54 protein-coding genes, 1 pseudogene and 1 riboswitch (1 of these 56 only partly in view) are annotated in these 55,344 nt (G+C 60.6%); of the genes and pseudogenes, 35 read left to right on the top strand and 20 right to left on the bottom strand.

Annotation, left to right across the window (positions count from 1 at the left end):
- The first annotated feature begins 121 nt into the window (after positions 1-121).
- The 6 genes from pilG to BUE92_RS20475 all read left to right on the top strand — a co-directional run bounded on the left by pilG (position 122) and on the right by BUE92_RS20475 (position 9,969).
- A complete protein-coding gene (gene pilG / locus BUE92_RS20500; RefSeq protein WP_014720321.1) occupies positions 122-529 on the top strand; it encodes a twitching motility response regulator PilG in 408 nt (135 codons plus the stop codon).
- A gap of 46 nt (positions 530-575) precedes the next feature.
- Complete coding sequence (gene pilH / locus BUE92_RS20495) at positions 576-941, top strand: twitching motility response regulator PilH (RefSeq protein WP_014720320.1); 366 nt, start codon at positions 576-578, stop codon at positions 939-941.
- An 11-nt stretch (positions 942-952) separates the two neighbouring features.
- The gene (locus BUE92_RS20490; protein ID WP_073525974.1) at positions 953-1,477 is read left to right on the top strand and encodes a chemotaxis protein CheW; all 525 of its coding nucleotides are present in this window, start codon (positions 953-955) and stop codon (positions 1,475-1,477) included.
- Entirely contained in the window at positions 1,474-3,525 is a 2,052-nt protein-coding gene (locus BUE92_RS20485; protein WP_014720318.1) for a methyl-accepting chemotaxis protein, read from the top strand. Before BUE92_RS20490 ends, BUE92_RS20485 begins: the two co-directional genes overlap by 4 nt.
- A 176-nt stretch (positions 3,526-3,701) precedes the next feature.
- A complete protein-coding gene (locus tag BUE92_RS20480; RefSeq protein ID WP_073525972.1) occupies positions 3,702-9,521 on the top strand; it encodes an Hpt domain-containing protein in 5,820 nt (1,939 codons plus the stop codon).
- The gene (locus BUE92_RS20475) at positions 9,514-9,969 is read left to right on the top strand and encodes a chemotaxis protein CheW (protein WP_073525970.1); all 456 of its coding nucleotides are present in this window, start codon (positions 9,514-9,516) and stop codon (positions 9,967-9,969) included. The genes BUE92_RS20480 and BUE92_RS20475 overlap by 8 nt, the downstream gene beginning before the upstream one ends.
- Positions 9,970-10,099: 130 nt before the next feature.
- Here BUE92_RS20475 and BUE92_RS20470 read toward each other — a convergent pair whose 3' ends face one another.
- The gene (locus BUE92_RS20470; protein WP_073525967.1) at positions 10,100-10,387 is read right to left on the bottom strand and encodes a HigA family addiction module antitoxin; all 288 of its coding nucleotides are present in this window, start codon (positions 10,385-10,387) and stop codon (positions 10,100-10,102) included.
- A 14-nt stretch (positions 10,388-10,401) separates the two neighbouring features.
- Positions 10,402-10,680, bottom strand: a complete 279-nt coding sequence (locus tag BUE92_RS20465) for a type II toxin-antitoxin system RelE/ParE family toxin (protein ID WP_043046259.1) — start codon at positions 10,678-10,680, stop codon at positions 10,402-10,404.
- A 510-nt stretch (positions 10,681-11,190) separates the two neighbouring features.
- Here BUE92_RS20465 and BUE92_RS20460 point away from each other — a divergent pair.
- From BUE92_RS20460 to BUE92_RS20450, 3 genes are all read left to right on the top strand, one after another.
- A complete protein-coding gene (locus BUE92_RS20460; RefSeq protein WP_073525965.1) occupies positions 11,191-11,430 on the top strand; it encodes a DUF6124 family protein in 240 nt (79 codons plus the stop codon).
- A gap of 61 nt (positions 11,431-11,491) precedes the next feature.
- Positions 11,492-12,121 carry a nucleotidyltransferase domain-containing protein gene (locus BUE92_RS20455; protein ID WP_073526463.1) on the top strand — a complete coding sequence of 210 codons (630 nt, stop codon included), beginning with the start codon at positions 11,492-11,494 and terminating at the stop codon, positions 12,119-12,121.
- Entirely contained in the window at positions 12,084-12,521 is a 438-nt protein-coding gene (locus tag BUE92_RS20450; RefSeq protein WP_073525964.1) for a hypothetical protein, read from the top strand. Before BUE92_RS20455 ends, BUE92_RS20450 begins: the two co-directional genes overlap by 38 nt.
- Before the next feature lie 53 nt (positions 12,522-12,574).
- On the opposite strand, the pseudogene BUE92_RS29035 reads toward BUE92_RS20450, so the two are convergent.
- Positions 12,575-12,661 (bottom strand): annotated as a pseudogene (locus BUE92_RS29035) (HigA family addiction module antitoxin); the annotation flags it as partial.
- A 128-nt stretch (positions 12,662-12,789) separates the two neighbouring features.
- On the opposite strand from BUE92_RS29035, the gene BUE92_RS20445 reads away from it, so the two are divergent.
- On the top strand, positions 12,790-13,173 hold the full coding sequence (locus BUE92_RS20445; protein WP_073525962.1) for a polymorphic toxin type 44 domain-containing protein: 384 nt from the start codon (positions 12,790-12,792) through the stop codon (positions 13,171-13,173).
- Positions 13,151-13,570, top strand: a complete 420-nt coding sequence (locus BUE92_RS20440; protein WP_073525960.1) for a hypothetical protein — start codon at positions 13,151-13,153, stop codon at positions 13,568-13,570. The genes BUE92_RS20445 and BUE92_RS20440 overlap by 23 nt, the downstream gene beginning before the upstream one ends.
- Positions 13,571-14,546: 976 nt before the next feature.
- Here the strand turns inward: BUE92_RS20440 and BUE92_RS20430 are convergent.
- Positions 14,547-15,767, bottom strand: a complete 1,221-nt coding sequence (locus tag BUE92_RS20430; protein ID WP_073525956.1) for a colicin-like pore-forming protein — start codon at positions 15,765-15,767, stop codon at positions 14,547-14,549.
- Positions 15,768-16,138: 371 nt separating this feature from the next.
- On the opposite strand from BUE92_RS20430, the gene mdcA reads away from it, so the two are divergent.
- The 9 genes from mdcA to madM all read left to right on the top strand — a co-directional run bounded on the left by mdcA (position 16,139) and on the right by madM (position 23,260).
- Complete coding sequence (mdcA, locus tag BUE92_RS20425; RefSeq protein WP_072435378.1) at positions 16,139-17,809, top strand: malonate decarboxylase subunit alpha; 1,671 nt, start codon at positions 16,139-16,141, stop codon at positions 17,807-17,809.
- Positions 17,810-18,643 (top strand): triphosphoribosyl-dephospho-CoA synthase, encoded by an 834-nt coding sequence (locus BUE92_RS20420; protein WP_073525954.1) that lies wholly within the window; start codon positions 17,810-17,812, stop codon positions 18,641-18,643.
- A complete protein-coding gene (locus BUE92_RS20415; protein WP_003195035.1) occupies positions 18,643-18,942 on the top strand; it encodes a malonate decarboxylase subunit delta in 300 nt (99 codons plus the stop codon). The genes BUE92_RS20420 and BUE92_RS20415 overlap by 1 nt, the downstream gene beginning before the upstream one ends.
- Entirely contained in the window at positions 18,935-19,777 is an 843-nt protein-coding gene (locus BUE92_RS20410; RefSeq protein WP_073525953.1) for a biotin-independent malonate decarboxylase subunit beta, read from the top strand. The genes BUE92_RS20415 and BUE92_RS20410 overlap by 8 nt, the downstream gene beginning before the upstream one ends.
- A complete protein-coding gene (mdcE, locus tag BUE92_RS20405) occupies positions 19,774-20,544 on the top strand; it encodes a biotin-independent malonate decarboxylase subunit gamma (protein WP_073525952.1) in 771 nt (256 codons plus the stop codon). The genes BUE92_RS20410 and mdcE overlap by 4 nt, the downstream gene beginning before the upstream one ends.
- Positions 20,538-21,134 carry a malonate decarboxylase holo-ACP synthase gene (locus BUE92_RS20400; RefSeq protein WP_073525950.1) on the top strand — a complete coding sequence of 199 codons (597 nt, stop codon included), beginning with the start codon at positions 20,538-20,540 and terminating at the stop codon, positions 21,132-21,134. Before mdcE ends, BUE92_RS20400 begins: the two co-directional genes overlap by 7 nt.
- The gene (gene mdcH / locus BUE92_RS20395; protein WP_073525949.1) at positions 21,131-22,030 is read left to right on the top strand and encodes a malonate decarboxylase subunit epsilon; all 900 of its coding nucleotides are present in this window, start codon (positions 21,131-21,133) and stop codon (positions 22,028-22,030) included. The genes BUE92_RS20400 and mdcH overlap by 4 nt, the downstream gene beginning before the upstream one ends.
- Positions 22,031-22,097: 67 nt before the next feature.
- Positions 22,098-22,490 (top strand): malonate transporter subunit MadL, encoded by a 393-nt coding sequence (gene madL / locus BUE92_RS20390; protein WP_057702139.1) that lies wholly within the window; start codon positions 22,098-22,100, stop codon positions 22,488-22,490.
- A 5-nt stretch (positions 22,491-22,495) separates the two neighbouring features.
- Positions 22,496-23,260, top strand: coding sequence for a malonate transporter subunit MadM (madM, locus tag BUE92_RS20385; RefSeq protein WP_003195023.1), 765 nt, complete (start codon positions 22,496-22,498; stop codon positions 23,258-23,260).
- A gap of 83 nt (positions 23,261-23,343) precedes the next feature.
- On the opposite strand, the gene BUE92_RS20380 is transcribed toward madM, so the two are convergent.
- The gene (locus BUE92_RS20380; RefSeq protein ID WP_073525947.1) at positions 23,344-24,258 is read right to left on the bottom strand and encodes a LysR family transcriptional regulator; all 915 of its coding nucleotides are present in this window, start codon (positions 24,256-24,258) and stop codon (positions 23,344-23,346) included.
- A gap of 145 nt (positions 24,259-24,403) precedes the next feature.
- On the opposite strand from BUE92_RS20380, the gene trhA reads away from it, so the two are divergent.
- Positions 24,404-25,021, top strand: coding sequence for a PAQR family membrane homeostasis protein TrhA (gene trhA / locus BUE92_RS20375; RefSeq protein WP_046069907.1), 618 nt, complete (start codon positions 24,404-24,406; stop codon positions 25,019-25,021).
- 198 nt (positions 25,022-25,219) lie between these two features.
- Here the strand turns inward: trhA and BUE92_RS20370 are convergent, their stop codons facing one another.
- Entirely contained in the window at positions 25,220-26,122 is a 903-nt protein-coding gene (locus BUE92_RS20370) for a LysR family transcriptional regulator (RefSeq protein WP_073526462.1), read from the bottom strand.
- 107 nt (positions 26,123-26,229) lie between these two features.
- Here BUE92_RS20370 and BUE92_RS20365 point away from each other — a divergent pair, with 107 nt between their 5' ends.
- From BUE92_RS20365 to BUE92_RS20355, 3 genes are read left to right on the top strand one after another with little or no spacing between them, the layout of a single operon-like run.
- Complete coding sequence (locus BUE92_RS20365) at positions 26,230-27,471, top strand: D-amino acid dehydrogenase (protein WP_073525946.1); 1,242 nt, start codon at positions 26,230-26,232, stop codon at positions 27,469-27,471.
- Between the two features lie 10 nt (positions 27,472-27,481).
- Positions 27,482-27,832, top strand: coding sequence for a RidA family protein (locus tag BUE92_RS20360; protein WP_073525944.1), 351 nt, complete (start codon positions 27,482-27,484; stop codon positions 27,830-27,832).
- 25 nt (positions 27,833-27,857) lie between these two features.
- Positions 27,858-28,760, top strand: coding sequence for a transporter substrate-binding domain-containing protein (locus BUE92_RS20355; protein WP_073525942.1), 903 nt, complete (start codon positions 27,858-27,860; stop codon positions 28,758-28,760).
- Between the two features lie 135 nt (positions 28,761-28,895).
- On the opposite strand, the gene BUE92_RS20350 is transcribed toward BUE92_RS20355, so the two are convergent.
- Together BUE92_RS20350 and BUE92_RS20345 are read right to left on the bottom strand one after the other, a co-directional pair.
- Complete coding sequence (locus BUE92_RS20350; protein WP_073525940.1) at positions 28,896-29,615, bottom strand: 16S rRNA (uracil(1498)-N(3))-methyltransferase; 720 nt, start codon at positions 29,613-29,615, stop codon at positions 28,896-28,898.
- 137 nt (positions 29,616-29,752) lie between these two features.
- Positions 29,753-31,159, bottom strand: coding sequence for an adenosylmethionine--8-amino-7-oxononanoate transaminase (locus BUE92_RS20345; RefSeq protein ID WP_073525938.1), 1,407 nt, complete (start codon positions 31,157-31,159; stop codon positions 29,753-29,755).
- 272 nt (positions 31,160-31,431) lie between these two features.
- Here BUE92_RS20345 and BUE92_RS20340 point away from each other — a divergent pair, with 272 nt between their 5' ends.
- Positions 31,432-31,983 (top strand): cytochrome b, encoded by a 552-nt coding sequence (locus BUE92_RS20340; RefSeq protein WP_073525937.1) that lies wholly within the window; start codon positions 31,432-31,434, stop codon positions 31,981-31,983.
- 32 nt (positions 31,984-32,015) lie between these two features.
- Positions 32,016-32,615 (top strand): YceI family protein, encoded by a 600-nt coding sequence (locus tag BUE92_RS20335; protein WP_014720298.1) that lies wholly within the window; start codon positions 32,016-32,018, stop codon positions 32,613-32,615.
- Positions 32,616-32,761: 146 nt separating this feature from the next.
- Here the strand turns inward: BUE92_RS20335 and BUE92_RS20330 are convergent, their stop codons facing one another.
- The 5 genes from BUE92_RS20330 to ahcY all read right to left on the bottom strand — a co-directional run bounded on the left by BUE92_RS20330 (position 32,762) and on the right by ahcY (position 39,325).
- Positions 32,762-34,645, bottom strand: a complete 1,884-nt coding sequence (locus BUE92_RS20330) for a DEAD/DEAH box helicase (RefSeq protein ID WP_073525936.1) — start codon at positions 34,643-34,645, stop codon at positions 32,762-32,764.
- Positions 34,646-34,867: 222 nt separating this feature from the next.
- Positions 34,868-35,671 (bottom strand): substrate-binding periplasmic protein, encoded by an 804-nt coding sequence (locus BUE92_RS20325; protein WP_073525935.1) that lies wholly within the window; start codon positions 35,669-35,671, stop codon positions 34,868-34,870.
- 63 nt (positions 35,672-35,734) lie between these two features.
- On the bottom strand, positions 35,735-36,817 hold the full coding sequence (locus tag BUE92_RS20320; protein ID WP_073525934.1) for a hypothetical protein: 1,083 nt from the start codon (positions 36,815-36,817) through the stop codon (positions 35,735-35,737).
- A 79-nt stretch (positions 36,818-36,896) separates the two neighbouring features.
- A complete protein-coding gene (metF, locus tag BUE92_RS20315; protein ID WP_073525933.1) occupies positions 36,897-37,742 on the bottom strand; it encodes a methylenetetrahydrofolate reductase [NAD(P)H] in 846 nt (281 codons plus the stop codon).
- Positions 37,743-37,915: 173 nt separating this feature from the next.
- Positions 37,916-39,325, bottom strand: coding sequence for an adenosylhomocysteinase (gene ahcY, locus BUE92_RS20310; protein ID WP_073525932.1), 1,410 nt, complete (start codon positions 39,323-39,325; stop codon positions 37,916-37,918).
- 21 nt (positions 39,326-39,346) lie between these two features.
- Positions 39,347-39,453, bottom strand: a riboswitch (S-adenosyl-L-homocysteine riboswitch).
- A 198-nt stretch (positions 39,454-39,651) separates the two neighbouring features.
- Between ahcY and BUE92_RS20305 the strand changes: the two genes are divergently transcribed.
- Together BUE92_RS20305 and BUE92_RS20300 are read left to right on the top strand one after the other, a co-directional pair.
- Positions 39,652-40,056 (top strand): acyl-CoA thioesterase, encoded by a 405-nt coding sequence (locus BUE92_RS20305; protein ID WP_065871910.1) that lies wholly within the window; start codon positions 39,652-39,654, stop codon positions 40,054-40,056.
- Positions 40,057-40,202: 146 nt separating this feature from the next.
- Positions 40,203-41,090, top strand: a complete 888-nt coding sequence (locus tag BUE92_RS20300; RefSeq protein WP_073525931.1) for a formate/nitrite transporter family protein — start codon at positions 40,203-40,205, stop codon at positions 41,088-41,090.
- Here the strand turns inward: BUE92_RS20300 and BUE92_RS20295 are convergent.
- Positions 41,084-42,343: a cation:proton antiporter gene (locus BUE92_RS20295; RefSeq protein ID WP_034128913.1), complete on the bottom strand. Its 1,260-nt coding sequence runs from the start codon at positions 42,341-42,343 to the stop codon at positions 41,084-41,086. The genes BUE92_RS20300 and BUE92_RS20295 overlap by 7 nt on opposite strands.
- Positions 42,344-42,447: 104 nt before the next feature.
- Between BUE92_RS20295 and BUE92_RS20290 the strand changes: the two genes are divergently transcribed.
- On the top strand, positions 42,448-43,281 hold the full coding sequence (locus tag BUE92_RS20290; RefSeq protein ID WP_073525930.1) for an EamA family transporter: 834 nt from the start codon (positions 42,448-42,450) through the stop codon (positions 43,279-43,281).
- 29 nt (positions 43,282-43,310) lie between these two features.
- A complete protein-coding gene (locus tag BUE92_RS20285) occupies positions 43,311-43,697 on the top strand; it encodes an MAPEG family protein (protein WP_073525928.1) in 387 nt (128 codons plus the stop codon).
- A gap of 147 nt (positions 43,698-43,844) precedes the next feature.
- Here the strand turns inward: BUE92_RS20285 and mltA are convergent, their stop codons facing one another.
- Complete coding sequence (gene mltA, locus BUE92_RS20280; protein WP_073525927.1) at positions 43,845-45,038, bottom strand: murein transglycosylase A; 1,194 nt, start codon at positions 45,036-45,038, stop codon at positions 43,845-43,847.
- Positions 45,039-45,166: 128 nt separating this feature from the next.
- Between mltA and BUE92_RS20275 the strand changes: the two genes are divergently transcribed.
- Positions 45,167-45,616 (top strand): c-type cytochrome, encoded by a 450-nt coding sequence (locus BUE92_RS20275; protein ID WP_073525926.1) that lies wholly within the window; start codon positions 45,167-45,169, stop codon positions 45,614-45,616.
- 6 nt (positions 45,617-45,622) lie between these two features.
- On the opposite strand, the gene BUE92_RS20270 is transcribed toward BUE92_RS20275, so the two are convergent.
- The 5 genes from BUE92_RS20270 to BUE92_RS20250 all read right to left on the bottom strand — a co-directional run bounded on the left by BUE92_RS20270 (position 45,623) and on the right by BUE92_RS20250 (position 50,583).
- Positions 45,623-46,018, bottom strand: coding sequence for a DUF1090 domain-containing protein (locus BUE92_RS20270; RefSeq protein ID WP_073525925.1), 396 nt, complete (start codon positions 46,016-46,018; stop codon positions 45,623-45,625).
- Between the two features lie 36 nt (positions 46,019-46,054).
- Positions 46,055-47,719, bottom strand: coding sequence for an NAD-dependent DNA ligase LigB (gene ligB, locus BUE92_RS20265; protein ID WP_073525924.1), 1,665 nt, complete (start codon positions 47,717-47,719; stop codon positions 46,055-46,057).
- 95 nt (positions 47,720-47,814) lie between these two features.
- Positions 47,815-48,165: a DUF1090 family protein gene (locus BUE92_RS20260; protein WP_073525923.1), complete on the bottom strand. Its 351-nt coding sequence runs from the start codon at positions 48,163-48,165 to the stop codon at positions 47,815-47,817.
- A 212-nt stretch (positions 48,166-48,377) separates the two neighbouring features.
- Positions 48,378-49,568 carry a methionine adenosyltransferase gene (metK, locus tag BUE92_RS20255; RefSeq protein ID WP_003194964.1) on the bottom strand — a complete coding sequence of 397 codons (1,191 nt, stop codon included), beginning with the start codon at positions 49,566-49,568 and terminating at the stop codon, positions 48,378-48,380.
- A gap of 19 nt (positions 49,569-49,587) precedes the next feature.
- Entirely contained in the window at positions 49,588-50,583 is a 996-nt protein-coding gene (locus tag BUE92_RS20250) for an ArsR/SmtB family transcription factor (protein WP_073525922.1), read from the bottom strand.
- Positions 50,584-50,842: 259 nt separating this feature from the next.
- Between BUE92_RS20250 and tkt the strand changes: the two genes are divergently transcribed.
- The 4 genes from tkt to BUE92_RS20230 form a co-directional block, all read left to right on the top strand.
- Entirely contained in the window at positions 50,843-52,840 is a 1,998-nt protein-coding gene (gene tkt, locus BUE92_RS20245) for a transketolase (RefSeq protein WP_073525921.1), read from the top strand.
- A gap of 169 nt (positions 52,841-53,009) precedes the next feature.
- Positions 53,010-54,065 carry an erythrose-4-phosphate dehydrogenase gene (epd, locus tag BUE92_RS20240; protein ID WP_003194958.1) on the top strand — a complete coding sequence of 352 codons (1,056 nt, stop codon included), beginning with the start codon at positions 53,010-53,012 and terminating at the stop codon, positions 54,063-54,065.
- A 17-nt stretch (positions 54,066-54,082) separates the two neighbouring features.
- Entirely contained in the window at positions 54,083-55,246 is a 1,164-nt protein-coding gene (locus BUE92_RS20235; protein WP_003194956.1) for a phosphoglycerate kinase, read from the top strand.
- 31 nt (positions 55,247-55,277) lie between these two features.
- A protein-coding gene (locus BUE92_RS20230; RefSeq protein ID WP_073525920.1) for a hypothetical protein crosses the window boundary here: on the top strand, positions 55,278-55,344 show its beginning. Its footprint extends 161 nt past the window's final position; 67 of the gene's 228 nt are visible here — the first part of the coding sequence; the start codon lies at positions 55,278-55,280; the stop codon falls past the right edge of the window.

Raw genomic sequence — 55,344 nt, 5'->3', positions numbered from 1 at the left:
GTGCTAAAAAGGCTGGCACGGCGCAGCAGCCCTTGAATTCCAAGGCTTGCGGCGTTCATCCTGTGCAACATCAGGCAGTACACACCGAAAACCGATTCGCTGTGGCGATGGTAGAGCAGATATGGAACAGCATTCCAACGCCTTGAAGGTGATGGTGATCGACGATTCGAAAACGATCCGCCGCACCGCCGAGACGCTGTTGAAGAACATGGGGTGCGAGGTCATCACGGCGATCGACGGTTTCGACGCCCTGGCCCGTATTGTCGATCATCACCCGCACATTATCTTTGTCGACATCATGATGCCGCGCCTGGATGGCTACCAGACCTGTGCCCTGGTGAAGAACAACCCGGCGTTCAAGTCGATCCCGGTGATCATGCTGTCCTCCAAGGACGGCCTGTTCGACAAGGCCAAGGGGCGCATCGTGGGTGTCGATCAATTTTTGACCAAGCCTTTCAGCAAGGAAGAACTGCTGGGGGCGATCAAGGCCTATGTGCCTGGGTTCGCCGCAGTAGAACAAGCACACTGACGCCGCCTCACGAGGGCCGGCGCCGACCAATGTAGCGGGGAAAACCATGGCACGTGTTCTGATCGTCGACGATTCGCCGACCGAAATGTACAAACTCACCGGCATGCTGGAAAAGCATGGCCACCAGGTGCTCAAAGCCGAAAACGGCGCGGATGGCGTGGCCCTGGCTCGCCAGGAAAAGCCCGACGCTGTGCTGATGGACATCGTGATGCCCGGCCTCAACGGCTTCCAGGCTACGCGCCAGTTGTCCAAGGAGCCGGAAACCAACGGTATCCCGATCATCATCATCACCACCAAAGACCAGGAAACCGACAAGATCTGGGGCGCACGCCAGGGCGCCAAGGACTACCTGACCAAGCCTGTGGATGAAGAAACCCTGATTGCCACCCTGAACAAGGTGCTGGCCGGCTAAGGCTTGCGATCATGACCGAGTCGCAAACAGCCTTCGAGCTGCTGCTGGACATCGACCGCCGCTGCCGCTTGCTGGCCGCGGACCTGCCGTCCCAGGAAACGCGCCTGCAACGCTGGAGCGGGATCGCTTTCCGTGTAGGGGCAAACGCCTACGTGGCACCCATGGGCGAAGTCGCCGAGGTGTTGCATGAGCCACGTTGCACCTTGATGCCGGGGGTCAAGCCCTGGGTCAAGGGCGTGGCCAACCTGCGCGGGCGCTTGCTGCCGGTGATGGACCTGGGCGGTTTCCTTGGCCTTGAGTTGTCCAGGGCGCGCAAGCAACGGCGGGTGCTGGTGGTGGAGTTCAACGACCTGTTTGTCGGGCTGCTGGTAGACGAGGTGGTAGGCATGCAGCATTTCCCATTGGACGCCTGGGTGGCGAGCGCTGCCTCGAGCGCGCCGTTTATTCAGGGCCACTTCGACGGCGACCCGCCGTGGCAAGTCTTCAGTCCCTTCGCCCTGGCCCAGGCCCCTGGCTTCATGGATGTTGCCGCATGAGCACTGCTACCACGCCCAAACCCCAGGCCGCTTCGCGCAGTCGTTCGCAGATCATCGTGCTGTTTATCGCCTTGATCGTGTTCATCATGCTGCTGTTCGCCAACTTCGCGTACCTCAACACCCAGTCCACCTACGATAAGCAGTACATCGGCCACGCCGGTGAGCTGCGTGTGCTGTCCCAGCGCATTGCCAAGAACGCCACCGAGGCCGCTGCCGGGAAAGCGGCGGCGTTCAAGCTGCTGGGCGATGCGCGCAACGATTTTGCCCAGCGCTGGGGCTACCTGAAAAAAGGTGACCCGCAAACCGGCTTGCCGGCGGCGCCCAGTGCGGTACGCGCCGAAATGCGGGCGGTGCAGACCGACTGGGAGGCGCTGCTGAAAAATACCGACGCCATCCTGGCCAGCGAGCAGACCGTGTTGTCGTTGCACCAGGTGGCGGCGACCCTGGCCGAAACCGTACCGCAACTGCAGATCGAGTCGGAAAAGGTCGTGGATATCCTGCTGCAACGCGGCGCCCCGGCCAGCCAGGTGGCCTTGGCCCAACGCCAGTCGCTGCTGGCCGAACGTATCCTGGGGGCGGTCAACACGGTGCTGGCGGGGGATGAAACCGCCGTGCAGGCCGCCGATGCCTTCGGTCGCGATGCCAACCGTTTTGGCGTGGTGCTCAATGGCATGCTCAACGGCAACCCGGGGCTGCGTATCACCCAGGTCGAAGACCCGGACGCCCGGGCGCGGCTGGCGGACATTGCCGAGCTGTTCGAATTTGTCTCAGGCTCCGTGGACGAGATTCTCGAGACCTCGCCGCAGTTGTTCCAGGTGCGCGCCTCGGCGAGCAATATTTTCAACCTGTCGCAAACCCTGCTCGATGAAGCCTCGCATCTGGCCACCGGTTTTGAAAACCTCGCCAGCGGGCGCAGCTTCGACACCATCGGCGGTTACGTGCTGGGCTTGCTGGCGCTGGCCTCGATCATCCTGATCGGCCTGGTCATGGTGCGCGAGACCAACCGCCAACTGCATGAAACCGCGCAGAAGAACGAGCGCAACCAGAACGCGATCATGCGCCTGCTGGATGAAATCGAAGACCTGGCTGACGGCGACCTCACCGTCACCGCCTCGGTCACCGAAGACTTCACCGGCACCATCGCAGACTCCATCAACTATTCCGTGGACCAACTGCGCGACCTGGTCGCCACCATCAACCTCACTGCCGGGCAGGTCGCTGGCGCGGTGCAGGACACCCAGGCCACCGCGATGCACCTGGCCCAGGCGTCGGAGCATCAGGCCCAGCAGATTGCCGAAGCGTCTACCGCGATCAACCAGATGGCGCAGTCCATCGACCAGGTGTCGGCCAACGCGGCCGAATCCTCGGCGGTGGCTGAACGCTCGGTGGAGATCGCCAACAAAGGCAACGAGGTGGTGCACAACACCATCCACGGCATGGACAACATTCGCGAGCAGATCCAGGACACCGCCAAGCGCATCAAGCGTTTGGGCGAGTCGTCCCAGGAAATTGGCGACATCATCAGCCTGATCGACGACATCGCCGACCAGACCAACATCCTCGCCCTTAACGCCGCGATCCAGGCCAGCATGGCCGGTGACGCCGGGCGTGGCTTTGCGGTGGTGGCCGATGAAGTGCAACGGCTGGCCGAACGCTCCTCGGCGGCCACCCGGCAGATCGAAACCCTGGTGCGCACCATTCAGGCCGACACCAACGAAGCGGTGATTTCCATGGAGCAGACCACTACAGAAGTGGTGCGCGGCGCACGCCTGGCCCAGGACGCCGGGGTGGCGCTGGAAGAGATCGAAGGCGTGTCCAAAACCCTGGCGGCGCTGATCCAGAGTATTTCCAATGCGGCGCAGCAACAGACCTCATCGGCGGGGCAGATTTCCCTGACCATGAACGTGATCCAGCAGATCACCACCCAGACGTCGTCGGGCTCCACCGCCACCGCCGAAAGCATTGGTAACCTGGCGAAGATGGCTAGCCAGTTGCGCAGGTCGGTGTCAGGTTTCACCTTGCCGCCGCCCAAGCAGGTCGATGATTGAAATACGACCTGAAGAACACCACAGTCCAACTGTGGGAGCTGGCTTGCCTGCGATAGCGGTCTGTCAGATACAGATGTGCCGCTGACCCACCGCTATCGCAGGCAAGCCAGCTCCCACAGTGGATCTCCATTGTTCTTGGCAACACCAGTAACCCATGAATTCTAAGCGGAGCAGTTATGGTTGATCGGCACGACTACGTGGCCCTCGAATGGGTCAAGGGCGATATTGCCGAAACCCTGAAACAGGCCCGGTCGGCCCTGGATGCGTACGTTGAAACCCATGACGACGACGCTCTAAACGAATGCCTGGCCGGTATCCACCAGGTACATGGCGCGCTGCAAATGGTCGAATTCTACGGCGCGGCGCTGCTGGCCGAAGAGATCGAGGAACTGGCCCTTGCGCTACAGGCCGGGCAAGTTGGCCAACGCGATGAAAGTATCCGCCTGCTGCAACAAGCCCTCGGCCAACTGCCGCTGTACCTCGACCGCGTGCACAGTGCCCGCCGCGACTTGCCGCTGGTGGTGCTACCGCTGCTCAACGACCTGCGCAGCGCCCGTGGTGAAAGCCTGCTATCGGAAACCAGCCTGTTCAGCCCGCAACTGCTGTCGATCGAACCGTTGCCTGAGCAAGCCCTGGCCCAACGCGCAACGCCGGATCTGCATGAGCAGTTGCGCCAATGGAGCCACCTGCTGCAACAAGCCCTCGCCGGGTTGCTGCGTGAAGACCACGGCCCCAGCAACCTGGAAGACATGGCGCGGGTGTTCGCACGCCTTGAAGCGCTGTGCCAGGGTGCGCCGCTGATGCCGTTGTGGCAGGTCACCTCGGCGCTGGTCGAAGGCATGCTCACCGGCGTGGTCGCCAACAGCCCGGCGCTGCGCAGCCTGCTCAAGGCCAGCGACAAGCAACTCAAGCGCTTGCTGGTTCAAGGCATCCATGGCATCAACCAGCCGGCGCCGGACGAGTTGCTCAAGAGCCTGTTGTTCTACGTCGCCAAAGTCACCCGGCCGACGCCGCGCATGCAGAGCCTGAAGGAGCGCTACGGCTTGGACGAAGCCTTGCCCGACAGCGCCGTGGTCGATGCTGAACGTGCACGGCTGGCCGGGCCGGATCGCAATGCCATGGGCTCGGTACTCGGGGCGTTGTGTGAGGAACTGGTGCGGGTCAAGGAACGCCTGGATCTGTTCGTGCGCAGTGATCGCCAGCACACCCAGGACCTCGAGCCGTTGCTGGCGCCCTTGCGGCAGATCGCCGATACCCTCGCGGTGTTGGGTTTCGGCCAGCCGCGCAAAGTGATCATCGACCAACTCGCCGTGGTGTTGAGCCTGGTCCAGGGGCAGCGCGAACCCAATGACGCGGTGTTGATGGATGTGGCCGGCGCGTTGCTCTATGTCGAAGCGACGTTGGCCGGGATGATCGGCACCGTCGAACCGCAAAGCCGTGAAGACAGCCGCTTGCCCACCACCGACCTGACCCAGATCCATCAGTTGGTGATTCGTGAGTCGTGCCAGTGCCTGCGCCAAGCCAAGGAGCTGGTGATCGACTGCATTGAGGCTGATTGGGATCGTCAGCGCCTGGAGTCCTTGCCCGAGCTGCTGAGCCAGGTGCGTGGTGCCCTGGCGATGATTCCCTTGCCGCGTGCGGCGAGCCTGATGCGCGGTTGCACCGATTACGTCGATGAGCAATTGATGATCAACGAGGCCGCCCCTTCGGCGGCACAACTGGCGCATTTCGCCGAGGTGGTCAGCAGCCTGGAGTACTACCTCGAACGCATGCTTCAAGACCCTGACGCGGCGGGGGAAAAAGTGCTGGAGCTGGCCGCCCAGGGCTTGAATGCATTGGGCTACCTGCCGGTGGAAAAACCCTGGCGCCAGGCCCTGGTCGCGCCCGAGGGGGCACTGTCCTCCGAGGCCGCGCCAAACCAATCCCAGTTCGATGCGTTGGCCAGCCCTGCATCACGTCTCAACCCTCCGGCCTTGCAGCGTCCCGGTAGCCTGTTGCCGCCGCCTGCCGGTGAAGAACCGATTGACGATGAGCTGCGCGAAGTCTTCCTTGAAGAAACCGATGAAGTCCTCGACGTTTTGCATCGCTACCTGCCCGACAGCGCGGACAAAACCGCCCAGGGCGAAATGCGCCGCGCCTTCCATACCCTCAAGGGCAGCGGCCGCATGGTGCGCGCCCTGGTGCTGGCCGAGCTGGCCTGGGCCGTGGAGAACCTGCTCAATCGCGTGCTGGAACGCAGCGTAGTCCTTGGCCCTGAGGTGCAGCAGGTGTTGGATGAGGCCGTGGCCCTGCTGCCGGAGCTGATCGCCGATTTCGCCAGCGACGACCAGCGCCAGCGCGATGAAGTCGACGCCTTGGCCGCCCGTGCCCATGCCCTGGCCAGTGGCGCTGCTACGTCCGCTACCGAGCCCCATGACCCAATGCTGCTGGAGATTTTTCGCAACGAAGCCCAAGGCCATCTGGACAGCCTCGACCACTTCCTGCAACAGGCCGCCGAGCAGGTGCCGCTGCAGGTCAGCGATGAACTGCAACGCGCCTTGCACACCCTCAAGGGCAGCGCCTACATGGCCGGCGTGTTGCCCATCGCCGAACTGGCGCGCCCGCTGGATCACCTCACCCGTGAGTACAAGGCCCACCGGGTGCCGCTGGACAAGGACGAAGTGGCGTTGTTGCTCGAAGGGCAAGGACTGTTCCAGCGCGGCCTGCGAGACCTGGACACCCATCCCCTGGCGCCGATCAACGGCGCGGCCGACCTGATCAGCCGCACCCAGCGCCTGCTGGACCATCAGCTCGCCGCCTTGCTCGACGCTCCCACGACCGGCCTGCGCGTCAAGCGTGACCCGCATCTGATCACCCGCTTCCTGGCCCAGGGCATGGACATCCTGTTGGACGCCGAAAGCCTGCTGCGTCGCTGGCAGCAACACCCCGGCGACCGTCAGGAACTTAACGCGTTGCTGGACGAACTGACCACCCTGGGCGAGGGCGCGCACCTTGCCGACCTGCATCCTATCGACGCGTTGTGTGAAGCCTTGCTCGACCTGTATGGCGCGGTGGAAGAAAGCAGCCTGGCGGTCAGCGCACGGTTTTTCCAGGAGGCCGAACAGGCCCATGACGCGCTGATCAACATGCTCGACCAGTTGGCCGCCGGCCAGGAAATCAGCCCCGCGCCCGCACGGCTGCAGGCGTTGCGTGCGTTGCTGGACGAAGCCTTGGACCCGTCCGCCACAGGCCTGATCAAAAGCGACGGCAGCCGCACCCTGAGTATCGCCGAGTTGGGCGCGGCCACCGCACAGCTGGATCACGCCACCGCGATGGATGACGAGATTGTCGATATTTTCCTTGAGGAAGCCGTGGACATCCTCGACAGCGCTGGCCAGTCGCTCAAGCGCTGGTTGCTGGAACCCGACAACGCTGCGCCCTTGTCTTCGTTGCAGCGGGACCTGCACACCCTCAAGGGCGGTGCGCGCATGGCCGAAATCGACCCGGTGGGCGATTTGGCCCATGAGTTGGAATGCGTTTATGAGGGGCTGGTAGACCGCCGCTACAGCTATTCCATCGAGCTGTCCCAGGCACTGATGGCCAGCCACGAACGCTTGGCCCAACAGTTGGAGGAATTGCAACAGCAGCAACCCTTGAGTGACGGCGCCGAGCTGGTCGAAAGGCTAAGGGAATTGCGCCAGTCCAGCAGCCCGGCAGCTCCGGTTGCGGTGGCGTCAACCTCGGGTGCCGACCCGGAATTGCTGGATATATTCCTCGAAGAAGCCGCCGATATCCTCGACAGCTCAGGCAGCGCGCTTTTGCGCTGGCAGGACGAGCCGGGCAATCGCCAGGAGGTGGAAACCCTGCTGCGTGACCTGCACACCCTCAAGGGTGGTGCACGCATGGTCGAGATCGGTCCGATCGGCGATCTGGCCCATGAGCTGGAATTTCTCTACGAAGGGCTGTCCGCCGGTTTGCTCGCGCCGACCCCTGAGTTGTTCGCACTGCTGCAAGGTTGCCATGATCGCCTGGCGCAGATGATCGACGCCGTGGCCGGGGGGTTGCCGGTGGGTTCGGTGGATAAACTCATCGAGCGCATCAAGAGCCTGGTGCACCCCAGTGATGAACCGGTCACACCGGTGGCGCTACCGGCGGGCAAGGCCGAAGCGGTCGCCGATCCGGCTGCCGACATGGTGAAAATTTCCGCCGACTTGCTCGATGACCTGGTCAACCTGGCCGGCGAAACCTCGATCTTCCGTGGGCGTATCGAGCAGCAAGTCAAGGATGCGCGCATTGCCTTGAGTGAGATGGAAACCACCATCGAGCGCATGCGCGACCAACTGCGCCGGCTCGACAGCGAAACCCAGGGCCGCCTCTTGAGCCGCCAGCAGGCCGAGGCCGAACGCCTGGGCTACGAAGAATTCGACCCGCTGGAAATGGACCGCCATTCGCAGCTGCAACAGTTGGCCCGTGCGCTGTCCGAATCCGCCTCCGACCTGCTCGACCTCAAGGACACCCTTGAGCGCCGCAACCAGGATGCCCACAACCTGCTGCAGCAACAGGCACGCATCAACACCCAATTGCAGGAAGGCCTGATGCGCACGCGCATGGTGCCTTTCGAGCGCATGTTGCCACGCCTCAAGCGCATCGTGCGGCAAGTGGCGGGCGAGTTGGGCAAGGACGTGGAGTTTATCGTCGGCAATGCCGAAGGCGAGATGGACCGCAATGTGCTGGAACGCATGGCGGCCCCCTTGGAGCATATGCTGCGCAACGCCATCGACCACGGCCTGGAGTCCCGCGAAGTGCGGCTGGCTGCGGGTAAACCGCAGAAGGGCCGCATCACCTTGGACCTGACCCACGAAGGCGGCGACATCGTCTTCGACATGCGTGACGACGGTGCGGGTGTGCCCCTCGAAGCGGTGCGACGCAAGGCGATCAAGCGCGGCCTGCTCGCGCCCCATCAAGAGATCAGCGACCGTGACGTGTTGCAGTTCATCCTGCAGCCGGGTTTTTCCACTGCCGAAAAAATCACCCAGATTTCCGGGCGCGGCGTGGGCATGGACGTGGTGCATGAAGAAGTGCGCCAGCTCGGCGGCTCTATGGTGATCGACTCGACGCCAGGCATGGGCGTGCATTTTCGCATTCGCCTGCCGTTTACCGTGTCGGTCAATCGTGCGCTGATGGTGCACTGCGCGGACGACCAATACGCGGTCCCTCTCAACAGCATCGAAGGCTTGGTGCGCGTGCTGCCCCACGAATTGGCGGGGCACTACCAGCAAGACCCACCGCACTATGAATACGCTGGCCAGCGCTACGAGTTGTTCTACCTCGGTGACCTGCTGCATACCGCCAGCCGCCCTAAACTGCTAGGCCAGTACCAGCCGGTGCCGGTGCTGCTGGTGCACTGCAATGAACGCCGCGTGGCGGTGCACGTGGATGCCATGGCCGGTACCCGCGAGATTGTGGTCAAGGGCCTGGGGCCGCAATTCTCCGGGGTGCAGGGCGTGACCGGCGCGACCATTCTGGGCGACGGCCATGTGGTGTTGATCATCGACCTGCTGGCGCACATCCGCGCCCGGCAACCGGCCTTGCCGGCCCAGGCAGTGGATGCGCCGCTGATCCTCAATGACCCACTGAAAAAACGTCCGCTGCTGGTGCTGGTGGTGGACGACTCGGTCACCGTACGCAAAGTCACCAGCCGCCTGTTGGAGCGCAACGGCATGAACGTGCTCACCGCCAAGGACGGGATCGACGCCCTCGCCATCCTTGAGGAACACACCCCGGACCTGATGCTGCTCGACATCGAAATGCCGCGCATGGACGGCTTTGAAGTGGCCATTCAGATACGCAACGACCCACGCCTGATGCGCTTGCCGATCATCATGATCACCTCACGCACCGGCCAGAAACACCGCGACCGCGCCATGGCCATTGGCGTCAACGACTACCTCGGCAAGCCGTACCAAGAGTCGGTGCTGCTGGAAAGCATCGCCTATTGGAGCAAGTCCCATGCTTGAACACCGCACCAGCCAACTCACCGGCCTGCTGCTGCCCCTTGCCGACCGCCACCTGGTGCTGCCTAACGTCGCCGTCGCCGAGCTGATCGACTTCCAGCGCGGCGAACCGGCCAGCGATGCGCCGCCGTGGTATCTGCGGCAGGTCACGTGGCGCGATCGGCAAATTCCGTTGATCAGCTTTGAAGCGGCCTGTGGCGAAGCCAGCGTGACGGGCAAGCGCTCGAGGATCGTGGTGTTGAATGCGTTGGGTGGCAGGCCCACGTTGAAATTCATTGCCCTGGTGATCCAGGGCATTCCGCGTTCGTACAAGCTCGACAGCGAATTGAGCTACGTGGACGTGCCCCTGTGCCCACTGGAACTGGCGGCGCTGCAAGTGGGCGAGCAGGTGGCGAAGGTGCCGGATTTGATGGGGCTTGAAGCGTTGTTGGTAGAGTCCGGCCTGGCCTGAGCCTGAGCCTTATGACGATCAACTGTGGGAGCTGGCTTGCCTGCTATAGGGGGGGCAGTCAGTGCATTAAACACTGACCCACCGCCATCGCAGGCAAGCTCCCACACTGAGCTGCGCTCATCTCCAGGTCTCAATCAATCCGCGCAAACCGCTCAATTATCGGTTGCTCCCGATGCTCGGCCTGCCATAAGTCGTAGGCACTTTGCATCGACAACCATAACTGGGCAGTACTCACGCCGGCCCGTTCCAACCGAACGGCAAGATCCGGGCTGACCGGGGCGTGGCCATGCAGGATCCTTGAAAAAGTCTCACGGGCGAAACCAAGGCGTCGCGCCATCTCGGTAATGGTGATGCCCAAGGCTGGGATAACGTCCTCAAGTAAAATTTCACCTGGGTGAGGTGGGTTGTGCATACCCATATCAATGCCTCTACTCAGTGGTAGTCAAGATAGTCGACCAGTTCGACCTGATCGTCGAACATCCGAAAAATGATGCGCCAGTTACCACTTATGCTGACGGACCAGTAGTCGAGCAGGTCGCCCTTCAAACGATGGAAGCGCCAGCCGGGCAGGTCCAGTGCATCTGGGTGCTCGGCTTTGTCCAGAATAAGCAGAACGCGGCGCAAGCGCTTTGCATGATTTGCGTTGATGCCCTTGGTTGAACCGGTCTCATAGAAGGCCCTGAGTCCCTTATGTTTCCAGCTAACGATCATGGCACGATTGTGATGTGATGCATCACGCTCTGCAATGGCCTTGCATCGGGTTTAACGGTCGGATTCATGATGTCTGCCCGTGGCACGATTCGGATGGAAAAGGCTAGAGAGGCGAGTTCCGAGCAACAACCTGAAAAGCCTGTCGGAGCATTCTTTGCTGCCTATCGGAATGATTGGGGCGGGTGGGGGCTTCGGATTTTTCCTGCAAGATTTTGGGCCGTGCGTGAACTTGTGGTGAGAGGTCCGCACGCCTAGTCTTCGTCCCGTCATCGCAAAAAACGGTGACACGGACGTGCAAGTCCGGTTACATGTCGGCGCACCAACGCCCATAGCCATTCAACGGGCGTTTTTTATGCCTGCTGTACTCGTTATGGCGGCTGTGCGTGGGAGATTCTTCGAGTCTGCCGGGGTCCGATATGCCCGGTCTTGCACACCTGCGTACAGCTGCCACCTTCATTCGCGTGCAAGCGGAGAGAGGGCAGCCTCCATCACATATCGGAGCTGTAAATCATGGTCAAACCTACGCCCAATCCGCCCCTCTTCACCGTAAACCCCCACCAAGACACCGAAACCCTGCTGGTCAACGCCAGCGAAACCCTGTCCTCCCTCAAGGCACTCACCTGCAACCTGGCCTTCGACCTGGACACCTCCCAACGCGCCATCATGCTGGGGATCCAGCAAATGGCAGAGCTAGGCCAGCTATTGGTGGATCGAGCACTGGAACAGATAACCCCCTCCCCAGCGGCTTAAAACTTGATCGTTCCCAAAAAGGGACCTATCGTTCCCTTTTTGGGACTCATTGGCCATTGCCATGCACACCTTGCCACTCAGTACTGCGCTCTTCACGGCCACCCAGCAAAAAGTGCTGGGCCTGCTTTTCGGCAAGCCCGACCAAAGCTTTTTCACCAATGAAATAGCCCGGTGGGCCCAGGTGGGTAAGGGCAGCCTCACCCGAGAGCTGGAGCGTTTGCAGTTGGCGGGCATCTTGAACATGACGCGCCAAGGTAACCAGACCCACTACCAAGCCAACCCTCAGTGCCCGATCTACTCGGAACTGTTGGCTATCGTGCGCAAGACGCTGAGCCTGGATGACCCATTGCGCAATGCTCTGGCACCGTTTGCCGAGCAAATAACCTGGGCGTTTATCTACGGTTCCATCGCCAAGGGTGAGGCGCACTCATCCAGTGACATAGATCTGATGCTGATCGGTCTAGGCCTCAACTACAGTGAAGTCATGGAGCAACTCATGCCGCTGGAAGAGCAACTGGGCCGCCCTATCAACCCGACGCTTTACACCCCTGAAGACTGGATCGGTAAATGGAATGCCGGGAACAGTTTCGTGCAGCGGGTTGTGCAGCAGGACAAGATCAATCTAATTGGGGGCAACCCCCTGGAATCCACGGATGGACAGCAAGGCAAACCTGGAGAATCTGCAACGTAGTGGCGGCTTGAAGGCTGAGCCGCCGGATCGCAAGGAGTGTGATGGGCTGATGCGTTCAGCCAGGGACCGTTTAAAGGATGCTGGTAATCCACAACTATCATTCGCCAGTCGTTTCGACCTGGCTTACAACGCTGCCCATGCTATCGCCCTCACGGCTTTACGTTTAAAAGGTTATCGCTCTGACAAGCGCTATCTGGTCTTTCAATGCCTGGTTCACACCACCGAGGCGAGCAAGATGGAAGTGAGGTTATTGGCGTTGTGTCATGAGCGTCGCAACCTGGCCGAATATGAAGGTTATATGGACGAAGACGAAGCGCTTTTAGGTCAATTGATGGAGAGGGCAGCAACGCTGATGAGTAACGTGGAAGGTTTGCTGGCTAAGGTCGCCAAAAGGGACTGATCGTTCCCTCTTTGGGACCGCTATCTAACCAACACCACCGACCCATGTCCAGGTCAATCAATCCGCACAAACCGCTCTATCACTGGCTGCTCCCGATGCTCGGCCTGCCATAAATCATAGGCACTTTGCATCGACAACCATTACTGGGTGATATGTCGGAATAGGATGGAGTTACTGTAGGCGAGTTCCGAATTTGGAATAGGCGGGTTTTCAGGCCGCAGTGGAGTGGCTAGTTTCTGCACTCCTCACTGCCAGCAAGGACTCGCAAATGGCCGTACCGTTAATGCCGCCCGGTGTTTCAATTCTTGAAAACATGGCGATATCCCAATCCAAACGCATTCATCTCAAGCCCGGCTCGGCATTCGCCTATTCCTGGTTTTACTCCCAGGTACGTGCGGCCGGCCCTTGGAATTACACGAAGCAGGGGCGTCAGTACGAAGCTTTTGGTAACTTCAATTACGGTGCCACGGGCACGGTGCTGGGCATTCCCGAAAATGTGCTGCTGCGAGCCGCCGGTGTGGCTCAAACCGTCGCCAGAACGACTCGTCCGGATTTTGGATCATGGTGGGGCGGTGAGCCTTTTGGTGATGACCCACGGGACCAATATTGGATAAGGAGAGGTATTGAATATGCCATTTCGCAAGGCCACTAAGCGCCTCATACCTGTTCTGCGTAATTGCCTGCTTGTGATCTGCCTGCTCTATATCGGCGGCAGTTGGGTCCTGTCGCCCGGAACACCGGACCTGGATGAAGTGGTGTTGAAGCATTCCCTGGGCAACGGTATGTCGATCTATGGTGCGCGAGATGCCCAAGGTGGCGCGACGGTGGGGTTTTCCTACAGGTACTACGTGCATAAGGATTTGGGAAGTGATCAGGAAATACTCAGCGCATTAGTGTCGGCACCTGCTTTTCTCAAAACAAAAGAGCCGGATGTTCAAGTCAATAATGAGGGTGGTGTCCTGCATCTGGTTATTCAGGGAGAAGTGTATGAGTACCACAGTTATGCGCTGGAGGGCCTGGGGAAGGTCAGGGTGATGATGGTGTTGTGATGGGGTAGCCCTCAGATTTTTCCTGCAGGATGTCGGGAGCCGATATGCCCGGTCTTGCATACCTGCGCACGGCTGCCACCTTATCTGCGTGCAAGCGGAAGGGGGCAGCGTCCATCACATATCGGAGCTGTAAATCATGGTCAAACCTACGCCCAATCCACCCCTCCCCAGCCGCTTGAACCTTGATCGTTCCCCCCCAATGGACCTGGCGCCCCCATGATTCCCCCACGCTGCATTCCCAACCAGAGCTCGATATTAATAGTTTTCGCTCCAGCAGCCACTAAGACGCTGTATGGTTTAGTAGGGGGGAATGCCTGCACATTCAATGTGGTTTTTCAGTGGCGCTGTGTTGAAGTAAGGCGCGTGAAATTATGAAGAAAATTAGATAGTTGAACAATATGAGTCCGTACAATGCCAGTAGGAGTGCGGAGGTGAATATAGGCAGTAAAAATAAATGGCTGCCTACCATTCTGAGTTTGTGGTCGTGTGCCGCAAAGTCTATATGGCTAAAATAGTTCTGATAAATAAATAAAGCATTTACCAAGGTAAGGCCCATACACATAAAAATGTACTTTGGCCAGGTTATGTCTTTCAGGTTGATTTTAGCCAGTGTCGAATTTTTTATTGTGTTGAGCAGTACAAGGGTTCCGAAAATAGGCCCGAAGATGCTGATGTAATTAGCTATCGCTTTGGCTGGCAAGGGAAAATGTGATGACCATGCGCCCACTACACCCAACAGATTATTATCGAGAAAATTATTGAATGCTAACGAAATGGGTGTGTTGGGTTGAGCGGGTAACACTGCAGCCAGCACGAAGATCGGGAAAATGCTTAAGAATATTGTTAGCAGTGGGAGTTTTATCGAAGAGTGTCGTGGTAGTGATGTATTCACAGTTGGCCTTGTAGCGACGATCTGTCGAGCGATGAACAATGTGTGGTGCTTAGTGAGAAATCACTAAGCACCATGACTATTTCGTTAACCGGTATAAACCAGGTGGTTGATTTTGTCTACGGTCTTTGGGTCGATATAAGCGGATATTGCAGCCATGATGACTGCAATGAATACAAAGCCTACACCCGTAGCTACAGCAGGAAGACTGATCGCTGCCAGCCCCGTTGCTGCCAACGCGCCGAACCCTGAAGACACCGCAGTGCCTACTGCAATACTTTCGACTTCGAGCATCAAGGGTTTCCAGTCACCGGTATTAAAACCGGTCGATGCGGCGGTGGAAATTTTAGAGGCTTGGAGAGTCAACCCAATCACCCCAAATCCTCGGCTAAGCCTTTTCAAATTGTCGGAAAAAGCTTGGTTGTCAAGTGCCTTCAGAGCGGTGTCGACTGCTGCCGCATCTTTTTGGTTGAGCTTGAAGTTCGGGTTGTTCTGAATTTTTTCAAAGGCGACTAGCGCTTGGGGATAGCTATTGATGTTTTTCCCGGAAACATTGTTCTTTAGATCTTGGGCAACCTCGCCCATGGCGGCACCGTAGCGGTTTGCGATTTCCTTGTTGGTATCGCTGATGAACCCCAGTGAATCTTTGAGTGCGGCAGGGTCAAGTTTGTTCATTTCGTTAGAGTAAGTGTCGAGCTGGTCCCTTAGATAATCAAAGATCTTGTTTTGAATATCGATTTCATAGCTTGACTTAATGCCTTCAAGTTCATGGCCCATGATGTTTTCTAAGGAGTCATTGCCCGTTCTTACTGAAGCATCGACTTCGCCCATAATAGTGTCAATGGTGCGCGAGAGGTAGTTTTTTGCCGGAAGATCGTCAAGCTTTTTCTCATAATATTTGCGTAGCTGTGAACGGCGGAAGGCGACATTCTCGATGGCATTTGCTTTCTGTTCGATCGATTCAGCCGGGGGAGAGTCGATAACGGGACCCGTTTCTCTGATCGTTTTATCGATCTCGGAATTCATATTATTTGGGATGTCGCGCGCGTCAGCTTCGTAGCTAAGTTGAAAGTCGAATTTCACTTCTTTGATTTGAAGTGGCAGCACGCGCTGATAGTCCACGCCGGCATCTTCGTAGCTGTCCATGCTGGGCCATGTACCGCTATCGGCTGCTTCAGTCATGAGACGATCGACTGTTTCATGGCCGATGGCTACGTTGCCCAAGCTAATACCGACCTGACTGGGTGGGGGTTCATTAGCGTAAATGTAAGCAGCGGGAAGATCGATGTGTCCAGGGAGATATGACATAAGTTTAATCCTTTAAACTTTTGGGTTTAGCGCATGTCCTTTCTAAGACAGTGAGGTACACGCGTTGTTATTCATCATGAATGCGCTTTGGTTCGAACGCGCCCCGTTATCCTAACGAAAGCGTGCACCGATAAAGCGAAATTAACTGTACATATATACAGTTATGTTGTCTAAGCAGATTTGAGAATTTTTCTCGTCTGGACTCATTTCATTTCAGCATTGCCGTTTGGAGTTGTGTCTGCTGGTCACCAAGTCCTGTTTTTGTACGTCTCCGTTACTCCAGCCGTAACGTTCTATCGTTGAGCTTGATTGATGGCCCCTGGTTTCACTCCTAAGGTAAGCCCCACGACAGCAAACCCCGTGGAGCGACCATGACAACAACCATCACCCCCGACTCGCGCTGGACGCGGCGGCGCGACGAGAAGCAGCGGCGGCTCGGGCTGGTCAAACAGTATGCAGACGGGGCGGTGTTGCCCAGTGACAAGATCGTCGAGGCCCTCGAAGCCTTGATCCTCCCCGGCGACCGCGTGGTGCTGGAGGGCAACAACCAGAAGCAGGCCGATTTCCTCTCGCGCTCCCTGGCCAAGGCCGACCCGGCCAAGCTCCACGATTTGCACATGATCATGCCCAGCGTCGGCCGTTCCGAGCACCTGGACCTGTTCGAGAAGGGTATCGCCCGCAAGCTCGATTTCTCTTTCGCCGGCACTCAATCCCTGCGCATCAGCCAGTTGCTGGAAGACGGCCTGCTGGAAATCGGTGCGATCCACACCTACATCGAACTCTATGCCCGGCTGGTGGTAGACCTGATTCCCAACGTGGTGCTCTCAGCCGGGTTCATGGCCGACCGCGCCGGCAATATCTACACCGGCGCCAGCACCGAAGACACCCCGGCGCTGATCGAACCCGCAGCCTTCAGCGATGGCATCGTCATCGTGCAGGTCAACCAGCTGGTGGATGACGTCACCGACTTGCCCCGCGTGGACATCCCCGCAAGCTGGGTGGATTTCGTGGTGGTGGCTGACAAACCGTTCTACATCGAGCCGCTGTTCACCCGCGACCCGCGCCATATCAAGCCGGTGCATGTGTTGATGGCGATGATGGCGATCCGTGGCATCTACGAAAAACACAATGTGCAGTCGCTCAACCATGGCATCGGCTTCAACACTGCTGCCATCGAATTGATCCTGCCCACCTACGGCGAATCCCTGGGCCTCAAAGGCAAGATCTGCCGCAACTGGACCCTCAACCCGCACCCCACATTGATCCCGGCGATTGAAAGCGGTTGGGTAGAAAGCGTGCATTGCTTCGGCACCGAACTGGGCATGGAAAACTATATTGCCGCGCGCCCGGATGTGTTCTTCACCGGCCGCGATGGCTCGATGCGCTCCAACCGCATGTTCTGCCAGCTCGCCGGCCAATACGCCGTGGACCTGTTTATCGGCGCCACCCTGCAAGTGGATGGCGACGGGCATTCCAGCACCGTGACCCGTGGCCGCCTCGCCGGTTTCGGTGGTGCGCCGAACATGGGCCACGACCCACGCGGCCGCCGTCATGGCACGCCGGCCTGGTTGGATATGCGCCACGACGATGCCCCCGAAGCCTTGCTTGAGCGCGGCAAAAAGCTGGTGGTACAGATGGTCGAGACCTTCCAGGAAGGCGGTAAACCGACCTTTGTCGACACCCTCGACGCGGTGGAAGTGGCCCGCAAAAGCGGCATGCCCCTGGCGCCGATCATGATCTACGGCGACGACGTCACCCACTTGCTTACCGAAGAAGGCATCGCCTACCTGTACAAGGCGCGCTCCCTGGAAGAACGTCAGGCAATGATCGCCGCCGTCGCCGGGGTAACCGCCATCGGCCTGCGCCACAACCCCAAGGACACTGCGCGCATGCGCCGCGAAGGCTTGATTGCCTTGCCCGAAGACTTGGGTATTCGCCGCACCGACGCCACCCGCGAGTTGTTGGCCGCCAAGAGCGTGGCCGACCTGGTGGACTGGTCTGGTGGCCTCTACAACCCGCCCGCCAAATTCAGGAGCTGGTAAATGCGCGCGCTCAAACAGCATGAACTGAGCCTGGCCGATCGCCTGGCGGATAGGGCCGTGGATGCGCTGATCGACGAAGCGGATTTGTCGCCTAAACCCGCCCTGGTAGACCGGCGCGGCAACGGCGCCCACAGCGATTTGCACCTGGGGCTGATGCACGCCTCGGCGCTGTCGCTGTGGCCGATGTTCAAGGAAATGGCCGAGGCCGCGCTCGACATCGGCGAAGTCGGCCTGCCCCTGCGCGAAGCGCTCGGTCGTATTGGCCGGGAAGGCGAGCAGGCCATGCTCGCCACCACCCAGGGCGTGAACACCCATCGCGGTGCGATCTGGGCGCTGGGGTTGCTCACCGCTGCGGCGGCCCTGGAGCCCCGCACCATAACCCTGGCCGCCGCCAAGCTGGCCCTGCTCAACGACCGCTTCGCCCCGCAGCCCATGAGCCATGGTGCCCAGGTTGCGCAGCGCTACGGCGCACGCGGTGCCCGCGAAGAAGCCCAGCTCGGCTTCCCTTCGGTGACTCAACGCGGCCTGCCGCAACTGCACAAGAGCCGCCGCGCAAACGCCGGTGAGCAGAACGCCCGGCTGGATGCGTTGCTGGCGATCATGACGGACCTGGCAGACACCTGCGTGCTCTACCGCGCCGGTACCGAAGGCCTGGCCACCATGCAACAGGGCGCCCAGGCCGTGCTCGACGCCGGTGGCAGCGCAACCCTGGCCGGACGCCGCCAACTGCATGAGCTGGACCTGCAACTGCTGGCCTTGAATGCCTCCCCCGGCGGCGCCGCCGACCTGTTGGCCGCCTGCCTGTTTATCGACCGCCTCGACGGAGCGTTGTGATGCAAACCCTATCCTTTGAATTCCCCGCCGGGCAGCCCCCCAAAGGCCGTGCGCTGGTGGGTTGCGTCGGCTCGGGCGACCTGGAAGTGCTGCTGGAGCCGGGTACGCCCGGCACCTTGACCATCCAGGTGCAAACCTCGGTCAATGGCGCGCAGCAACGCTGGCAGCACCTGTTCGAGCGCATCTTCCAGGAGCAGACGCCACCGGCCCTGAACATTGATATCCACGACTTCGGTGCCACGCCCGGCGTGGTGCGCTTGCGCCTGGAGCAAGGTTTCGAGGAGGTCGGCCATGACTGACTTACTCGCTAAACACAGCTTTGTGGAACTCGGTGCCCGGCAGCGCGCCAAGGCGCTGTTGGATGCGGGCACCTTGCGCGAGTTGATCGACCCATTCCAGCGGGTCATGTCGCCGTGGCTCAGCCGCCAAGGCGTGGTGCCCCAGGCCGATGATGGTGTGGTGATCGCCAAGGGCAGCATCGGCGCCAAGCCTGTGGTGATTGCCGCGATCGAAGGTAATTTCCAGGGCGGCAGCCTGGGTGAAGTTGGCGGCGCGAAAATCGCGGGCGCCTTGGAGCTGGCGGCCGAAGACAACCGCAACGGCATCCCCACCTGCGCGGTGCTACTGCTGGAAACAGGCGGCGTGCGCTTGCAGGAAGCCAACCTGGGCCTGGCTGCCATTGCCGACATTCACGCGGCGATTGTCGACCTGCGCCAGTACCAGCCGGTGATCGGCGTGGTGGCCGGCAGTGTCGGTTGCTTTGGGGGCATGTCCATCGCGGCTGGCTTGTGCAGCTACCTGGTGGTGACTCGCGAAGCACGTCTGGGCTTGAATGGCCCGCAAGTGATCGAGCAGGAGGCTGGCCTGGAGGAGTACGACTCCCGCGACCGCCCGTTTATCTGGAGCCTTACCGGTGGCGAGCAGCGTTTCAACAGTGGCTTGGCCGACCGTTATGTGACGGACGATGTGGCGCAGATCCAGCAGACCGTCAGCGCACTGTTGCAGCAGGGCGTGCCCACACAACCGCGCAGCCGGCGCGCTGATTTTTACCTGGCGCGCCTGGCCGAACTGGACGCGAGCGCGCAAATCGAGCCGGCGACTGTTCGCGCGCTGTATCAGGGAGAACGCCCATGAGAGGCTTGCAGTGGTTCAATGCGTTGAGCGCCAACGCAACGCCGGTCGAAGGTTTGCCGGGCTCATTGAAAGTGGCGGATGGTGTGTTGGGTGAGCAGGCGGTGCGCTATATCGCCGTGGTTCCCGATCCGCACAACCGCTTCCCCCGCGCCCGCAATGGCGAAGTCGGCCTACTGGAAGGCTGGGGCTTGGCCAAGGCGGTGGACGAAGCCATCGCCCGGGGTGACAAGCGCCCCATCATCGCTATCGTCGACGTACCCAGCCAAGCCTATGGTCGTCGCGAAGAAGCCCTTGGTATTCATCAGGCCTTGGCCGCCGCCGCTGACAGCTACGCTCGCGCTCGGCTCGCCGGCCACCCGGTGATCGCCCTGCTGGTGGGCAAGGCCATGTCGGGCGCGTTTCTCGCCCACGGCTACCAGGCCAATCGCCTGATTGCCCTGCGCGACCCTGGCGTGATGGTGCATGCCATGGGCAAGGCCTCGGCGGCACGGGTGACCTTGCGCAGCGTCGAAGAATTGGAAGCCCTGGCCGCCAGCGTGCCGCCGATGGCCTATGACATCAACAGCTATGCCAGCCTGGGTTTGCTCTGGGAGACGCTGTCCGTCACGCGTATCGAACAGCCTACGGCGGATGACGTGGCGCGGGTCAGCGATTGCCTGGTGCAGGCGATCAAGGACATCACCAGCACTGACTTGAACGGACGACTTGGCGCGCCCCATCGAGCTGCTTCCAGCCATGTACGCCAGCTGCTGCGGAAGCAATGGTGAACGCCCACGATTTGCTTTGGGGCATGACCCCGGCGCATCTGCCTGCGGATGCCCCGGCCTGGGTACGGGACGCAATCCGTGCCGGGCATCCGGTAGTGGTGCGGCGCGCCATCGCCGAGCCGGGCCATGTGGCGGTCGGGGTGCGTGGGCGTTTGCGTGAGCAGCGTTTTGCCGCCCAGATGCCCGTGGCGGCGGTGCAACGGCGGGTGGCGCCGCAAGCCTTGCGAGAGGTGCTCTCACCACGGGATTTACCGGCGCTGCGGGCCCTCGATCAACTGCGGCCGGTGCTGGCGCAGCAAGATTGGGGCGTCAGCGGCAGTGCCGGGTTTGAATTGGCCAGTGGCATTGAAGCGCTGCATGCCCAAAGTGACCTGGATTTGATTCTGTGCACGCCCAAGCCCCTGGATCGTAGCGAGGCGCGAGCGCTGTTGGCGATCCTGGACACCGCGCCCTGTGCCGTCGACCTGCAACTGCAAACCCCTTTCGGTGCCGTCGCCTTGCGCGAATGGGCCGGCCCCTCGCGCCGTGTCCTGCTCAAGACCGTCAGCGGTGCGCACCTTGTGCTCGACCCTTGGCAGGCCGTGGCATGAGCAGCCTTCTGGTGTTTCCGGGGCAGGGCGCCCAACGCCGCGGCATGCTCCAGGCGTTGCCGGCCGACATTCTGCAAGAGGCCAGTGATGCCCTGGGTGAAGACGTTCGTCGGCTCGACTCGGCGCAGGCGCTTGAATCGACGCGGGCTGTGCAACTGTGCCTGTTGATCGCCGGCGTGGCCCATGCCCGGCGATTAGAGTGCACGCCGGATTATGTGGCGGGCCTGTCCATCGGCGCCTACCCAGCCGCGGTGATGGCTGGGGCCCTGGACTTCGCTGATGCGATAAAACTGGTCAGCCTGCGTGGCGAACTGATGCAGCAGGCTTATCCACAGGGCTATGGCATGACGGCGCTGATCGGCCCTGATCTTTCCAGCGTCGAGGCCTTGCTGGCGGATATCCACAGCCCGCAAACGCCGGTGTACCTGGCCAATATCAATGCCGACAACCAGACCGTCATCGCCGGCAGCAACGAGGCGATGAAGCGGGTTGCCGAGCGCATCAAAGGCAACGGCGTCGCCAAGCGCCTGGCCGTCAGCGTGCCGTCTCACTGCCCGTTGCTGGAGCAACCCGCCCAGGCACTGTTCCAAGCTTTCGTTCCACTCAAGGCGCCGCGCATCACTTACCTGAGCAGCACCCGCGCGCGACCTATCCACAACCCCGAACAACTGCGTGACGACCTGGCCTTCAATATGTGCCGCGTCGTCGATTGGCGCGGCACTGTGCAAAGCGCCTACGAGCGCGGTGTGCGCCTGCAAATCGAACTGCCTCCGGGCGCGGTGCTCACCGGTCTGTCACGCCGTGTTTTCGAACAAGGCACGGTGATCGCCTGCGAAGGCGCTCGCCTGGACACCTTGCAGGCCCTGCTGCAAGAGGAGGAGCGCCGCCACCGATAACGCAGTACCCAAGGCTTTCGAAGCACAAAAACAACAATTTCGAACGAGCACTTTGAGGACAACAACCATGATTATTTACGGTGTGGCTTTTTTGGCGTTCTGCACGTTGGCAGGGCTGTTTGTGGGTGAGCTGCTGGGCAAGCTGTTGGGTATCCCGGCCAACGTCGGCGGGGTGGGTATTGCCATGCTGCTGTTGATCGGCCTGGGCAGCTACCTGAGCAAACGCGGCCTGTTTACCGGCAAGTCAGAGCAAGGCGTGAGCTTCTGGGCGGCGGTGTATATCCCGATTGTGGTGGCGATGGCGGCCCAGCAAAACGTATATGGCGCCATCAGCGGTGGGCCTATGGCGATTCTGGCCGGGACCCTCGCCGTAGTGCTCGGCTTTGCTTTGGTGCCCGTGCTGGTGCGTATCGGTAACCGCGAACCGGTTGCGGTTGCTCCCACTAAAGAAGCGGGGTGATCGCCATGTACGAATCGATGATGAAAGTGATCACCGGCTACGGCTTGATCAGTGGTTTCGCCGTGATCGGCCTGACCATGTGGGTGTCTTATTGGATCTCCGATACCTTCACCAAGGGCCGCCTGCATGGTTCGGCCATTGCCATTCTGCTGGGGTTGGCGCTGTCGTATGTGGGCGGTGCGTTTACCGGTGGTTCCAAGGGCGTGGTGGATATTCCACTGTTGTCGGGCATCGGCCTGCTCGGTGGTGCGATGTTGCGGGACTTTGCCATTGTCGCCACGGCGTTTGGCGTGAGTGTCGATGAGCTGAAACGCGCCGGCTACGTGGGTGTATTGGCGCTGTTTGTCGGCGTGGGCTCGTCGTTCGTTGCCGGGGTAGGGGTGGCGATGGCGTTCGGGTACACCGATGCGGTGAGCCTCACCACCATCGGCGCCGGAGCCGTGACCTATATCGTCGGCCCGGTGACCGGCGCGGCGATTGGAGCCAGCTCCGAGGTGATGGCGCTGTCCATTGCCGCGGGGTTGATCAAGGCCATTCTGGTGATGGTGATGACGCCGTTCGTGGCGCCGCTGATCGGGCTGAACAACCCACGCAGCGCGGTGATCTTCGGTGGCTTGATGGGCACCTCCAGCGGTGTGGCGGGCGGCCTGGCGGCGACTGATCCGAAGCTGGTGCCTTATGGGTGTTTGACGGCGGCGTTCTATACGGCGCTGGGGTGCTTGCTAGGGCCTTCGTTGTTGTTTTTGTTGATGCGTGGGTTGGTGGGCTGACGGGTCGGGCCTCATCGCAGGCAAACCAGCTCTACAGGCGATCTCGGTCCACTGTGGGAGCTGGCTTGCCTGCGATGGCGGCTTCAAGCCTGGCGATTGGCATACATCCGACACTCCGCCAACAACGCCAGCAGGTTTGGGTCACGCTCCTTGGCCTTCAGGAACACCACGCCGATCTGCTGTTGCAAGCGATACCTGGGCTGCAGCGGTATCAGCTTCACGCGGTTCTCATACACCGCTGCGATCCGCCCTGGCAGCAGCGCATAACCCACCCCTGAACTGACCATGCTCAGCAAGGTAAAGATATCGTTCACCTGCATCGCCACCTTCGGCTCGAACCCTGCCTGATGGAACACCCGGTTGCCGTCCTGATGCGTGGCGAAGCCCTGGGTGAGGGTGATGAAGGTGGCATCGCGCACGTCGGCCAGGTCGATTTCCTGATTGCGGTCCAGGGGCGAATCGGCCGGGGTGGCGAGGAAGATGTCATCGCTGAACAGCGCGATCTGCTCGCAGTCGGGGTCGTGGGCGTGCTCGTCGAGGGAGATGAGGATCGCGTCCACTTCCATGTTCTTGAGCTTGTAGAGCAGGTCGAAGTTGGAGCCCAGGATCAGGTCGATATTGAGTTCGCTGCGCCGGATTTTCAGGCCCATGATCAGTTGCGGCACGGTCTTGACCGTCAACGAATACAGCGAGCCGAGCTTGAAGCGTTCGGCCGAGAACCCGGCGGCTTCGCGGGTCAGGCGCACGCTGTCGACCACGTCGGCCACCAGTTTCTGCGCACGCTCTTCGAGCACGTAGGCGCTTTCCAGTGGAGTGAGGTTGCGCCCCTCGTGTTTGAACAGCGGGCAGCGCAGGGCACTTTCCAGGGAGTGAATGGCGCGGTGCACGCTGACATTGCTGGTTTGCAGCTCGGCGGCGGCGCGGGCCAGGTTGCCGGTGCGCATGAACGCCAGGAAGATCTCCAGCTTCTTGAGGGTGAATTCTTCGTCGATCAGCATGGCCTTGGGCTCTTGTTCGATTGCACTCGATTGTGCCCGTAAACGCGGCTGTCGTCGCCGGAACGTCACACGCTGCTTGCACTCTGATGCGCAAGGCCGGACGCTTGTCCGCCTGTTCTTGAGGGTTACGGGAGGTCAGTGATAGATGTACCACGGGGAACGATTCAACGCCTGGAGCCATTTGCTCGGTGCAGTTGCGGCCTGTATTGGTGCCGTGTGGATGTTGGTGGTGGCGAGCCTGGACGGCAGCCCCTGGAAGATCGTCAGCGTGGCGATTTATGGCTTTACCCTGATGGTGCTGTACAGCGCGTCAACGGTGTACCACAGCGTGCAGGGCCGGCGAAAAGCGATCATGCAGAAGGTCGATCACTTTTCCATTTACCTGTTGATAGCCGGCAGCTACACGCCATTCTGCCTGGTGACCCTGCGGGGGCCGTGGGGCTGGACGCTGTTCGGAATTGTGTGGGGGCTGGCGGTGATCGGCATCCTGCAGGAGATCAAGCCGCGCTCGGAGGCGCGGATTCTGTCCATCGTGATCTATGCCGTGATGGGCTGGATCGTACTGGTAGCGGTCAAGCCGCTGATGGCGGCGCTGGGCACGGCAGGGTTTATCTGGTTGGCATCAGGTGGAGTGCTGTACACCGTAGGCATTATCTTTTTTGCCCTGGAGGATCGCTTGCGCCATTCCCACGGCATCTGGCATTTGTTTGTGATTGGCGGCAGCCTGCTGCATTTCGTGGCGATCATGCATTACGTGCTCTGATTGTGGGAGCGGGCAAGCCCTAATGCCGTTCAGTTAAGCGTATATTCGCCCTCTGTAGGAGCGAGCTTGCTCGCGAAAAACGTCAACGATAACGCGTGTTTCCTGATTGAACGCGGCGCCTGTGAGTTTTTCGCGAGCAAGCTCGCTCCTACAAAAAGCCTTAACTGAACGGCATTAGGGCAAGCCCGGCTCCCACACTTAAAGGCGTTCCAGTAACGCCTGGGCGCGGCTGCCGAATATCTCTAGCAACTTGGCCAGCATATGCGGTGGAGGTTCGTTGGCACGGGTCAGCGCGTAGAGGGTGATCGGCAGCGGTGGGGTGAGCGTTCGGATATGGGTGGTGGCCGTTGAGGCACCCAACGCCGTGAACGGATCGATCACGGTCAGGCCCGCGCCGGATTCGACCATCGCGCGGGCCAGTGAGTAGGTCTGCACCGAGATCGTCACGCGTGGCGGCGGGTCGACGCTTTCCAGATAACTCTCCAGCTTGGCGGCCAGCGGGTCAGCGCTGGACAGGCCGATCAAGGGCGCACCGGCTAGTTCGGCCAACGGCAGGGGCTGATGCCGTTCGGCATCGGGCCAATAGCCTTTGGACGCCAATGCCACCAGCACGCCGTTGGCCAGCACCTGAGTGGTAAGCCCCGGATGCCCGGAAAAGTTGAGCGTCAGCGCCAGGTCGATCTCGCGCATCAACAGCTTTTGCACCAGCTCGTGGCTATGGTCACTGGACAGTTCACAGGCAATGTCCGGGTAATCGCGCTTCCATTCCAGGATCGCCGGCGGTAGCAGCGCCAGCGCCAGCGCCGGGATTGCGCCGATGCGAATGCTTTGCCCCGGTTCGCGGCGCAAACTTTTCGCCAGGCGCCGCACGCCTTGCAGGCTTGCGCTGACTTTCTCGACTTCGCGTTCCAGCGCCAGGGCTTCCGGCGTGGGTTGCAATTTGCCCCGTACCCGCAGGAATAACGCAAAGCCCAACTGCAGTTCGGCGTGCTGCAGCACTTTGGTCACCGCCGGTTGCGAGACGTGCAGCAGTTGCGCGGCGGCACTGATGGAGCCGGTCTGACGGATGGCCTGGAAGATTTCGATATGACGCAAGCGCATGGCGAGTCCCATAACCTTTGTTTATAGGTGAGCCATCTTTATTCATTGTCGGTGACCTGTCACCTGGCTCTACGCTGAGCGCTCTTAATCAACGGTTGGGGGCTGGGATGGCCAGGCAGGTTTGCATCATCGGCGGTGGGGTTATTGGCTTGGCCAGCGCTTATGCGTTGGTGCGGGCTGGCCATGAGGTCACGCTGATCGATGCCCGTGGCACCTTGGGCAGCGAAACCAGTTTTGCCAACGGTGGGCAACTGTCCTATCGCTATGTTGCGCCACTGGCCGACGCGGGCGTGCCCTTGCAGGCAATCGGGTGGTTGCTGCGTGGCGACTCGCCCTTGAAGTTGCGACCCCGCCTCGACCCACAGCAATGGCGTTGGATGGCGGCATTTATCGGCGCTTGCCGGGGGTCGGTCAACACGCGTAACGGCGCCCATCTTCTGCGCCTGGCTACCCTGAGCCAGAGCACGTTACAGCAGTGGCGCGAGGATGATCGCCTGGGCGGCTTCGACTGGCGGCGCAACGGCAAGCTAGTGATGTTTCGCAGCGCCAGCACCTTTGAACATGCACGCGCCAAGGTCACAAATTTCCTGCAGCAACAAGTGTTGTCGTCTGTTGAGTGCGCTCACCTGGAGCCCGCACTGGCGGCCGGTGGCTTTGTCGGCGGCATCTACACGCCGCACGAGGAAGTGGGGGATTGCCACGCTTTTTGCCGGCAATTGGCGGCCCGGCTTGAGGCGTCGGGGCGTTGCAGGTTCTTGCTCGGGCGTAAGGTCACCGGGCTACGCCATGCTGGCGGTGCGGTACAGGCCATCGAACTGGGTGACGAGGTGATGCCGGTCGAGCAGTTGGTCCTGGCGGCCGGTTATCGCAGCGCTGAGTTGGCACTGCCGGGGCTGTCACTGCCGTTATATCCGCTCAAGGGCTACAGCCTGAGCGTGCCGATTGGCACGCAACACCAGGCGCCGAATGTGAGCATCACCGACTACGACCGCAAGATCGTCTATGCGCGCCTCGGCGAGCAACTGCGGGTCGCGGCCATGGTGGATATTGTGGGATTCGATGCCGGCCTTGAGCCCTCGCGCCTGGCGTTGATGAAGCGCCAGGCAGTAGAGACATTTCCTCATGCAGCTGACTACGCGCACGCGCTCGAATGGGCTGGCATGCGCCCGGCCACGCCGACGGGCGTGCCGCTGATTGGCGCCAGTCGCTATCGCAACCTGTGGTTGAACCTGGGCCACGGCGCGCTTGGCTTTACCCTGGCCTGCGGCAGCGCCCAACTGCTGACCGAATTGATCGACCAGCGCCCCCCTTCCATTGATATGCAGGGCCTGACGCCCCGCGCCGCTTGAGGATGCAGCCATGACCATTACCCGAATCAATAGCAACGAACGACTCAGCGGTGCCGTGACGTTCAAGGACCTGGTATTTCTTTCGGGCCAGGTACCGGGCGACGGTCTGGATGTGGCTACCCAGACCCAGGAAGTGCTGGCCAGGATCGATACGCTGTTGGCCGAGGCGGGTAGCGATAAGCATCACTTACTCAATGCGACGATTTATCTGAAGGACATCGGTGCTGGTTTTGCAGCGATGAATGAAGTCTGGTCCGCATGGCTCTCGCCAGGCATGGCGCCCACGCGCACTACCTTGCAAGCAGCGCTGGCGCGGCCGAGTGTGCTGGTGGAAATCAGCGTGATTGCAGTACGTAAATAACCTCAAAGACCAACGGAGAATAACAATGAAAACAATCCTGTTGACCGGCTGCGCGCTGGGGCTTTTGTTGAGCGCACAGGCCCATGCAACCGAAACGCCGCTGGAGGGCACCTTGAGCAAGATCGCCAGCGCCAAGTCCATCACCCTGGGCTATCGCGATGCGTCGGTGCCGTTTTCCTACGTGGGGGATAGCAGTGGTAAACCGATGGGCTACTCGGTGGATTTGGCGAACAGGATCGTCGAGCGCATCCAGCAGAAAATCTCAGTGAACGACCTCAAGGTGAAGTACAACCTGGTGACGTCCCAAACCCGCATCCCGCTGGTGCAGAACGGCACTGTCGACCTGGAGTGCGGCTCCACCGGCGTGACGGCTGAGCGGCAAAAGCAGGTGGCGTTCTCCTACGGGTTTATCTACGTAAAGGGCCAGTTGCTCACGGCCAAGGATAGCGGGATCAAAGGCTTTGCCGACCTTGCGGGCAAGAATGTGGTGACCACTGCCGGCACCACCAATGAGCGCTTTCTCAAAAGTTATAACGCTGAACACAAAGCCAATATGTTCGTGATCAGCGCCAAGGACCATGGTGAAGCGTTCAAGATGCTCGAGACCGGCCGCGCGGTAGCGTTTTATATGGACGACGCGTTGCTCTACGGCGAGCGTGCCAAGGCCAAGGACCCGCATCACTGGGTGGTAGTCGGCGAGGAGCAGTCGCGGGAGATCTACAGCTGCATGGTGCGCAAGGACGACCCGCAGTTTCTCGCGGTGGTCAACGAAACCCTGGGCGAGCTGTACCGCTCGGGAGAGATCAACGGGATATACCAGCGCTGGTTCGAGCAGCCGATTCCGCCCAAGGGCTTGAACCTGGAGTTCCCGATGACCCGCGAGTTGAAAGCGATCATCGCCAAGCCGGTGAGTGACCCAGTGGAATAAGCCTGGGGTAACCCGATAAAACTGTAGGAGCTGGCTTGCCTGCGATAGCGGTCTGTCAGTTGTAAATTAACTGCCTGAACCACCGCTATCGCAGGCAAGCCAGCTCCCACAGTTGATTGGGTTTACAGGGTGAGGTCAGAAGTCGCCCCAGAGTTGTTGGGCGACGGATAGTGCGACGACGGGCGCGGTCTCGGTACGCAACACCCGTGGGCCGAGGCGAGCGGCGTGGTAGCCGGCGCCCTGGGCTGTCTCGACTTCATTATCGGTGAGCCCACCCTCGGGGCCGATCAAGAACGCCAGGCTCGATGGCTTGGCATGGCTGATCATCGGCTCTGCCACCGGGTGCAGCACCAGCTTCAAATCCGCCTCGGTTTGCTTGAGCCAGTCTGCCAGCAAGAGCGGTGGGTGAATCACCGGCACCGTCGAACGCCCACATTGCTCGCACGCGCTGATTGCCACCTGGCGCCAGTGCAGCAAGCGCTTGTCGGCGCGTTCATCCTTGAGGCGTACCTCGCAGCGGTCGCTGAAGATCGGTGTGATGGCGTTGACGCCCAGTTCAGTGGCCTTCTGGATCGCCCAATCCATGCGCTCGCCCCGGGACAGGCCCTGGCCGAGGTGAATATGCAGGGGCGATTCGGCCTGGCCGGCGAAGCGATCCGTGAGTTGCACGGTGACGCGTTTTTTACCGACTTCCAGCAAGGTGCCACGAAACTCCTGGCCAGAGCCGTCGAACAATTGCACGGCATTGCCTTCAGCCATGCGCAACACACGGCTGATGTAATGCGCCTGGGCTTCGGGCAGTTCGTGGTCACCGAGACTCAGCGGGGTGTCGGTGAAAAAGCGGGACAGTCTCATGTCTGTTCTCTGAAGAGGTTGTTTATGTAGGAGCGAGGGGGACGCCTAGTTCTTGCTCGCGAAAAATGTACATCCGACGCAGCGGTGCGCCTGGAATGCCTTCGCGAGCAAGCTCGCTCCTACAAGGATTTCGGCAATCAACCTGGATCGCGGAAGCCTGGGTGAAAATCTTTGGGCACCGCCACACTGACCTTGCTGTTAGTGGCGATATCGATCCCTTCGCTGGCCACCTCGGCCAGGAAGTCGATCTGCTCGGGGGTAATCACATAAGGCGGCAGGAAATACACCACGCTGCCCAATGGTCGCAACAGCGCACCGCGTTCCAGGGCGTGCTCGAAGACCTTCAGGCCGCGGCGCTCCTGCCACGGGTAGGCGGTCTTGGTGGCTTTGTCCTGCACCATCTCGATGGCCAGCACCATGCCGGTCTGGCGCACTTCGGACACGTGAGGGTGGTCCACCAAGTGCGCGGTGGCGGTCGCCATGCGCAGGGCCAGGGCCTTGTTGTTTTCGATGACGTTGTCTTCTTCAAAGATATCCAGCGTCGCCAACGCCGCCGCACAGGCCAGCGGGTTGCCGGTGTAGCTGTGGGAGTGCAGGAAGGCACGCAGTGTGGGGTAGTCGTCGTAGAAAGCGCTGTAGACCTCTTCGGTGGTGACCACGGCGGCCAGCGGCAGGTAACCGCCGGTGAGGGCTTTGGACAGGCACAGGAAGTCCGGGCGGATGCCGGCCTGTTCACAGGCGAACATACTGCCGGTGCGGCCAAAGCCCACGGCGATCTCGTCGTGGATCAAGTGCACGCCATAGCGGTCGCAGGCTTCGCGCAGCAGCTTGAGGTACACCGGGTGGTACATGCGCATGCCACCGGCGCCCTGGATCAGCGGCTCGACGATCACGGCAGCGACGGTGTCGTGATGCTCGGCCAGGGTCTGCTCCATCGCCAGGAACATGGTGCGCGAGTGTTCTTCCCAGCTCATGCCTTCGGGGCGCAGGTAGCAGTCGGGGCTTGGCACCTTGATCGTGTCGAGCAGCAACGCCTTGTAGGTCTCGGTAAACAGCGGCACGTCGCCCACCGACATCGCGGCGATGGTTTCGCCGTGGTAGCTGTTGGTGAGGGTGACGAAGCGTTTTTTGTTCGGCTGGCCGCGGTTGAGCCAGTAGTGAAAGCTCATCTTCAGCGCCACTTCGATGCAGGACGAACCGTTATCGGCATAGAAGCAGCGGGTCAGCCCTTCGGGTGTCATCGCGACCAGGCGCTCGGACAGCTCGATCACCGGTTGATGGCTGAAACCGGCGAGGATCACGTGCTCCAGCTGATCGACCTGATCCTTGATGCGCTGGTTGATACGCGGGTTGGCGTGGCCGAATACGTTGACCCACCAGGAACTGACGGCATCGAGGTAGCGCTTGCCTTCGAAGTCTTCCAGCCATACGCCTTCACCGCGCTTGATGGGCACCAGCGGCAATTGCTGGTGGTCTTTCATCTGGGTACAGGGATGCCACAGCACGGCGAGGTCGCGTTGCATCCACTGGTTGTTCAAGCCCATCGGTGATCTCCTCGAAGCGGTCCTGCGGCCGGCGCAGGCGAAACAATCGCGCAAGCCTATGCAATGGTGGCTTGGGTCACAAGCCATTGTGGGGAAATTGACGGTAAATGCAGGACGATCTGTCACGTTTCTTGGGGATAGTCTTAATCCCTTGTTAATTTATGATGCATAGCCTCTTTATCGTATTTCTCGATATTTCAAAGCAAAATTTTCCGCTTTAATTCGATAGGTAAAACGCTAGTCTTGGGCACAGTTCTTACGGGATTAAGTACATGCAGCTACGCAATTCGCCGGCCCGCTACGGTTGGGTCAGCATGGTTCTGCACTGGGGCATAGCCTTGGTGGTGTTCGGTTTATTCGCCTTGGGCTTGTGGATGGTCGGCCTCGACTATTACAGCGCCTGGCGCAAAGATGCGCCTGACTTGCACAAGAGCATTGGCATCACGCTGTTCGCCATCATGCTGGTGCGGATCGTCTGGCGCCTGGTCAGCCCGCCGCCACCGCCGCTGGCCAGCTATAGCCGTATGACGCGGATCGGTGCCGCATTTGGGCACGCGTTCCTTTATGTTGGGTTGTTTGCCGTGATGTTTGCCGGTTACCTGATTTCCACCGCGGACGGTGTCGGGATCCCGGTGTTTGGCCTGTTTGAAATTCCTGCCGTGGTTTCCGGTCTACCGGACCAGGCAGATACCGCCGGTTGGGTGCATTTGTACCTGGCCTGGGTGTTGGTGGTCTTCGCCGGCTTGCATGGCGTGGCCGCGTTGAAACACCATTTTATCGATCGTGATGCGACCCTTTCGCGAATGCTGGGACGCAAAGCCTGATGTTCAACCTCGACTCACAAGGAAAAGAAAGCATGTTGAAAAAAACACTCGCTGCGCTGGCAATCGGTTCTGCCCTGCTGTCCGCAGGTTCGGCGATGGCCGCTGACTACGTGATCGACAAGGAAGGCCAGCACGCCTTCGTCGATTTCAAAATCAGCCACCTGGGCTACAGCTACATCACCGGTACCTTCAAAGACCTGGATGGCAAGTTCAGCTTTGACGCTGCCAAGCCCGAAGACGCCAAGATCGAAGTCAACGTGCGCACTGCCAGCGTGTTCTCCAACCACGCCGAGCGCGACAAGCACGTCAACAGCAAGGACTTCCTGGAGTCGGGCAAATTCCCTGATGCCAAGTTCGTCTCTACCAGCGTCAAACCAACCGGCAAAAATGCTGATGGCAAGCTGACTGCTGATGTGACCGGGGACCTGACCTTCCACGGCGTGACCAAGCCTATCCTGGTCAAGGCCACGTTCCTCGGCGAAGGCAAGGACCCATGGGGCGGCTACCGTGCCGGCTTTGAAGGCACCACCAACATCAGCCGCAAGGAATTCAACAAGGACGGTATGGACGTAGGTCCACAGTCTGACAACGTGCAGTTGTACATCACGTTTGAAGGTGTGAAAGCGAAGTAATGCTTCGTATGTAGGAGCGAGCTTGCTCGCGAAGGCCGCAAGGACACCGCGTTAAACCAGGATACCCGCGTTATCGTTGACGACCTTCGCGAGCTAGCTCGCTCCTACAGGCAAAAAAAACCCGTATCTCGCGATACGGGTTTTTTTTATGCTTCGCGGTTGCGAGTCAGCAGCGCTGGTTTTTCACCACGAGGACGGCCTGGCAGTTGATCCAACTGCTCAGGTGTCGGGAAGCGATCCGCTTTCGACTCCTTGTGGATGATCTTCGGCGCCGGGCCACCACGTGGGTTTTGTACTGCAGGCTCGGACGAGCGAGGCTGATCGTCACGGGCCGGGCGGCGGTTGTTGCTGCGTGAATCTTCGCGACGGGCCTGGCCGTCACGCGGTGCGCCATTACGCGGGCCGCTGCGCTTGGCAGGCGGAGTACCCGTGGTGCCGCCGCTGCTGTTGCGCGGAGCGTTCTGGCGAGCACCCTGTGGCTGGCCGCTACGTGGAGCGCCTGCGCCCTGGGCCGGAGCCCCTGGACGACGGCCACGGCCCTGGGCCGGTTTGGCCTGGGGCACGTAGTCGACGCGGTTACCGAAGTTATCGATATCGTCGTCAAGGAACTCGTCCGGGGCACGGTCGGCCGCGGCGCGTGGTGGCTGGCTCGGCTGGCGCTGTTCGCGGGCCGGGGTGCCTTCACGGGGCTTCTGCTCACGGGCCGGGCGTTCGCCACGGCTGCTGGTCGCGGATTTTTCCTTGCCCTTGTCCTTGCCTTTGTCGCGACGACCACCGCCACCACCGCCGCCGTTCGGGCCATCGCCCTTCGGACCACGTGGGTTGCGAGGGTTGCGCACGTCTGGACGCTCGCGCGCTTCTGGCTTCTCGGCCTCCACGGCGCTGGCATCGAAGCCCATCAGGTCGCCGTCGGCGATTTTCTGCTTGGTCATGCGCTCGATGCTTTTCAGCAGTTTTTCTTCGTCCGGCGCGACCAGCGAAATGGCCTCGCCCGAACGACCGGCACGGCCCGTACGGCCGATACGGTGCACATAGTCTTCATCGACGTTTGGCAGCTCGAAGTTGACCACATGTGGCAACTGGTCGATATCCAGGCCGCGTGCGGCGATATCGGTGGCCACCAGGATACGCACGCTGCCGGCCTTGAAGTCGGCCAGGGCTTTGGTGCGGGCGTTCTGGCTCTTGTTGCCGTGGATGGCGACGGCGGTGAGGCCGTGCTTGTCCAGGTACTCGGCCAGGCGGTTGGCGCCGTGCTTGGTGCGGGTGAACACCAGCACCTGTTCCCAGGCACCCTGGGTGATCAGGTGCGCCAGCAGCGAGCGCTTGTGGCTGGCGGCCAGGCGGAACACGCGTTGCTCGATACGCTCGACCGTGGTGTTCGGAGGCGTGACTTCGATGCGCTCCGGGTTGTGCAGCAGCTTGCCGGCCAGGGCGGTGATGTCGTTGGAGAACGTTGCCGAGAACAGCAGGTTCTGACGTTTGGCCGGCAGGCGGGCGAGGACCTTTTTCACGTCATGGACAAAGCCCATGTCGAGCATGCGGTCGGCTTCGTCCAGCACGAGGATTTCCACGTGGGACAAATCGACGCTGCCTTGGCCGCAGAGGTCGAGCAAACGACCCGGGCAGGCCACCAGCACATCGACGCCACGGGACATGGCCTGAACCTGTGGGTTCATACCGACGCCGCCGAAGATGCAGGCGCTGACGAACTTCAAGTCGCGGGCATACAGCTTGAAGCTGTCGTGCACTTGGGCGGCGAGTTCGCGGGTTGGGGTCAGGACCAGTACACGCGGTTGGCGCGGGCCGTGACGTTGGGATTTGTCCGGGTGACCGTTGGGAAACAACCGCTCCAGGATCGGGAGGGCGAAACCGCCGGTTTTACCAGTACCTGTCTGAGCCGCGACCATCAGGTCGCGACCTTGCAACACGGCGGGAATGGCCCGCTGTTGCACCGGAGTAGGCTCGGTATAGCCCGCTGCCTCGATGGCGCGGACTAAAGCCTCGGAGAGACCGAGGGAAGCAAAGGACATGAGTAATCCTGTTTTAGTTAGGGCTTGGCCCAAAGGGATAATCTTGCCGGGCGTGAATGGCGCTTAGGGGAGCGCAACCCCGTCCGGTCCTGCTGCGTCTGGCGGGCACTCCACCGGCTCGCGCGGGCTGCAAAGCTGCGCAGTAGCTGGGTTGGGTGCCGTTTTCAAGACCCGAGCGGCCGGGCGTAAGCCTGGCGGAAAGGCCGCAGTATAACAGAGCAATCACTGCGCGCTGCTTTCCTGCTGCTCAACGGCGTGTTCGGGCGCTAGTATGGGTGCCGTTTGCTCGTGTATCCGGCCATATTTGGCGCTCAATGTGGCATAGGCCGGCTCTTGCTTGAAGCGCTTGAGCTCGGCGGCAAAGCGTTGCACCAGCAGGTCCATGCCTGCGCCACGGCGTACCGCAAGAAATTGCTGCTGGCGGTTGACCACCACCGACGCCTGGCTGACTTTACCTTCCAGGTCCAGCGCCTTGATCACGTGGTGCCCCACGCGCCGGTCAGTCACCACCATATCCACGCGCCCCAGCATGAGTTTGCCAAAGTTGGCTTCATGGCTGGGGGCGGGTTCGCGCTGGAAGGTGTTGGACTTACTGAACGCGTCGCCATAAAGGTAGCCAGGGGAAACGCCAATGGTCAGGCCGCGCAGGTCGTCGAGCGTGGCGGCGGGGTGAGGGCGCTCGTTGGCATAGAACAAGACAAATTCGACTTCCGACAACGGCTCGCTGGGATAGAGCAGCAACGCGTCGCGCTCCTGGCTGTGAAAGATATCCAGCGCGCCGTCGGCGTGGCCCTGCTCGAGCATCGCCAGACAGCGCTTCCAAGGGAGGAACTGCCATTGCACGTCCACCCCCAGGCGCTGGAACACGATCAGGGTGGTTTCATAATCCAGGCCGGCCATGGTGCCGTTGTCTTCGTAGACATAGGGCGCCCAGGGTTCGGTGACAATGCGCAGTTTCTCGCCATGAGCGGCCAGGCTCAGGCAAGAAAACAGCACAGCGGTCAACAGCTTGAAGAGGACGGGCATACCCTGAGGTTACGACGCTCCCCACAGAAAGAGAAGCTCTGGCACGCGCATTGGCGGGCGGTCCTACTTCGCGGGAGCGTTCAGCAGGTGTTCGTGGATCGCGGTCCGGCGCTCACCCAGAATCAAACGCACCACAGGGTTGGCGAACCAGTGTTCCAACTGGTGGGCATCAATCGGGCGCTTCTGGCGTTCTTCCTGGTTTTGTCGGGCCTTGTCCCACCAAACCGGGCCGCACGCCTGGTCGAACTCGTTTTCGTGTTCGTAGCAGCCGTAGAGAATCTCGCGGATGAACTGTTGCTGGTGCTTGGGCAGCAGCAGGGTGATCAGCTTGTACATCAAACGCTGCAAACGCGGCGGGCGCGGCAGGTGCGAGGAGACCTGGCGCGTATCGGCCAGGGCTTGTGCACTGGTGGGTGCGCTGGCGTGCTTGGCGATCCACGCCTTGACCTTGGCCCGGAACAGCTGTTTGCGGCTCCAGTAATGGTGGATCAGGTCCGGGCACTCGCGCACCTTCACGGTGCGGTAGGCGGCGATGGACAGGCAGAACTCTTCCAGGGTGTAGGCGCCCTGGGCGTGGGGGAACAGCTCATCCATCAACTCGATGGAGCGGTCGAGGATGTGCGCATCCTGTTGGGTCAAGCCCATGACGCCGGAGTTGAGGGTCATCATGTCATCGTCGGCCACGCCCATGTCCAGCAGGCGCTGGCGCAGGGCGGTGTAGAGGATGCTTTCGTGGTTGTCGCCGTACTTGGTGTAGAAGGCGTTGCACAGCAAGGTGCCGGGCTGTACGCGTTCGAACAGGGCCATGGGCGAGTGATGGAAGAAGGTGTCGGTGTCGATCAACAGCGCCACCGGGGATTCTTGCAGCACCTGGCGCAGCACCACGTGTTTGGTGCGAAAGTGATAGCCGTGGGGCTCGCTCCAGCGTCTGCGGGTGGCCTCGTCCAGCGGGCGGACGCGCACCGGCAGCAAGCGATAGGGCTCGGGGTTGTCGCTGAATACCTGAATGTCGATGTTCGCGTCCGGCGTGCCCTGCAGGAATGCCAGTGCGCTGGCGATGCTGAATACGGCTTCCTGATGGTAGGTGTCAGCGCCGAAGACCAGGTAGACCAGTTGCGGGCGGGACGTCGAGGGCACTGTATTCATGGACTGCGGGGTTCCGTGGGTAACGTAAAACGACAAAGGCCCTCGTCAGAACGAGGGCCTTGGTACAACCGGTCAAGCGTTAACGTGGCAGCTTGAGGTTGTTCCAGATGGCAAGGCTGGGTTCAGCCTGGTTCAGGGTATAGAAATGCAACCCTGGTGCACCACCTTGCAACAATTGCTCACACATCTCGGTGATGACCTGCTCGCCGAACGCCTGGATGCTTTTGACGTCATCGCCATAGGCTTCCAGTTGTTTGCGCACCCAGCGTGGGATTTCGGCGCCGCAGGCGTCGGAGAAGCGCGCCAGCTTGCTGTAATTGGTGATCGGCATGATGCCCGGCACAATCGGGATGTTTACGCCCATCGCCCGTACACGCTCGACGAAGTAGAAGTAGCTGTCGGCGTTGAAGAAATACTGGGTGATTGCACTGTCGGCGCCGGCATTGGCCTTGCGCACGAAGTTCTGCAAATCGTCTTCGAAATTGCGCGCCTGAGGGTGCATCTCCGGGTAAGCGGCTACTTCGACATGGAAGTGATCGCCACTTTCTTCACGGATGAAACTCACCAGGTCGTTGGCGTAGCGCAGCTCACCGCTGGCCATGCCCATGCCGGACGGCAGGTCGCCACGCAGGGCAACGATGCGCTTGATGCCTGCGGCTTTGTACTGGGTCAGCAGGCCACGCAGGTCGGCTTTGCTGTCGCCCACGCAGGACAAATGCGGCGCGGCGGGAACTTTGACTTCACTTTCCAGCTGCAACACGGTGTTGATCGTGCGATCACGGGTCGAACCGCCAGCGCCGTAGGTGCAGGAGAAGAAATCAGGGCTGAAGCTGGCCAACTGCTTGGCAGTCGCCATCAGTTTTTCATGCCCAGCATCGGTCTTGGTCGGGAAGAACTCGAAGCTGTAGCGACGGTCTTGGGACATGGTAATAACCCTATGAAACTTAGATACCGGAAGTCATGCACCGATTTAATGTGGGAGCGGGCTTGCTCGCGAAAAGGGGCGTCTCAGTCACCAAATACATCAACTGACACACCGCATTCGCGAGCAAGCCCGCTCCCACACAAGCCCGCTCCGCAGTGAGAGCGGCCGGTTACTTAGTAGCGGTAAGCGTGCGGCTTGAACGGACCTTCAACCGTCACGCCGATGTAGTCGGCCTGGGTCTTGGTCAGTTGAGTCACCACGCCGCCGAAGCCGCGGACCATTTCCAGGGCCACTTCTTCGTCGAGTTTCTTCGGCAGTACTTCCACGGTCAGGCGCTCGGCTTTCTGGGCTGGCGACAGGTCGGCGTACTTCTGTTGGAACAGGAAGATCTGCGCCAGCACCTGGTTGGCGAACGAGCCATCCATGATGCGGCTTGGGTGACCAGTGGCGTTGCCCAGGTTCACCAGGCGGCCTTCGGCCAGCAGAATCAGGTAGTCATCGTTCTGTGGGTCGAAATCACCAGCGCCGGTACGGTGAACCTTGTGTACCTGCGGCTTCACTTCTTCCCATGCCCAGTTCTTGCGCATGAAAGCGGTGTCGATCTCGTTGTCGAAGTGACCGATGTTGCAGACAACGGCGCGCTTCTTCAGGGCCTTGAGCATGTTCGCATCGCACACATTCACGTTACCGGTGGTGGTGACGATCAGGTCGATCTTGCCCAGCAGGGCTGCGTCGATGCAGGCGGAGGTGCCGTCGTTCTGGCCGTTGATGAACGGCGAAACCACTTCGAAACCGTCCATGCAGGCTTGCATGGCGCAGATCGGGTCAACTTCGGAGACCTTGACGATCATGCCTTCCTGACGCAGGGACTGGGACGAACCCTTGCCCACGTCACCGTAGCCGATCACCAGGGCTTGCTTGCCCGACAGCAGGTGGTCGGTGCCGCGCTTGATCGCATCGTTCAGGCTGTGACGGCAGCCGTACTTGTTGTCGTTCTTGCTCTTGGTCACCGAGTCGTTGACGTTAATGGCCGGGATTTTCAGCTCGCCCTTGGCCAGCATGTCCAGCAGGCGGTGTACACCGGTGGTGGTCTCTTCGGTCACGCCGTGGACGCGGTCGAGGATCTGCGGGTATTTCTTGTGCAGCAACTCGGTGAGGTCGCCGCCGTCGTCGAGGATCATGTTGGCATCCCAAGGCGCGCCATCCTTGAGGATGGTTTGCTCCAGGCACCACTCGTACTCTTCTTCGGTCTCGCCTTTCCAGGCGAATACCGGGATACCGGCGGCAGCGATAGCGGCAGCGGCCTGGTCTTGAGTCGAGAAGATGTTGCAGGACGACCAACGCACTTCGGCACCCAGGGCAACCAGGGTTTCGATCAGCACGGCAGTCTGGATGGTCATGTGGATGCAGCCGAGAATCTTGGCGCCCTTGAGCGGCTGCTCAGCGGCGTACTTGCGACGCAGGCCCATCAGGGCTGGCATTTCGGATTCGGCGATAAAGGTTTCGCGACGGCCCCATGCAGCAAGGGACATGTCGGCGACTTTGTAGTCGTTGAAATCTGCAGGCGTCATTACAGCGCTCATAGAGAGCCTCCATTCGTAGTGTGCGAATGGGCGCCGTTGTGCGTTTAGTATCAGGCCAGGGCAACCAGGCCGGACAACGCCCCATCCGAGCCTGACAGGTTGAACCTGCTGCAGCGCCCCTCGGACAGGTGGCGGGAGAACGGTATCAATCGAAGATGACCGTTTTGAAGCGGAGGCGATTATAGCCGTGTAAGCGGCACTTCCCAAGCCTTTCTGTCGGCGGCATGAAGATCGTTCATGGGCTTGATAGCTAATGGCTCATAGAGCTTGGGTCCTTGCTCTGCCATGATGTTGCCTATCATTTGGCAAGACGCTTTGGAGTGACCATGAACTTCCACACCCGCAAATGGGTAAAACCCGAAGACCTCAACCCCAACGGCACACTGTTCGGCGGCAGCCTGTTGCGCTGGATCGACGAAGAAGCGGCCATCTACGCCATTGTCCAACTTGGCAACCAGCGCGTAGTCACCAAGTACATCTCGGAAATCAACTTTGTCAGCGCCTCGCGCCAGGGCGACATCATCGAGCTGGGGATCACGGCCACCGAGTTTGGCCGTACCTCTATTACCCTGACCTGTGAAGTGCGTAACAAGATCACGCGCAAAAGCATCCTGACTGTAGAAAAAATGGTCTTCGTCAACCTGGGCGAAGATGGCTTGCCAGCGCCTCACGGCCGTACCGAAATCAAGTACGTGAAGGACCAGTTCCAGGACGACAGTCTTCCCGAGTGACAGCTGCGTGGCGTGGTTTGCGTGACCAAGTCATTCCACATGGAGCTATCCGAGGGTCGACGTGTTCCGGTTTAGTTGCAGTGCCACTGAACAGCCATCGTCGTGGCGTGTCGTAGCTACAGGCACCCCTCGGACTCTGGTACATCATGGCCACTCAAGCAGACGGCAAGACCCCCAACCTGTCGCAGGAAGAGCAACAGGACGTTGATGACAACCAGCCGCCTCGAGCGGCTGTACTACACGAAATTATTCGCACCCAGGGTGATCAGGAACTGGAGCGCAATGTGGCCGCGCTGTGGTGGTCGGCGCTGGCCGCCGGCCTGACCATGGGCCTGTCGCTGATGGGCATGGGGCTGCTCAATTCGCGCCTGCCGGACGGTGAGGAGTTCAAGGTAATCGCCAGCTTTGGCTATTGCGCGGGCTTTCTCGCAGTGATTCTTGCTCGTCAGCAATTGTTTACCGAAAACACCCTGACTGCCGTGCTGCCGGTGATGAGCAAACCGACCCTGGCCAATGCCGGGCGCTTGTTACGGCTGTGGACGGTGGTGCTGGTGGGCAATCTGTGTGGCACCTTGCTGGTGGCTTACGTGATCCTGCACCTGCCGATCTTCGATACCAAGACCGACCTTGCCTTTCTCGAGATCGGGCGCAAGGTCATGGAGAACGACCCCGCACAGATGTTCGCCAAGGGCATTGTCTCCGGTTGGATGATCGCCACCATGGTCTGGATGATCCCGTCGATGGAGAGTGCCAAGCTGTGGATCATCATTCTGATCACCTACTTCATGGCGCTGGGGGACTTCACCCATATCGTCGTCGGTTCAGCCGAAGTGTCCTACCTGGTGTTTGCCGGCGAGTTGCCGTGGAAGGATTTCTGGCTGGTCTTCGCCGGGCCCACCCTGGCCGGCAACATCATCGGCGGTAGTTTCATCTTCGCGCTGATCAGTCATGCGCAGATTCGCAGCGAAAGCAGCCTGCCAGGTAAAAAGGCTGCGGACCCGAGGCATCCGCAGCAGATCAACAAGGATCAGTGATGCTCAGGCGTGGCCTGGGGTTCGTCCCGGGTCACGTGCTTGACCAGCTTGCCGATGCTCAACCCCTGCAATAGGATCGAAGACAGCACCACGATGTAGGTGATGCTCAGCAACAAGTCACGCTCCGGGCCCAGAGGCAGGGCCAAGGCCAGTGCCACCGAGACGCCGCCGCGCAGGCCACCCCAGGTGAGGATGCGGATAGTGCCGCGTGGCACCGTGCGCCAACGGCGCAGCAACAGGATCGCCGGGGCCACGGTCAGCAGGCGCGAGAGCAGGATCGCCACCGCCAGCAGGCTGGCCGCGAACACGTGCAGCCAGTTGAATGGCAATAGCAGCAGCTCCATGCCGATCAGCGCGAACAGCAAGGCATTGAGCATGTCATCGAGCAGTTCCCAGAAACCATCCAGGTAGCGACGCGTCATGTCGTTCATCGCCAGTTTGCGCCCCAGGTTGCCGATGATCAGCCCCGCGACCACCATCGCAATCGGTGCGGACACATGCAGCTCCGAGGCCATGGCCGAGCCGCCGATCACCAGGGCGAGGGTCAGCATGACTTCGATCTGGTGCTGTTCGATGCTCTTGATCATCAGGTACACGAGATAGCCGATCAGCCCGCCAAACAGCACGCCGCCAATGGCTTCGTGGGCAAACAGCATGGCCGTGGCGCTCACGGTGGGCGTCTCACCCAACTGCGCGATACCCAGCAGCACGGTAAACACCACCACGGCGGTGCCGTCATTGAACAGCGACTCGCCGACGATGGTGGTTTTCAGCGGTTTGGAGGCATTGGCGGTCCGTAGCACGCCGAGCACCGCAATGGGGTCGGTGGGGGAAATCAGCGCACCGAACAGCAGGCAGTAAAGGAAGCTCACGTGCCAGCCAAACAGGGCGAAGATGTAGTACGCCAGGCTGCCGATCACCACAGTGGCGATCAATACGCCAAAGGTTGCAAGCAGGCCGATGGGCCAGCGGTAGCTGCGCAAGTCGTTCAAGTTGACGTGCAAGGCGCCGGCGAACAGCAGGAACGACAGCATCCAGTTCATCAGCAAATCGCCGAAGTCGATCTGGCCGATCAACTGCTGGATACGTTCCTCTAAGCCTGGGTAGCCGAGCACGCTCAGGCCTTGCAGGATCAGCGAGAACAACAGTGCGGTGACCATCACGCCAATGGTGGGCGGCAGGCCGATAAAGCGGAAATTCACATAAGTGAGCAGGGTGGTGAGGCAGATGAAGGCGGCGACAAGTTCAAGCATCCGGGGTCCTTGGGGCGGGGATATATAGGTGCACGGGGGTGCGTCGAATCAGTCTTTAGTATAAACATGTGCTGTTACATGGCGTATCAATTAAGGAGGTTCTGGTGGTAGCGACAGCCCTGGTGCTGGTAGCGGCGCTGTTGCATGCGACGTGGAACACCTTGATCAAGTTCAGTGGCGAGCGCCTTTTAGTCATTGCCTGCATGGACAGTGTGGCGCTGTTGTTCGTGGTATTCGCGGTGGGCTTCGTGTCCTCGCCGCCGCTGGACATCTGGCCGTGGATCATGGCCTCTGCGCTGTTTGAATTGCTCTATCGCTATTTGTTGATCCAGGCCTATCGGGTGGGTGACCTGGGCCTGGTGTACCCGTTGATGCGCGGTCTGTCGCCGCTGGTGGTGCTGGTGCTGACCCTGGTGTTTGCCGGCGAAGTGCTGAGCACCCAGCAGATTCTGGGAATCCTGCTGATTCCGTTCGGCATGGTGTGCCTGCTGTGGCAGGGCGGCGGCGGTGACCGGTTGCCCTGGTCGATGCTGCCGGTGGTGTTGTTGATTGGTCTGTGCATCGGCTGCTATACCTTTCTGGACGGGCAGGCGCTGCGGCGTTGGTCGCCCCCGCTGGATTACCTGGTGTGGTTGACGCTGATCAGCGCCTGGCCGTTTCCGTTGCTGGCGCTGGTGCGCAAGCGTGCAGCCTTCAGCCTGTTCTGGCGCACCCAGTGGCGGTTGGGGTTGAGCGTGGGGCTGTGCGTATTGTTGAGCTACGCTTTGGTACTTTGGGCCATGCAGTTGGGCTCGATTGCCGAAGCCGCCGCCCTGCGTGAAGTCAGTGTGATCCTGGTGGTGCTGTTCGGCATGCGTTACTTGAAAGAACCTTTTGGCCGTCCACGGCTCATAGCCTGTGGGTTGGTGTTGATTGGCATGTTGGTGATGAAACTCTAACCGTCGGATAAAACTAAAAGGAATCGGTGATGACAGTCGCTTTATGGTGTGTATTGATCGCAATCTTTCTGCCGTACATTTGCACCGGTGTGGCCAAGTTCAGTACACGCAAGTTCGGGGTACGGGATAACCACGACCCGCGTGCCTTCCTCGATACCCTGGAAGGCGTCGCCAAACGCGCCCATAGCGCGCAACTCAACAGTTTCGAAGTGACCCCTGCGTTTGCCGCCGCAGTGCTCGTTGCGCACCTGGCCGGCAATGCCGAACTGGTGACCATCAATGTACTGGCAGTGCTGTTTATCACCAGCCGCCTGCTGTACATCATTTGCTACCTGGCGGATTGGGCGATCTTGCGTTCGCTGGTGTGGACAGTGGGTATGGCGTTGATTGCGAGTTTCTTCTTCGTTTCGATCTGAGGATGCGGCAGGCCCTAATGTAGGAGCGAGCTTGCTCGCGAAAGACGTCAACGATAACGCGTGCTTGCTGAATAAACGCGGCGCCTATGAGTTTTTCGCGAGCAAGCTCGCTCCTACATGGGATCAGGGCAAGCCCCTAAGCGGCTGTCAGGTTCCGGCAGGCGCATCCGGCACCTGGGGCAACGCTGCGCCTTTGGGCCACAGCATCCAGATCTGCCCTTGCTGTTTCATATTCCCCGCCAACTCGCCTGCGGCATCGCCTGTGCCCCAGAACAAATCTGCACGCACTTCGCCGGTGATTGCGCCGCCGGTGTCCTGCGCTGCAACCGGGCGTGCCAGTGGCGTGCCGTCCGGCGTGGTGGTCGACAACCACAGCAGGCTGCCCAGCGGAATCACCTTGCGATCCACCGCCACGCTATAGCCAGCGGTCAATGGCACGTTCAGCGAACCGCGTGGGCCTTCGTTGCTGTCGGGGCGGGCGCTGAAGAATACGTAGCTGGGGTTGCTCGCCAACAGTTCAGGAATACGCTGTGGGTGTGCCTTGGCCCAGGCGCTGATGGCGCCCATGGTCACGTCTTCTTTTTTCAGTTCGCCTTGTTCCACCAGCCAACGGCCGATAGGGCGGTACGGGTAGCCGTTCTGGTCGCCGTAACCCACACGCAGTTGGCGCCCGCCGGCCAGTTGAATACGCCCCGAGCCCTGGATTTGCAGGAACTGCAGGTCCATCGGGTCGGTCAGCCAGGCGATCGGCTTGGCAGTGGAGCCTTGACTGTTGAGGGTGCTGGCGTCGTCATACGGCTTGAGCACACGGCCTTCCAGGCGCCCGCGCAGGCGCTTGCCCTTGAGCTCCGGGTAGATGCTTTCGAGGTTGACGATAATCAGGTCGTCCGGCACGCCGTATACCGGCACGTGGGCGGTGGCGGTCCTGGTCAGGCTTCCGGGGTAGACCGGCTCGTAATAACCCGTGATCAAGCCGTTTGGCGTGTTGTTGGCCGAACGCAGGCCGAAGACATCCAGGTGTTCCTTGAGAAAGCTACGAACCGCTACGGCATCGCCCGGTACGCTGGCCGCTGTCGCGCAGGTCGGGCCCCAGATCGGGTCGGCCTTGAGGCGCTGGCAGGCGCTGCGCCAGGATTCAAACCCGGCGAGCAAGTCGCTGTCGGAAACGCTCGGCAGGGCTTCCCACGGTGCGCTCACATAGGTGGCAACGGCGTGAGGTTTGGTTGGCTCCTGGGCGACTTCTTTGTCGGTGTCTTTACCGGCATCGCAGCCAGCCAGTAGCGCGAACATTGGCAGAGCCCAAGCCAGGCGGCGGCCCCAGGGTTTGAAGGTGACATTCATGCAAGCAATTCCTGAAACGATTGCCCGCGCTTCACTGCATCCGGGCAACCTTATTGTTAATAGGGCTATTGGTCTTTGTGGGCGGTGCGAGGATACTGGCCGCCGTTTCCCGTGACCTTGAAGCCATGATGATGTTAAAAAAACTGACCGTTGTATTGCTGGCCTGCCTGGCTTTGTCTGCCTGTGGCGGCGTTGATCCCAATTCCCCCCTGGGCCAGCGCAAGGCGATCTTCAAGCAGATGCTCAAGACCGGTGAAGACCTTGGCGGGATGCTGCGCGGGCGTATCCCATTTGACGGCGCCACGTTCGCCGAGGGTGCGGTCAAACTGGATGCGTTGTCCCATGAGCCGTGGGAACATTTCCCGAGCGTACGCGAAGAAGACCACACCAGTGCCAAAGATGATGTGTGGCAAAAACAGGCGCAGTTCCAACAATTGGCCCGCGATCTTGAGGCGGCCACCGGTGAATTGGTGATCGCCAGCCAAGTGCAGCCCTACAAGGCCAGCAACCTGCAACCGGCGGTGCAAAAAGTTGAAGATGCCTGCAGCGCCTGCCATAAACAATTCCGCGATCATTGACCGGTTTTACTGGTCGAGTTCTTCCACTGCGTCCTGCAGCTCTTTACGCGAGTCGGCCAGCTTCTCCTTACGCTTGTTGATCTTGTCCGGGTCGCCTTTTTTCATGGCCTTGTCGAGGTCGGCCTGACGGCGGCTGACTTCATGCTTGGCGTCGAGCACCTTGTTTTCACGTTCTTTCTTCAAGCCGGCATCGGTGCAGTGGTCAGTAACTTCGGCCAGGGCTTTTTCCAGGCCGGCCTGTTGGGCGCTGTTACCGTGGGCCTTGGCCTGTTCGATCTGGCTACTGATGGCCTGGCGCTTGGCGGCGCAGCCAGTGAGGGGTTGTACGTCTTCGGCGGCCAACAGCGGCGTGGCCATGAAGCTTGCGACGGTCAGAAAGGCAAAGGGGGCGAGAAATTTCATATAAGGCTCCAAGTTCGCAATCAGGTGGCCGGGGGGTCAAAACCCATCTATCCCGGCTACGCGTAATGTTTCAGCCAAGGCTTGTACCTGCGGGTCGCGAAAAAAAGCGCTGAGTTGCGCTGCGCGTCCCGGGCCGATGCCGTCTGAGGCCAGCCAGGCTTGGGTGTCTTTGGCGACCAGCGTCTGCCAGTCCCCTTCCAGGTTGTTGCGCGCCGCAGGCGGCACGCCCAAGGCCTTGAGCCATAGTGAAAAAGGGCGTTGCCGGGCGCTTTGAATACTGTCGAGCACCCGCGCGCGGGTACGCTCGCCTAAGCCTTCAATGGTAGCAAGCTCGGTCGCATCCAGGGTCAACCAATCGAGAAAGCTTGCGATTAGACCGGCCTGGATCAATACGTTCCAGGTTTCACGGCCCATATGGGGCAAGGCCAGGCCGTGTTTGCCGCTCAGCCAGGTGAGGCGGGCGAGCAGTTGGTCTTCGCAGCCAGGGTCCAGTTGCCAGCAGCTCAAGGCGTGAAAGTCTTGAGGGGCGGGTACCTGCACGTCCACGCGGGTCTCGTTGCGCAGGATCACCTCGTCCAGTCGCGGTATGACCTGGCCCGCCAGGCTGATCGACACATGATCGCCGGGGCGGATATCCAGGGCTTGCCAGCGTTTCAGGGAGCTGACGCTCACTCGGCTGATCTGCCGATCATCCAGCCGTACGGGCTCCAATTCGAGAATAGGTGTAATACGCCCGGTACGTCCGACCCTGAACTTGACCTTGCGCACCAGGGCCAGTGCCTTGATAGTCGGGTACTTCCAGGCAACCGACCAGTAAGGCGCACTGGCTTGCCAGCGCTCGGCGGGCGCTCGCGCAGCCTGGTGCAGCACCACGCCATCGCTGGCGAAGGGTAATGGCGCGTTGTACCAATGCGTGCGCCAATGCGCGGCTTCGCTGATGGTGCCGACGGGTTGGCTGTAATGTTGGCTATCGGTGAAGCCCCAGCGCGCCAAGATGGCCAGGCGTTCGGTGAAGTCCGCCGGGCCGTCGGGCCACGCCCAGACAAACAGGCCGATCCCGGCAGCCTCGGCATCGCTCAACTGACGACGGTTCATCAGGCCAGCCACTTTGCTGCGTGCATTGAGCCCGCCCTTGAGCGATTGCACATGGTGGTTGAGGCGCCAGTAGAGTTCGCCTTGCAACACCACATCAACGGCGTCGGGCAGCTGTTGGACAATGCCGGGGATCTTGACGGCGGAGGCTGACCAATCGTGGCCCAGCAGGCCGTCGCCCCGACTGATGAGCTGATGCAAGCGGCCCTGGCGATACACCAGTGTCACCGCAACGCCATCGACCTTGGGTTGGACCCAGACATCTTGTCGAGTGCTGAGCCAGTCACTGACGGCCGGTTCGCTCGGCAGCTTCTGCAGGCCAGTGTGCGCGACCGGGTGAGGTAAGGTGCCGCGCGCACTGGCCAGCGGGTTATCAGCCTTGGGTGTTTGCTCGCGAGTGCATTCCTGCCAATGCGCCAGGCGTTTGCGGGCCTGGTCGTAGAGCTCATCGCTGATCAGGGCTTGGCCCTGTCGATGGTAGCTGTCGTCCCACTGCTGGATTTGCCTGGACAGGGTTTCCAGCTGTGAGTGAACGTCATCGGGGCAGGTTTCGGCCCATGCCCAGGCTGGCACGGTACTTATGAGAACAGCCAGTAAAACGTGCATCATGAGCATCCTTGCTCGAAAAGGGGGCCCAGCCTAAGTGATCCACGCGCCCACAAAAAAGCCCCGACCGAGCGGGGCTTTTTACCGGGTATTTCTGTTTACTTGAACAGGCCGCCCAAGGCCTTCACAGCGTCGTTGTTTTCAGTCTTGGCCTGCTGCTTTTGCTGCTTGGCGTCGACTTTTGCCTGGCTGTCGGCGAGTTTGTTGCAAGCTTTGTTGACCTGCTCCAGCGCAGCCTCATATGCCCGCACTTTCAGCAGATCGTTCTTGGCATTGGCCGCGTCGATCTTGGCTTGCAGGTCTTTGGGTTGCTGCTGGCAGTCGCCGGCATTGCCGCCACCGAGCTGGGAACTCAGGGCGCCGCTCAGAGCGTTCAGGTCAGCGGCCTGGGCCGACAGGGTGAACAGGCTGAGCAGAAGGGCGGCAGGGGCGAGCGTGGAAATGCGCATGAAAACCTCAATGTTCGATTGCCTGCGCGCTAGTCCATCCCGGGCGGGCGCAGTGCAATATCCAAATAAGGTGAAGGGCCCGAGAGGGCGCGGATTCTAGTGGGCCATCATTTGGCCTGCAAGCCTTGGATCCAAAAAAGCCCGAAGTGGCCCTGCGGGCAACAAAAAGCCCCGCCAGGCAGACCTGGCGGGGCTTTATTTACCGCGAACGATTACAGGCCGGCGGCGGTACGCAGGTCGTTGGCGCGGTCGGTTTTTTCCCAGGTGAAAGTGCTGAAGGTGTCATCACCCACAGTCTTCTGCGCAGGGGTGCGGCCGAAGTGGCCGTAGGCTGCGGTTTCCTGGTACATCGGGTGCAGCAGGTCGAGCATGGTGGTGATTGCGTAAGGGCGCAGGTCGAAGATCTCACGCACCAGCTTGACGATTTTGTCATCGCTGATCTTGCCGGTGCCGAAGGTATTCAACGAGATCGACGTAGGCTGGGCCACGCCAATGGCGTAGGAAACCTGGATTTCGCAGCGCTCGGCCAGGCCGGCAGCCACGATGTTCTTGGCCACATAACGACCGGCGTAAGCCGCAGAGCGGTCAACCTTGGAAGGGTCCTTGCCGGAGAATGCACCACCGCCGTGACGGGCCATGCCGCCGTAGCTGTCGACGATGATCTTGCGGCCGGTCAGGCCGCAGTCGCCCACGGGGCCACCGATGATGAACTGGCCGGTCGGGTTGATGTGAAACTGGGTGTCCTTGGTCAGCAACTCGGCAGGCAACACGTGCTTGACGATCAGTTCCATCACGCCTTCACGCAGGTCGGCGTAGGACACATCGGGGTTATGCTGGGTCGACAGCACAACAGCGTCGATACCCACGACCTTGCCGCCTTCGTAACGGCAGGTCACCTGGGACTTGGCGTCAGGGCGCAGCCATGGCAGTACGCCGGATTTACGCGCCTCGGCCTGGCGTTGTACCAGCTGGTGCGAGAAGGTGATCGGCGCGGGCATCAGTACGTCGGTTTCGTTGCTGGCGTAGCCGAACATCAGGCCCTGGTCGCCGGCGCCCTGGTCTTCAGGCTTGGCCCGGTCAACGCCCTGGTTGATGTCCGGGGATTGCTTGCCGATGATGTTCATCACGCCGCAGGTCGCACCGTCAAAGCCAACGTCGGAGCTGTTGTAGCCAATGTCGGTGATCACGTCACGCACGATCTGCTCCAGGTCGACCCAGGCAGTGGTGGTGACTTCGCCGGCGATGATCGCCACGCCCGTTTTCACCAGCGTCTCGCACGCCACACGGGCGAACTTGTCTTCAGCGATGATAGCGTCCAGCACCGCGTCAGAAATCTGGTCGGCGATTTTGTCCGGATGCCCTTCAGACACGGACTCGGAGGTGAAAAGGGAGTATTCGCTCATCTCGATGTTTTCCTGATATTTACCGATGGTGAGTGTCGCCAGCCGGTCGCTGAAAATGGCGGACCTGAATCTGGAAACCATTACGTAAACCTACATAGAGGCTTTCCCCGGGAACGAGTCCCGCAGCGGTGGCCCAACGGGCCAGATCGTCCTGTTCAAAACCCAGCCAGAGATCACCGCAGGCCTCCTTGGCCCAATTCTGGTTGTGGCTGCATAAATCCGTAACCAGCAGGCTACCGCCGGGGTGCAGCAACCCGGCCATTTGCTTGAGGGCTTCTGCCGGTGCGGCGAAATGGTGCAAGACCATGTTCAGCACCACGCAATCGGCTCGCAGGCTGGTGTCACTCAGGGCGTCTGCCAACTGCAGGCGCACATTGCCCAAGGCTTTGCGCTCACAGAGTTGGCGCGCCAGTTCAAGCATCGCCGGGCTGTTATCCAGCGCCGTCACCTGCTCGAAGCGGCGCGCCAGTTCGGGCAGGAAACCGCCGTCGCCAGGGCCGACTTCCAGGGCCGTGGCCTCTTCACTGAAGCTCAGCTTGTCCAACAGTGCCAGTACGCTTTCGCGGTACTGGGCCAAGCCGGCGATCAGGTCCTGCTGGGCGCGAAACTTATCGGCCACCCGTGAGAAAAAGTCCTGGCTGGCGGCGGCGCGTTGCCCGTGCACCTGGCCAATGCGCGATTGCACATCGCCGGGCAGGCACAAGTTATCCACTTCGTCGAGCAGGGCAGCGTGCAATTTGCCGCCAAGCAGTTCGGTATGGGGCAGGGCGCGCCGGTAGAAAATCGCATTGCCTTCGCGACGGGTGGCCACCAGGTCGGCCTGGGCCAGCACCTTCAAATGATGGCTCATGCCGGATTGGCCGATGGCGAAGATCTGCGCCAGCTCCAGTACCCCGAAAGAGTCGTTGGCCAGTGCGCGCAATACGTTCAAGCGCAACGGATCGCCAGCGGCCTTGCACAAGGCAGCCAGTTCATCGCCGTCGTCAGGACGCAGGGAGGGCACGGGTAGGTTCATAAGGCCAGCAGTCTAGTGACGGGTGTAGATCCCCGCAAGGTCAATATCAAAAAGTTTTGATATTGAACGATAAGTGGCGGTTATAAGCCGGCGCTATAGCCTTTAGACGAACCGGTTAAAGGTTTCTGCAAGGGATTGATGCCCAAAGCACAGGAAAAACGCCCTCAAGTGACTATCTGTCATTGCCCGCAGGCGGTGGCTGAGGGAAAATGCCGGTCCTTTTTTCCGTTTCTTTTCAGCAAACTCCAGGAGATCAGCGATGCCCAGCCGTCGTGAGCGTGCCAACGCCATTCGTGCCCTCAGCATGGATGCCGTGCAAAAAGCCAACAGCGGCCATCCCGGTGCCCCGATGGGCATGGCGGATATCGCCGAGGTACTTTGGCGTGACTACCTGAAACACAACCCGAGCAACCCGTCGTTCGCCGACCGTGACCGCTTCGTGCTGTCCAACGGCCACGGCTCGATGCTGATTTATTCGCTGCTGCACCTGACCGGCTACGACGTCACCATCGACGACCTCAAGAGCTTCCGTCAGCTGCACAGCCGCACCCCGGGCCACCCGGAGTTCGGCTACACCCCAGGCGTCGAGACCACCACCGGTCCCCTGGGCCAAGGCCTGGCCAATGCCGTTGGTTTCGCCCTGGCGGAAAAAGTGCTGGGCGCGCAGTTCAACCGCCCTGGCCACGACATCGTTGACCATCACACCTACGTATTCCTGGGTGATGGCTGCATGATGGAAGGCATTTCCCACGAAGTCGCTTCCCTGGCCGGTACCCTGGGCCTGGGCAAGCTGATTGCCTTCTACGATGACAACGGCATCTCCATCGACGGCGAAGTCGAAGGCTGGTTCACCGACGACACACCAAAGCGTTTCGAAGCCTACAACTGGCAGGTGATCCGCAACGTCGACGGCCACGATCCGGAAGAAATCAAGATCGCCATCGACACCGCTCGCAAGAGCGCGCAGCCGACCTTGATCTGCTGCAAGACCACCATCGGTTTCGGCTCGCCGAACAAGCAAGGTAAAGAAGACTGCCACGGCGCCCCACTGGGTGACGCGGAAATCGCCCTGACCCGCGAAGCACTGAAGTGGAACCACGGCCCGTTCGAAATCCCGGCCGATATCTACGCCGAATGGGATGCCAAGGAAAAAGGCCAGGCGGCTGAATCCGAGTGGGACCAGCGTTTCGCTGCGTACTCCGCCGAATTCCCGGAATTGGCCAACGAGCTCGTACGCCGCCTGGCCGGTGACCTGCCTGCCGACTTCTCGGCAAAGGCCTCGGCCTACATCGCTGAAGTCGCGGCCAAGGGCGAGACCATCGCCAGCCGTAAAGCCAGCCAGAACACCCTGAACGCCTTTGGCCCGTTGCTGCCTGAGTTCCTCGGCGGTTCGGCTGACCTGGCCGGTTCCAACCTGACCCTCTGGAAGGGTTGCAAAGGTGTCTCGGCCGAAGACGCCAGCGGCAACTACATGTACTACGGCGTGCGCGAGTTCGGCATGAGCGCCATCATGAACGGCGTGTCCCTGCACGGCGGCCTGGTGCCTTACGGCGCGACCTTCCTGATGTTCATGGAGTACGCACGTAACGCCGTACGTATGGCGGCGCTGATGAAGAAGCGTGTGATCCATGTGTACACCCACGACTCTATCGGCCTGGGCGAAGACGGCCCGACGCACCAGCCGGTCGAGCAACTGACCAGCCTGCGTACCACGCCGAACCTGGATTGCTGGCGCCCAGCCGACGCGGTGGAATCTGCCGTGGCCTGGAAACATGCCATCGAACGCAAGGACGGCCCTTCGGCGCTGATCTTCTCGCGCCAGAACCTGCAACACCAGGTGCGTACCGACGCGCAGATCGCCGACATCAGCCGTGGCGGTTACGTGCTCAAGGACTGCATCGGCGAGCCGGAGCTGATCCTGATCTCCACCGGCTCCGAAGTGGGCCTGACCGTTCAGGCATACGACAAGCTGACCGCACAAGGTCGCAACGTACGTGTTGTGTCCATGCCCTGCACCAGCGTGTTCGAAGCCCAGGACGCCGGTTACAAACAGTCGGTATTGCCGCTGCAGGTCAGTGCGCGTATCGCCATCGAAGCGGCCCACGCCGACTACTGGTACAAGTACGTGGGCCTGGAAGGCCGCGTGATCGGCATGACTACCTATGGTGAGTCGGCGCCGGCGCCAGCGTTGTTCGAAGAATTCGGTTTCACCCTGGAAAACATCCTGGGTCAGGCTGAAGAGCTGCTGGAAGACTAAAGCGCTAACGCGGTGGCCCACTGGTCACCGCATCTACTGTAGGAGCGAGCTTGCTCGCGAAGATCGTTAACGATAACGCAGCGTTTCTGGTTTAACGCGGCGCTCTCAGGTTCTTCGCGAGCAAGCTCGCTCCTACAGTGGTTTGTGTCGCCCACAATGCGAGAACCCCATGCCTCAACCGCGTCCCTACAAAGTTGCACTCAACGGCTACGGCCGCATTGGTCGTTGCGTCTTGCGTGCTCTGTTCGAGCGAGGGGCGGCGGCCGGGTTTGAAATTGTCGCGATCAATGATCTGGCCGACATGGCCAGCATCGAATACCTGACACGCTTTGACTCCACCCACGGCCGCTTCCCTGGCGAAGTGCGGGTTGAAGGCGATTGTCTGCATATCAATGGCAACTGCGTACAAGTGTTGCGCAGTGCCACTCCCGAAGGCATCGACTGGAAAGCACTGGGCGTCGACCTGGTACTGGAATGTTCCGGTGTCTATCACACCCGTGCCGATGGCCAGCGTTTTCTCGACGCCGGCGCACCGCGTGTGCTGTTTTCCCAGCCGATGGCCAGCGAGGCGGATGTCGATGCCACCATCGTCTACGGCATCAACCAGGACTGCCTGACCGGCGATGAGCTGCTGGTGTCCAACGCGTCCTGTACCACCAACTGCAGCGTGCCATTGTTGCGCCTGCTGGATCAGGCGATCGGCCTGGATTACGTGTCGATCACCACGATTCACTCGGCAATGAACGACCAGCCGGTGATTGACGCCTATCACCACGAAGACCTGCGGCGCACGCGTTCGGCGTTCCAGTCAGTGATTCCGGTGTCCACCGGCCTGGCGCGCGGCATCGAGCGACTGCTGCCGGAACTTGCCGGGCGAATCCAGGCCAAAGCCGTACGGGTGCCGACGGTGAATGTGTCTTGCCTGGATATCACCATGCAAACCGTCAGTGACACTGACGCGGCCGAGGTCAACCGGATCCTGCGCGACGCCGCCACCAGCGGCCCGCTCAAAGGCCTGTTGGCCTACACCGAGTTGCCCCACGCCAGTTGCGATTTCAACCATGACCCGCATTCGGCGATTGTCGATGCCAGCCAGACCCGCGTTTCCGGCCCCAGGCTGGTGAACATCCTGGCCTGGTTCGACAACGAATGGGGTTTTGCCAATCGCATGCTGGATGTTGCCGAACACTATCTGCACATCGCTTCTAAACAACCTCAACAGTAATTCAGGAACTGCGACCCATGACCGTGTTGAAGATGACCGACCTCGATCTGCAAGGTAAGCGCGTACTGATCCGCGAAGACCTCAACGTCCCCGTCAAGGACGGTGTTGTCACCAGCGATGCGCGAATCCTGGCCTCGCTGCCGACCATCAAGCTGGCCCTGGAAAAAGGCGCGGCCGTGATGGTCTGCTCCCACCTGGGTCGCCCGACCGAAGGTGAGTTCTCTGCCGAAAACAGCCTCAAGCCGGTTGCCGAGTACCTGAGCAAGGCCCTGGGCCGTGACGTGCCATTGGTCGCAGACTACCTGGGCGGCGTGGACGTAAAAGCGGGCGATATCGTGCTGTTCGAAAACGTGCGCTTCAACAAGGGCGAGAAAAAGAACAGCGACGAACTGGCCCAGCAATACGCCGCCTTGTGCGACGTGTTTGTGATGGACGCGTTCGGCACCGCCCACCGCGCCGAAGGTTCGACTCACGGCGTGGCCAAGTTCGCCAAGGTCGCCGCGGCTGGCCCGTTGCTGGCTGCCGAGCTGGATGCGCTGGGCAAGGCCCTGGGCGCTCCGGCCCAGCCAATGGCCGCTATCGTTGCTGGCTCCAAGGTGTCCACCAAGCTGGACGTGCTCAACAGCCTGAGCCAGATCTGCAACCAACTGATCGTCGGCGGCGGCATTGCCAATACCTTCCTGGCTGCCGCCGGCCACCCGGTGGGCAAGTCCCTGTACGAGCCAGACTTGCTCGACACCGCCCGCGCCATCGCCGCCAAGGTCAGCGTGCCGTTGCCGGTGGACGTGGTGGTTGCCAAGGAATTCGCGGAAAGCGCCGCCGCGACCGTCAAACTCATCGCTGACGTGGCCGACGATGACATGATCCTGGACATCGGTCCGCAAACCGCAGCCAACTTCGCCGAGCTGCTCAAGGCATCCCAGACTATCCTGTGGAATGGCCCGGTGGGCGTGTTCGAGTTCGACCAATTCGGCAACGGCACTAAAGTGCTGGCTAAAGCGATCGCTGAAAGCTCGGCGTTCTCCATCGCTGGCGGTGGCGATACCTTGGCGGCTATCGATAAATATGGTGTGGCTGATCAGATCTCCTACATTTCTACCGGTGGCGGCGCTTTCCTCGAGTTCGTCGAGGGCAAGGTGTTGCCAGCCGTGGAAGTGCTGGAAACCCGAGCCAAAGGTTAAGGCTCGCGTGGTCAGGAAAAGGAGCGTTCCCATGATCAAGTCGTTGGCACTGGTGATCGCAGCGAGCCTGTTGGCCGGCTGCGGCAGCACACCCAGCG

Source organism: Pseudomonas fluorescens (genome assembly GCF_001902145.1).
GTDB classification, from domain to species: domain Bacteria; phylum Pseudomonadota; class Gammaproteobacteria; order Pseudomonadales; family Pseudomonadaceae; genus Aquipseudomonas; species Aquipseudomonas fluorescens_BV.
The sequence above is the reverse complement of the archived record's forward strand: the minus strand, read 5'-3'. Positions and strand labels throughout refer to the sequence as shown.

Coding starts and splice junctions, on each gene's coding strand:
- madM (WP_003195023.1), top strand. CDS start 22,496: ATGTACGAATCGATGATGAAAGTGATCACCGGCTACGGCTTGATCAGT.
- BUE92_RS20400 (WP_073525950.1), top strand. CDS start 20,538: ATGGTGAACGCCCACGATTTGCTTTGGGGCATGACCCCGGCGCATCTG.
- BUE92_RS20300 (WP_073525931.1), top strand. CDS start 40,203: ATGGCCACTCAAGCAGACGGCAAGACCCCCAACCTGTCGCAGGAAGAG.
- epd (WP_003194958.1), top strand. CDS start 53,010: ATGCCTCAACCGCGTCCCTACAAAGTTGCACTCAACGGCTACGGCCGC.
- BUE92_RS20480 (WP_073525972.1), top strand. CDS start 3,702: ATGGTTGATCGGCACGACTACGTGGCCCTCGAATGGGTCAAGGGCGAT.
- BUE92_RS20470 (WP_073525967.1), bottom strand. CDS start 10,387: ATGGGTATGCACAACCCACCTCACCCAGGTGAAATTTTACTTGAGGAC.
- ligB (WP_073525924.1), bottom strand. CDS start 47,719: ATGATGCACGTTTTACTGGCTGTTCTCATAAGTACCGTGCCAGCCTGG.
- BUE92_RS20275 (WP_073525926.1), top strand. CDS start 45,167: ATGATGTTAAAAAAACTGACCGTTGTATTGCTGGCCTGCCTGGCTTTG.
- mltA (WP_073525927.1), bottom strand. CDS start 45,038: ATGAATGTCACCTTCAAACCCTGGGGCCGCCGCCTGGCTTGGGCTCTG.
- BUE92_RS20370 (WP_073526462.1), bottom strand. CDS start 26,122: ATGCGCTTGCGTCATATCGAAATCTTCCAGGCCATCCGTCAGACCGGC.
- BUE92_RS20445 (WP_073525962.1), top strand. CDS start 12,790: ATGGCCGTACCGTTAATGCCGCCCGGTGTTTCAATTCTTGAAAACATG.
- BUE92_RS20250 (WP_073525922.1), bottom strand. CDS start 50,583: ATGAACCTACCCGTGCCCTCCCTGCGTCCTGACGACGGCGATGAACTG.
- BUE92_RS20335 (WP_014720298.1), top strand. CDS start 32,016: ATGTTGAAAAAAACACTCGCTGCGCTGGCAATCGGTTCTGCCCTGCTG.
- BUE92_RS20415 (WP_003195035.1), top strand. CDS start 18,643: ATGCAAACCCTATCCTTTGAATTCCCCGCCGGGCAGCCCCCCAAAGGC.
- BUE92_RS20450 (WP_073525964.1), top strand. CDS start 12,084: ATGGACAGCAAGGCAAACCTGGAGAATCTGCAACGTAGTGGCGGCTTG.
- BUE92_RS20465 (WP_043046259.1), bottom strand. CDS start 10,680: ATGATCGTTAGCTGGAAACATAAGGGACTCAGGGCCTTCTATGAGACC.
- mdcH (WP_073525949.1), top strand. CDS start 21,131: ATGAGCAGCCTTCTGGTGTTTCCGGGGCAGGGCGCCCAACGCCGCGGC.
- ahcY (WP_073525932.1), bottom strand. CDS start 39,325: ATGAGCGCTGTAATGACGCCTGCAGATTTCAACGACTACAAAGTCGCC.
- BUE92_RS20420 (WP_073525954.1), top strand. CDS start 17,810: ATGCGCGCGCTCAAACAGCATGAACTGAGCCTGGCCGATCGCCTGGCG.
- BUE92_RS20285 (WP_073525928.1), top strand. CDS start 43,311: ATGACAGTCGCTTTATGGTGTGTATTGATCGCAATCTTTCTGCCGTAC.
- BUE92_RS20455 (WP_073526463.1), top strand. CDS start 11,492: ATGCACACCTTGCCACTCAGTACTGCGCTCTTCACGGCCACCCAGCAA.
- BUE92_RS20295 (WP_034128913.1), bottom strand. CDS start 42,343: ATGCTTGAACTTGTCGCCGCCTTCATCTGCCTCACCACCCTGCTCACT.
- BUE92_RS20430 (WP_073525956.1), bottom strand. CDS start 15,767: ATGTCATATCTCCCTGGACACATCGATCTTCCCGCTGCTTACATTTAC.
- BUE92_RS20365 (WP_073525946.1), top strand. CDS start 26,230: ATGGCCAGGCAGGTTTGCATCATCGGCGGTGGGGTTATTGGCTTGGCC.
- BUE92_RS20410 (WP_073525953.1), top strand. CDS start 18,935: ATGACTGACTTACTCGCTAAACACAGCTTTGTGGAACTCGGTGCCCGG.
- BUE92_RS20305 (WP_065871910.1), top strand. CDS start 39,652: ATGAACTTCCACACCCGCAAATGGGTAAAACCCGAAGACCTCAACCCC.
- metF (WP_073525933.1), bottom strand. CDS start 37,742: ATGTCCCAAGACCGTCGCTACAGCTTCGAGTTCTTCCCGACCAAGACC.
- metK (WP_003194964.1), bottom strand. CDS start 49,568: ATGAGCGAATACTCCCTTTTCACCTCCGAGTCCGTGTCTGAAGGGCAT.
- mdcA (WP_072435378.1), top strand. CDS start 16,139: ATGACAACAACCATCACCCCCGACTCGCGCTGGACGCGGCGGCGCGAC.
- BUE92_RS20440 (WP_073525960.1), top strand. CDS start 13,151: ATGCCATTTCGCAAGGCCACTAAGCGCCTCATACCTGTTCTGCGTAAT.
- pilH (WP_014720320.1), top strand. CDS start 576: ATGGCACGTGTTCTGATCGTCGACGATTCGCCGACCGAAATGTACAAA.
- BUE92_RS20325 (WP_073525935.1), bottom strand. CDS start 35,671: ATGCCCGTCCTCTTCAAGCTGTTGACCGCTGTGCTGTTTTCTTGCCTG.
- BUE92_RS20475 (WP_073525970.1), top strand. CDS start 9,514: ATGCTTGAACACCGCACCAGCCAACTCACCGGCCTGCTGCTGCCCCTT.
- pilG (WP_014720321.1), top strand. CDS start 122: ATGGAACAGCATTCCAACGCCTTGAAGGTGATGGTGATCGACGATTCG.
- BUE92_RS20340 (WP_073525937.1), top strand. CDS start 31,432: ATGCAGCTACGCAATTCGCCGGCCCGCTACGGTTGGGTCAGCATGGTT.
- BUE92_RS20360 (WP_073525944.1), top strand. CDS start 27,482: ATGACCATTACCCGAATCAATAGCAACGAACGACTCAGCGGTGCCGTG.
- trhA (WP_046069907.1), top strand. CDS start 24,404: ATGTACCACGGGGAACGATTCAACGCCTGGAGCCATTTGCTCGGTGCA.
- madL (WP_057702139.1), top strand. CDS start 22,098: ATGATTATTTACGGTGTGGCTTTTTTGGCGTTCTGCACGTTGGCAGGG.
- BUE92_RS20330 (WP_073525936.1), bottom strand. CDS start 34,645: ATGTCCTTTGCTTCCCTCGGTCTCTCCGAGGCTTTAGTCCGCGCCATC.
- BUE92_RS20355 (WP_073525942.1), top strand. CDS start 27,858: ATGAAAACAATCCTGTTGACCGGCTGCGCGCTGGGGCTTTTGTTGAGC.
- BUE92_RS20350 (WP_073525940.1), bottom strand. CDS start 29,615: ATGAGACTGTCCCGCTTTTTCACCGACACCCCGCTGAGTCTCGGTGAC.
- BUE92_RS20460 (WP_073525965.1), top strand. CDS start 11,191: ATGGTCAAACCTACGCCCAATCCGCCCCTCTTCACCGTAAACCCCCAC.
- tkt (WP_073525921.1), top strand. CDS start 50,843: ATGCCCAGCCGTCGTGAGCGTGCCAACGCCATTCGTGCCCTCAGCATG.
- BUE92_RS20380 (WP_073525947.1), bottom strand. CDS start 24,258: ATGCTGATCGACGAAGAATTCACCCTCAAGAAGCTGGAGATCTTCCTG.
- BUE92_RS20235 (WP_003194956.1), top strand. CDS start 54,083: ATGACCGTGTTGAAGATGACCGACCTCGATCTGCAAGGTAAGCGCGTA.
- BUE92_RS20490 (WP_073525974.1), top strand. CDS start 953: ATGACCGAGTCGCAAACAGCCTTCGAGCTGCTGCTGGACATCGACCGC.
- BUE92_RS20345 (WP_073525938.1), bottom strand. CDS start 31,159: ATGGGCTTGAACAACCAGTGGATGCAACGCGACCTCGCCGTGCTGTGG.
- mdcE (WP_073525952.1), top strand. CDS start 19,774: ATGAGAGGCTTGCAGTGGTTCAATGCGTTGAGCGCCAACGCAACGCCG.
- BUE92_RS20260 (WP_073525923.1), bottom strand. CDS start 48,165: ATGCGCATTTCCACGCTCGCCCCTGCCGCCCTTCTGCTCAGCCTGTTC.
- BUE92_RS20320 (WP_073525934.1), bottom strand. CDS start 36,817: ATGAATACAGTGCCCTCGACGTCCCGCCCGCAACTGGTCTACCTGGTC.
- BUE92_RS20485 (WP_014720318.1), top strand. CDS start 1,474: ATGAGCACTGCTACCACGCCCAAACCCCAGGCCGCTTCGCGCAGTCGT.
- BUE92_RS20270 (WP_073525925.1), bottom strand. CDS start 46,018: ATGAAATTTCTCGCCCCCTTTGCCTTTCTGACCGTCGCAAGCTTCATG.